Annotated in this window: 54 protein-coding genes (2 of these 54 running past the window's edge); 22 read left to right on the top strand and 32 right to left on the bottom strand. The window is 67.0% G+C overall.

All coding sequences use genetic code 11. The features are described from left to right. The 8 genes from AB4Z32_RS01575 to AB4Z32_RS01610 form a co-directional block, all read right to left on the bottom strand. A protein-coding gene (locus tag AB4Z32_RS01575; RefSeq protein WP_441933890.1) for an ABC transporter substrate-binding protein crosses the window boundary here: on the bottom strand, positions 1-1042 show its 5' portion. 134 nt of this gene lie to the left of the window's left edge; 1042 of the gene's 1176 nt are visible here — the first part of the coding sequence; its start codon is at positions 1040-1042; its stop codon lies beyond the left edge, outside the window. A 50-nt stretch (positions 1043-1092) separates the two neighbouring features. Next, the gene (locus AB4Z32_RS01580) at positions 1093-1794 is read right to left on the bottom strand and encodes an ABC transporter ATP-binding protein (protein ID WP_441933703.1); all 702 of its coding nucleotides are present in this window, start codon (positions 1792-1794) and stop codon (positions 1093-1095) included. Continuing rightward, positions 1787-2548 carry an ABC transporter ATP-binding protein gene (locus AB4Z32_RS01585; RefSeq protein WP_441933892.1) on the bottom strand — a complete coding sequence of 254 codons (762 nt, stop codon included), beginning with the start codon at positions 2546-2548 and terminating at the stop codon, positions 1787-1789. Before AB4Z32_RS01585 ends, AB4Z32_RS01580 begins: the two co-directional genes overlap by 8 nt. Positions 2549-2553: 5 nt before the next feature. Further along, complete coding sequence (locus AB4Z32_RS01590) at positions 2554-3606, bottom strand: branched-chain amino acid ABC transporter permease (RefSeq protein ID WP_441933705.1); 1053 nt, start codon at positions 3604-3606, stop codon at positions 2554-2556. Further along, positions 3603-4469 carry a branched-chain amino acid ABC transporter permease gene (locus AB4Z32_RS01595; RefSeq protein WP_441933707.1) on the bottom strand — a complete coding sequence of 289 codons (867 nt, stop codon included), beginning with the start codon at positions 4467-4469 and terminating at the stop codon, positions 3603-3605. The genes AB4Z32_RS01590 and AB4Z32_RS01595 overlap by 4 nt, the downstream gene beginning before the upstream one ends. A gap of 70 nt (positions 4470-4539) precedes the next feature. Further along, a complete protein-coding gene (gene pcaF, locus AB4Z32_RS01600) occupies positions 4540-5742 on the bottom strand; it encodes a 3-oxoadipyl-CoA thiolase (RefSeq protein WP_441933709.1) in 1203 nt (400 codons plus the stop codon). An 8-nt stretch (positions 5743-5750) separates the two neighbouring features. Further along, positions 5751-6395 (bottom strand): CoA transferase subunit B, encoded by a 645-nt coding sequence (locus tag AB4Z32_RS01605; protein ID WP_441933894.1) that lies wholly within the window; start codon positions 6393-6395, stop codon positions 5751-5753. A gap of 2 nt (positions 6396-6397) precedes the next feature. Further along, on the bottom strand, positions 6398-7063 hold the full coding sequence (locus tag AB4Z32_RS01610; protein WP_441933711.1) for a 3-oxoacid CoA-transferase subunit A: 666 nt from the start codon (positions 7061-7063) through the stop codon (positions 6398-6400). Between the two features lie 196 nt (positions 7064-7259). On the opposite strand from AB4Z32_RS01610, the gene AB4Z32_RS01615 reads away from it, so the two are divergent. Continuing rightward, on the top strand, positions 7260-8117 hold the full coding sequence (locus AB4Z32_RS01615) for an IclR family transcriptional regulator domain-containing protein (protein ID WP_441933713.1): 858 nt from the start codon (positions 7260-7262) through the stop codon (positions 8115-8117). Here the strand turns inward: AB4Z32_RS01615 and AB4Z32_RS01620 are convergent, their stop codons facing one another. After that, entirely contained in the window at positions 8118-9206 is a 1089-nt protein-coding gene (locus AB4Z32_RS01620; RefSeq protein ID WP_441933715.1) for a porin, read from the bottom strand. A gap of 142 nt (positions 9207-9348) precedes the next feature. On the opposite strand from AB4Z32_RS01620, the gene AB4Z32_RS01625 reads away from it, so the two are divergent. Further along, positions 9349-10527, top strand: a complete 1179-nt coding sequence (locus AB4Z32_RS01625; protein WP_441933717.1) for an ABC transporter substrate-binding protein — start codon at positions 9349-9351, stop codon at positions 10525-10527. Between the two features lie 25 nt (positions 10528-10552). On the opposite strand, the gene AB4Z32_RS01630 is transcribed toward AB4Z32_RS01625, so the two are convergent. Next, on the bottom strand, positions 10553-11014 hold the full coding sequence (locus tag AB4Z32_RS01630; protein WP_441933896.1) for a MarR family winged helix-turn-helix transcriptional regulator: 462 nt from the start codon (positions 11012-11014) through the stop codon (positions 10553-10555). Between the two features lie 96 nt (positions 11015-11110). Here AB4Z32_RS01630 and AB4Z32_RS01635 point away from each other — a divergent pair, with 96 nt between their 5' ends. From AB4Z32_RS01635 to AB4Z32_RS01665, 7 genes are all read left to right on the top strand, one after another. Next, positions 11111-11944, top strand: coding sequence for a p-hydroxycinnamoyl CoA hydratase/lyase (locus AB4Z32_RS01635; RefSeq protein ID WP_441933719.1), 834 nt, complete (start codon positions 11111-11113; stop codon positions 11942-11944). 62 nt (positions 11945-12006) lie between these two features. Next, a complete protein-coding gene (locus tag AB4Z32_RS01640) occupies positions 12007-13452 on the top strand; it encodes an aldehyde dehydrogenase (RefSeq protein WP_441933720.1) in 1446 nt (481 codons plus the stop codon). A gap of 10 nt (positions 13453-13462) precedes the next feature. Continuing rightward, positions 13463-15376 carry a feruloyl-CoA synthase gene (locus tag AB4Z32_RS01645; protein WP_441933722.1) on the top strand — a complete coding sequence of 638 codons (1914 nt, stop codon included), beginning with the start codon at positions 13463-13465 and terminating at the stop codon, positions 15374-15376. Positions 15377-15432: 56 nt separating this feature from the next. Continuing rightward, positions 15433-16605, top strand: coding sequence for an ABC transporter substrate-binding protein (locus tag AB4Z32_RS01650; RefSeq protein ID WP_441933724.1), 1173 nt, complete (start codon positions 15433-15435; stop codon positions 16603-16605). Positions 16606-16724: 119 nt separating this feature from the next. Further along, positions 16725-18449, top strand: a complete 1725-nt coding sequence (locus tag AB4Z32_RS01655) for a tannase/feruloyl esterase family alpha/beta hydrolase (protein ID WP_441933898.1) — start codon at positions 16725-16727, stop codon at positions 18447-18449. 253 nt (positions 18450-18702) lie between these two features. After that, positions 18703-18903, top strand: coding sequence for a DUF4148 domain-containing protein (locus tag AB4Z32_RS01660; RefSeq protein ID WP_441933726.1), 201 nt, complete (start codon positions 18703-18705; stop codon positions 18901-18903). A 72-nt stretch (positions 18904-18975) separates the two neighbouring features. Further along, positions 18976-19473 carry a MarR family winged helix-turn-helix transcriptional regulator gene (locus tag AB4Z32_RS01665; protein WP_441933728.1) on the top strand — a complete coding sequence of 166 codons (498 nt, stop codon included), beginning with the start codon at positions 18976-18978 and terminating at the stop codon, positions 19471-19473. Positions 19474-19477: 4 nt separating this feature from the next. Here AB4Z32_RS01665 and AB4Z32_RS01670 read toward each other — a convergent pair whose 3' ends face one another. After that, entirely contained in the window at positions 19478-20491 is a 1014-nt protein-coding gene (locus AB4Z32_RS01670; RefSeq protein WP_441933730.1) for a Rieske 2Fe-2S domain-containing protein, read from the bottom strand. Positions 20492-20517: 26 nt separating this feature from the next. Next, positions 20518-21687 carry an ABC transporter substrate-binding protein gene (locus tag AB4Z32_RS01675; protein WP_441933731.1) on the bottom strand — a complete coding sequence of 390 codons (1170 nt, stop codon included), beginning with the start codon at positions 21685-21687 and terminating at the stop codon, positions 20518-20520. A gap of 94 nt (positions 21688-21781) precedes the next feature. On the opposite strand from AB4Z32_RS01675, the gene AB4Z32_RS01680 reads away from it, so the two are divergent. Continuing rightward, complete coding sequence (locus tag AB4Z32_RS01680) at positions 21782-22702, top strand: LysR family transcriptional regulator (RefSeq protein WP_441933732.1); 921 nt, start codon at positions 21782-21784, stop codon at positions 22700-22702. Here the strand turns inward: AB4Z32_RS01680 and AB4Z32_RS01685 are convergent. After that, positions 22699-23595: a LysR substrate-binding domain-containing protein gene (locus AB4Z32_RS01685; RefSeq protein ID WP_441933734.1), complete on the bottom strand. Its 897-nt coding sequence runs from the start codon at positions 23593-23595 to the stop codon at positions 22699-22701. The two genes, AB4Z32_RS01680 and AB4Z32_RS01685, sit on opposite strands and share 4 nt — an antisense overlap. Positions 23596-23692: 97 nt before the next feature. Here AB4Z32_RS01685 and AB4Z32_RS01690 point away from each other — a divergent pair, with 97 nt between their 5' ends. After that, on the top strand, positions 23693-24958 hold the full coding sequence (locus tag AB4Z32_RS01690; protein WP_441933736.1) for an MFS transporter: 1266 nt from the start codon (positions 23693-23695) through the stop codon (positions 24956-24958). Between the two features lies 1 nt (position 24959). Here the strand turns inward: AB4Z32_RS01690 and AB4Z32_RS01695 are convergent, their stop codons facing one another. Next, positions 24960-25277 (bottom strand): antibiotic biosynthesis monooxygenase family protein, encoded by a 318-nt coding sequence (locus AB4Z32_RS01695; protein ID WP_441933738.1) that lies wholly within the window; start codon positions 25275-25277, stop codon positions 24960-24962. Between the two features lie 65 nt (positions 25278-25342). Next, on the bottom strand, positions 25343-26410 hold the full coding sequence (locus tag AB4Z32_RS01700) for an NAD(P)/FAD-dependent oxidoreductase (RefSeq protein ID WP_441933740.1): 1068 nt from the start codon (positions 26408-26410) through the stop codon (positions 25343-25345). Positions 26411-26490: 80 nt separating this feature from the next. Here AB4Z32_RS01700 and soxR point away from each other — a divergent pair, with 80 nt between their 5' ends. Both soxR and AB4Z32_RS01710 read left to right on the top strand, forming a co-directional pair. Next, positions 26491-26949 carry a redox-sensitive transcriptional activator SoxR gene (gene soxR / locus AB4Z32_RS01705; RefSeq protein WP_441933742.1) on the top strand — a complete coding sequence of 153 codons (459 nt, stop codon included), beginning with the start codon at positions 26491-26493 and terminating at the stop codon, positions 26947-26949. Between the two features lie 166 nt (positions 26950-27115). Continuing rightward, positions 27116-28993, top strand: coding sequence for a glycoside hydrolase family 35 protein (locus tag AB4Z32_RS01710; protein ID WP_441933744.1), 1878 nt, complete (start codon positions 27116-27118; stop codon positions 28991-28993). Here AB4Z32_RS01710 and AB4Z32_RS01715 read toward each other — a convergent pair. The 10 genes from AB4Z32_RS01715 to AB4Z32_RS01760 all read right to left on the bottom strand — a co-directional run bounded on the left by AB4Z32_RS01715 (position 28917) and on the right by AB4Z32_RS01760 (position 37843). Further along, complete coding sequence (locus tag AB4Z32_RS01715) at positions 28917-29702, bottom strand: SDR family oxidoreductase (RefSeq protein ID WP_441933746.1); 786 nt, start codon at positions 29700-29702, stop codon at positions 28917-28919. The genes AB4Z32_RS01710 and AB4Z32_RS01715 overlap by 77 nt on opposite strands. A gap of 80 nt (positions 29703-29782) precedes the next feature. Continuing rightward, positions 29783-30892, bottom strand: a complete 1110-nt coding sequence (locus AB4Z32_RS01720) for a porin (RefSeq protein ID WP_441933748.1) — start codon at positions 30890-30892, stop codon at positions 29783-29785. Between the two features lie 13 nt (positions 30893-30905). After that, positions 30906-31544, bottom strand: coding sequence for a maleylacetoacetate isomerase (gene maiA / locus AB4Z32_RS01725; protein WP_441933749.1), 639 nt, complete (start codon positions 31542-31544; stop codon positions 30906-30908). Positions 31545-31575: 31 nt separating this feature from the next. After that, complete coding sequence (locus AB4Z32_RS01730) at positions 31576-32964, bottom strand: MFS transporter (RefSeq protein ID WP_441933751.1); 1389 nt, start codon at positions 32962-32964, stop codon at positions 31576-31578. Between the two features lie 66 nt (positions 32965-33030). Next, positions 33031-33345 carry a non-heme iron oxygenase ferredoxin subunit gene (locus AB4Z32_RS01735; protein WP_441933753.1) on the bottom strand — a complete coding sequence of 105 codons (315 nt, stop codon included), beginning with the start codon at positions 33343-33345 and terminating at the stop codon, positions 33031-33033. Between the two features lie 16 nt (positions 33346-33361). Then, positions 33362-33844, bottom strand: a complete 483-nt coding sequence (locus AB4Z32_RS01740; protein WP_441933754.1) for an aromatic-ring-hydroxylating dioxygenase subunit beta — start codon at positions 33842-33844, stop codon at positions 33362-33364. Positions 33845-33847: 3 nt separating this feature from the next. Further along, positions 33848-35083, bottom strand: a complete 1236-nt coding sequence (locus tag AB4Z32_RS01745) for an aromatic ring-hydroxylating dioxygenase subunit alpha (RefSeq protein WP_441933756.1) — start codon at positions 35081-35083, stop codon at positions 33848-33850. A 14-nt stretch (positions 35084-35097) separates the two neighbouring features. Continuing rightward, positions 35098-35796, bottom strand: coding sequence for a fumarylacetoacetate hydrolase family protein (locus AB4Z32_RS01750; RefSeq protein ID WP_441933758.1), 699 nt, complete (start codon positions 35794-35796; stop codon positions 35098-35100). 19 nt (positions 35797-35815) lie between these two features. After that, positions 35816-36862 (bottom strand): gentisate 1,2-dioxygenase, encoded by a 1047-nt coding sequence (gene gtdA, locus AB4Z32_RS01755; protein ID WP_441933760.1) that lies wholly within the window; start codon positions 36860-36862, stop codon positions 35816-35818. 15 nt (positions 36863-36877) lie between these two features. Next, complete coding sequence (locus AB4Z32_RS01760) at positions 36878-37843, bottom strand: 2Fe-2S iron-sulfur cluster-binding protein (protein WP_441933762.1); 966 nt, start codon at positions 37841-37843, stop codon at positions 36878-36880. Between the two features lie 108 nt (positions 37844-37951). On the opposite strand from AB4Z32_RS01760, the gene AB4Z32_RS01765 reads away from it, so the two are divergent. The 3 genes from AB4Z32_RS01765 to AB4Z32_RS01775 all read left to right on the top strand — a co-directional run bounded on the left by AB4Z32_RS01765 (position 37952) and on the right by AB4Z32_RS01775 (position 41338). Beyond that, positions 37952-38875, top strand: coding sequence for a LysR family transcriptional regulator (locus tag AB4Z32_RS01765; RefSeq protein ID WP_441933764.1), 924 nt, complete (start codon positions 37952-37954; stop codon positions 38873-38875). Between the two features lie 110 nt (positions 38876-38985). Next, positions 38986-39792: an alpha/beta fold hydrolase gene (locus tag AB4Z32_RS01770; protein WP_441933766.1), complete on the top strand. Its 807-nt coding sequence runs from the start codon at positions 38986-38988 to the stop codon at positions 39790-39792. Between the two features lie 4 nt (positions 39793-39796). Next, positions 39797-41338, top strand: coding sequence for a hybrid sensor histidine kinase/response regulator (locus AB4Z32_RS01775; RefSeq protein ID WP_441933768.1), 1542 nt, complete (start codon positions 39797-39799; stop codon positions 41336-41338). Here AB4Z32_RS01775 and AB4Z32_RS01780 read toward each other — a convergent pair. The 7 genes from AB4Z32_RS01780 to AB4Z32_RS01810 form a co-directional block, all read right to left on the bottom strand. Continuing rightward, a complete protein-coding gene (locus AB4Z32_RS01780) occupies positions 41322-41765 on the bottom strand; it encodes a MaoC family dehydratase (protein ID WP_441933770.1) in 444 nt (147 codons plus the stop codon). The two genes, AB4Z32_RS01775 and AB4Z32_RS01780, sit on opposite strands and share 17 nt — an antisense overlap. After that, a complete protein-coding gene (locus AB4Z32_RS01785; protein WP_441933772.1) occupies positions 41762-42565 on the bottom strand; it encodes an enoyl-CoA hydratase/isomerase family protein in 804 nt (267 codons plus the stop codon). Before AB4Z32_RS01785 ends, AB4Z32_RS01780 begins: the two co-directional genes overlap by 4 nt. Then, complete coding sequence (locus AB4Z32_RS01790) at positions 42562-44073, bottom strand: 3-hydroxyacyl-CoA dehydrogenase (protein ID WP_441933774.1); 1512 nt, start codon at positions 44071-44073, stop codon at positions 42562-42564. The genes AB4Z32_RS01785 and AB4Z32_RS01790 overlap by 4 nt, the downstream gene beginning before the upstream one ends. After that, the gene (gene boxA / locus AB4Z32_RS01795; RefSeq protein ID WP_441933776.1) at positions 44057-45295 is read right to left on the bottom strand and encodes a benzoyl-CoA 2,3-epoxidase subunit BoxA; all 1239 of its coding nucleotides are present in this window, start codon (positions 45293-45295) and stop codon (positions 44057-44059) included. Before boxA ends, AB4Z32_RS01790 begins: the two co-directional genes overlap by 17 nt. An 18-nt stretch (positions 45296-45313) precedes the next feature. Beyond that, the gene (boxB, locus tag AB4Z32_RS01800; RefSeq protein ID WP_441933777.1) at positions 45314-46741 is read right to left on the bottom strand and encodes a benzoyl-CoA 2,3-epoxidase subunit BoxB; all 1428 of its coding nucleotides are present in this window, start codon (positions 46739-46741) and stop codon (positions 45314-45316) included. Between the two features lie 17 nt (positions 46742-46758). After that, a complete protein-coding gene (gene boxC / locus AB4Z32_RS01805; RefSeq protein WP_441933779.1) occupies positions 46759-48417 on the bottom strand; it encodes a 2,3-epoxybenzoyl-CoA dihydrolase in 1659 nt (552 codons plus the stop codon). Between the two features lie 153 nt (positions 48418-48570). Next, entirely contained in the window at positions 48571-49473 is a 903-nt protein-coding gene (locus tag AB4Z32_RS01810; RefSeq protein ID WP_441933781.1) for a helix-turn-helix transcriptional regulator, read from the bottom strand. A 195-nt stretch (positions 49474-49668) separates the two neighbouring features. Between AB4Z32_RS01810 and AB4Z32_RS01815 the strand changes: the two genes are divergently transcribed. The 6 genes in view from AB4Z32_RS01815 to AB4Z32_RS01840 are tightly spaced (at most 54 nt apart) and all read left to right on the top strand, a layout consistent with a single transcriptional unit that may run on beyond the window. Then, positions 49669-50148 carry a DUF4863 family protein gene (locus AB4Z32_RS01815; RefSeq protein WP_441933783.1) on the top strand — a complete coding sequence of 160 codons (480 nt, stop codon included), beginning with the start codon at positions 49669-49671 and terminating at the stop codon, positions 50146-50148. Positions 50149-50157: 9 nt separating this feature from the next. Beyond that, positions 50158-51732, top strand: coding sequence for a 3,4-dehydroadipyl-CoA semialdehyde dehydrogenase (locus tag AB4Z32_RS01820; protein ID WP_441933784.1), 1575 nt, complete (start codon positions 50158-50160; stop codon positions 51730-51732). Positions 51733-51786: 54 nt separating this feature from the next. Next, positions 51787-53346 (top strand): benzoate-CoA ligase family protein, encoded by a 1560-nt coding sequence (locus tag AB4Z32_RS01825; protein WP_441933786.1) that lies wholly within the window; start codon positions 51787-51789, stop codon positions 53344-53346. A gap of 7 nt (positions 53347-53353) precedes the next feature. After that, complete coding sequence (locus AB4Z32_RS01830; RefSeq protein WP_441933788.1) at positions 53354-54130, top strand: alpha/beta fold hydrolase; 777 nt, start codon at positions 53354-53356, stop codon at positions 54128-54130. Positions 54131-54158: 28 nt separating this feature from the next. Further along, positions 54159-55334, top strand: a complete 1176-nt coding sequence (locus AB4Z32_RS01835; protein WP_441933790.1) for an ABC transporter substrate-binding protein — start codon at positions 54159-54161, stop codon at positions 55332-55334. Then, on the top strand, positions 55334-55485 hold the 5' end (the start) of the coding sequence (locus AB4Z32_RS01840; RefSeq protein ID WP_441933792.1) for a branched-chain amino acid ABC transporter permease. The gene runs 721 nt beyond the window's last position; 152 of the gene's 873 nt are visible here — the first part of the coding sequence; it begins with the start codon at positions 55334-55336; its stop codon lies off the right edge, out of view. Before AB4Z32_RS01835 ends, AB4Z32_RS01840 begins: the two co-directional genes overlap by 1 nt.

The following is a 55485-nucleotide window of genomic DNA, read 5'->3' on the forward strand; positions in this document are numbered from 1 at the left end:
GGCCGCGCACGCTGGTCCAGGACATGCCCTTCATCGCTTCCAGCAGTTTGGCGCCGTCGCTGTTGCCGCCGGTTTTCTTCAGGGCCGCGTACAGCAGCTGCATGCCGTCGTAGGCGCCGACCGCGTGGAAGTTCGGGCGCATGTCCTTGTTGGCCTTGGTGAAGGCGGCGACGAAGGCCTGGTTTTCCGGCGACGGATGGGCGGCCGAATAGTGGTGGCTGCTGACCACGCCCAGGGCGGCATTGCCGATCGAGGGCATCAGGTCGTCGTCGAGCACGTCGCCGGTGGCGATCAGGCGGATGCCGGCGGCGGCCAGGCCGCGGTCGGTGAACTGCTTGAGCACGGCCGCGCCCTCGCCCGAGGGCACGAACACGAACACGGCGTCCGGCTTGGCGTCCTTCACGCGCGCCAGGAAGGGCGCGTAGTCCGGGTTGCGCAGCGGCGCGCGCAGCGAGGCGAGGACCTTGCCGCCGGCCTGGGTGAAGTCCTTGACGAAGACCTTCTCGGCGTCGATGCCGGGGCCGTAGTCGGCCACGAAGGTCACCACCGACTTGATCTTGTTCTTCGCCGCCCACTGGGCCAGCGGCGCGGTCACCTGCGGCAGCGTGAAGCCGGTGCGCACGATGTAGGGCGAGCGCTGCGGGATCACCGAGGTGGCGGCGTTCATGACGATCATCGGCACCCTGGCCTGGGTCGCGATCGGCGCCGCGGCGAAGGCCAGCGGGGTCAGGCCGAAGCCGGCCAGCACCTGCACCTTGTCGCGCGCCACCAGTTCCTGGGCCAGGCGCTTGGTGACGTCGGGCGAGACGCCGCCGTCGTCTTTCAGGATGACTTCGATCTTGCGGCCGGCCACGGTGTCGCCGTTCTGCTGCATGAACAGCTTGACGGCGGCGTCGACCTGGCGGCCGGTGGAGGCGAAGGGACCCGACATCGGCACGATCAGGCCGACTTTCAGCGGCTCGGCGGCGTGGACGCTGCCTGCGGACAGGCCGGCGGCCAGCATGGCGGCGCCGAGGACGATGGTGCGGCGGGTGGGGTTCATTCGATTCATCGGTTTATCTCCTGTTTATATTGTTTGAATGTTTTCTGTACCTAAGCGACGGCCACCAGGCGGTCGAGCTTGTCGCCATCGGCCAGCAGGCTGGCGCTGTCGGATTCGTGGACGATGCGGCCGCGGTCCAGCACCATGGCGCGCTCGGTCAGCGACAGCGCCAGGCGCGCATGCTGCTCGACCACGATCACCGACATGCCTTCGTCGGCGATCAGGCGCCGGATCACGCGCACCAGTTCCTGCACGATGATCGGCGCCAGGCCTTCCATCGGCTCGTCGAGCAGCAGGATGCGCGGGTTGGTCATCAGCGCGCGCGCGATCGCCACCATCTGCTGCTCGCCGCCCGAGAGCTGGTTGCCCATATTCGCGCGCCGCTCGCGCAGGCGCGGGAAGATCTCGTAGACGCGCTGCAGGTTCCAGGGACCCGGACGTTCCACCACCGTCAGGTGTTCCTCCACCGTCAGCGACGGGAACATATGGCGCTCCTGCGGCACCCAGCCGAGGCCGGAGCGCGAACGCTGGTGGGTCGGCATGCGCGCCAGGTCCTTGCCGGCCCAGCGCACCGTGCCCTTGTGCATGCGGGTCAGGCCCATCAGCGTGACCAGCAGGCTGGTCTTGCCCACGCCGTTGCGGCCCAGCAGGGCCAGGCTGGCGCCCTCCTCCATCGAGAACGAGACGTCTTCCAGCACGATGGATTCGCCGTAGCCGGCGCTCACCCGGTCGAATGCAAGCAGTTCAGGCATGTTCGGCCTCCCCCAGATAGACTTCCTTGACGCGCGGGTCGGCCGCGATTTCCGCCGGTGTGCCTTCGGTCAGCACGCTGCCGCCCACCAGCACCGTGATGCGCTCGGCGAAGCGGAACACCAGCCCCATATCGTGTTCGATGAACAGGATGGTGACGTCGCGCGGCAGCTGGGCGATCACCTCGAACAGCTCGCGGCTCTCGGCCTGCGGGATGCCGGCCGCCGGTTCGTCCAGCAGCAGGATGGCCGGCTTGGTCGCCAGCGCCAGCGCGATCTCGACCAGGCGCTGCTTGCCGTAGGCCATGCTGCTGGTAATGCTGTTGGCTTCGTCGGTCAGCTTCAGCGTGGCTAGCAGGGCCATCGCCTCCTCGACCACGTCGGCATGCTTCTCGACTGTCTTCCACCAGACCTTCTGCAGGCCGCGGCGCTCGCAGATCGCCAGCGCTACCGATTCCAGCACGGTCATGCCGGCGAACAGGGTATTGATCTGGAAGGTGCGGGTCATGCCCAGCTTGACGCGCTCGTGCTGCGGCAGGGTCGTGATGTCGTGCCCGCCCAGCCACACGCGGCCGGCGGTCGGCAGCAGGGCGCCGGTCAGCAGGTTGATGAAGGTGGTCTTGCCGGCACCGTTCGGGCCGATCAGCGCATGGCGCGCGCCCGGCGCGAAGGTCAGCGAGACGTCGGTATTCGCCTTGAAGGCGCCCCATTGCTTGGACAGCGCTTCGGTGCGCAGGGTGCGGTCGTTGGTGCTCATGTCTCTCATGCTTGCTCCTTGCGCGCGGCCGGCTTGAAACGCTGGGCCAGCTTTTCCAGGCCGCCCAGGATGCCGCCGCGTGCGAACAGCACGATCAGCACCAGCAGCAGGCCGATATAGAACTGCCAGTAGGCGGGATCCAGGCCGGAGATGTAATCCTGGGCGACCATGAACACGGCCGCTCCCACCAGCGCGCCGTACAGGCGGCCGGTACCGCCCAGCACCAGCATGATCAGCAGTTCGGCCGAACGCGGGAAGCCGAGCGAGTCGAGGCCGACGAACTGGGTGGTCTGGGCCAGCAGGGCCCCGGCCACGCCGGCGATCGCGGCGCCGATGGTGAAGGCGACCTTCAGGCGGCGCTCGACGTTGGCGCCGATCGCCGGCATGCGGCGGCCGCCTTCGCGGATGCCGCGCAGCGACAGGCCGAAGGGCGAGTTGACGATCCGGCGCAGCAGCACGAACAGCAGGAACAGCACGCCCAGGCTGTACCAGAAGGCGGTCTTGCCGTAGAGGTCGAACTCGAAGCTGCCGAACAGCGGCTTCACGACCATGCCGGACAGGCCGTCGACGCCGCCGGTGATGAAGGCCGCCTTGTTGGCGGCCTCGAACAGCATCAGGCCGATGCCGAGGGTGACCATCAGGCGCGCCAGGTCCTGGCCGCGCACCACCAGGAAGCTGACGATGAAGCCGGCCACGCCGGCCACCACGGCGGCGGCGAACAGGCCGGACACCGGTTCGCCCCAGCCGTGCACCGACAGCAGGCCGGCGGTGTAGGCGCCGAGGCCGAAGAAGGCCGCATGGCCGAGCGAGACCATGCCCGCATAGCCCAGCACCAGGTCGAGCGAGAGCGCGAACAGGCCGACGATCATGATCTGGCTGACCAGCACCAGGTGGTTCGGGAACAGGAACCAGGACGCCACCGGCAGCAGCCAGAACGCGATTTCGAGCGGCTTCCAGCGGTCGTTGGGCAGGCGCGCCTGGATCGGTGCGGCGGCCGGCGATGCCGGGGCGGCCGGCTTGGCGGAAGACGCCAGCTTGGTATCGATGGGTGCGCTCATGCTTTCCTCCTGACGAGGCCGAAGGGGAAGAGGATCAGCAGCACCACCATCAGCGTGTAGATGACGAAGGCGCCGACTTCCGGCACGTAGTACTTGCCGGCGACGTCGAACACGCCGAGGATCAGGGCGGCGATCAGCGGACCCTTGATCGAACCGGCGCCGCCGACGGCCACCACCAGCAGGAAGTAGACCATGTACTTGACCGGGAAGCTCGGGTCGAGGCCCAGCACGTCGATGCCCAGGCCGCCGCCAAGGCCGGCCAGGCCCGAACCGAGGGCGAAGGTCAGGCTGAACACGCGGCTGACGTTGATGCCCAGGCCCGCCGCGGCGGTCTGGTTGTCGACCGAGGCGCGGATCTGGGCGCCGAAACGGGTGCGCTCGATCAGCAGCACCAGCGCGGTGGTCACCAGCACCACCACGCCGATCAGGAACAGGCGGTAGACGCCGAGGTCGAGGCCCAGCACGTGGACCTGGCCGCGCAGCCAGTCCGGCAGGTTGACCGGCTGCTGGGTCGGGCCGAACAGCCAGGTGGCGCCGGCCACCGCCATGAAGGTCAGGCCGATCGAGAACAGCACCTGGTCGAGGTGGCTGGCCTTGTACAGGCGGCGGTACAGTGTCCGTTCCAGCACCAGGCCGACGATGGCGGCGGCCAGGAAGGCCAGCGGCAGGGTCGCCAGGAAGGGCAGCCCGAGCCGGGACAGCAAGGTCACGCAGACATAGCCGCCGATCATGGCGAAGGCCCCGTGGGCCAGGTTAATGAAGTTCATCATGCCCATCGTCACCGAAAGGCCGACGCTAATCAGGAACAACAGGCTGCCATAGGCTATCCCGTCGAACAGCACGCCGATCATATTCCCGATCATGGCTGCCTCCCGTCTGTCTCGTATCGCTTGTTCATGCTTGTCTCCAGCTACTCTTCTTTTTGATACTCGTTTATACCCGTTCGATCACCATCGCGATACCCTGCCCCACGCCGATGCACATGGTGCACAGCGCATAGCGGCCGCCGGTGCGCTGCAACTGGTAGAGCGCGGTGGTCACCAGGCGCGCGCCGCTCATGCCGAGCGGGTGGCCGAGGGCGATGCCGCCGCCGTAGGGGTTCACGCGCGGGTCGTCGTCGCGCACGCCCAGTTCGCGCAGCACCGCCAGCGCCTGCGAGGCGAAGGCTTCGTTCAGCTCGATGATATCGATCTGGTCGATCGTCATGCCGAGGCGCTCCAGCAGCTTCTTCGACGCCGGTGCCGGGCCCATGCCCATCACGCGCGGCGCCACGCCGGCGGTGGCCATGCCGACGATGCGGGCGCGCGGGGTCAGGCCGAATTGCTTGACGGCGTCGGCATTCGCCAGCAGCAGCGCGCAGGCGCCGTCGTTCACGCCCGAGGCATTGCCGGCGGTGACGCTGCCCTCGGCATGCACCACGCCCTTCAGTTTGGCCAGGGCTTCCAGGCTGGTTTCGCGCGGATGCTCGTCGCGGGCGAAGACGACGGGGTCGCCCTTCTTCTGGTTAATCGTGACCGGCACGATTTCCTCGTCGAACAGGCCCTCGCGCTGGGCGCGCGCCACCTTCTGCTGGCTGGCCAGGGCGAATCGGTCCTGGTCTTCGCGCGACACCTTGTAGTCGACCGCCACGTTCTCGGCCGTCTCCGGCATCGAATCGGTGCCGTACAGCTGCTTCATCAGCTTGTTCGGGAAGCGCCAGCCGATGGTGGTGTCGTAGATCTGGGCGTTGCGCGAGAAGGCGCTGTCGGCCTTGCCCATGACGAAGGGCGCGCGGGTCATCGATTCGACGCCGCCGGCGATCATCAGGCGCGCTTCGCCGGCGCGGATGGCGCGCGCGGCGATGCCCACCGCATCCATGCCGGAGCCGCACAGGCGGTTCACGGTGGTGCCGGGTACTTCTTGCGGCAGGCCGGCCAGCAGCGCCGACATGCGGGCCACGTTGCGGTTGTCCTCGCCGGCCTGGTTGGCGCAGCCGAAGATCACGTCGTCGACCTGGCTCCAGTCCACGCCGGGATTGCGCTTCACGAGTTCGCGCAGCGGGATGGCGCCGAGGTCGTCGGCACGCACGTCCTTCAGCGCGCCGCCGTAGCGGCCGATCGGGGTGCGGATCGCATCGACAATGAATGCATCTTCCATGGTGTTCCTCATTGGTTATTCTGCAGAAGCGGGGCGTCGGTAACGGCCTGCAGTTCCTCGAACGTCAGGCCGGGTGCCATCTCGCGCACGGCCAGGCCCTGCGGGGTGACGTCGAGCACGGCCAAGTCGGTATAGATGCGGTTGACGCAGGCGACGCCGGTCAGCGGATAGCTGCAGTTGCGCACGATCTTGCTTTCGCCGGTCTTGGTCTGGTGGTCCATCATGACGAAGACCTGCTTGGCGCCGATCGCCAGGTCCATCGCCCCGCCCACCGCCGGGATCGCGTCCGGCGCGCCGGTATGCCAGTTGGCCAGGTCGCCCTTCTCCGATACCTGGAAGGCGCCCAGCACGCAGATGTCGAGGTGGCCGCCGCGCATCATCGCGAACGAGTCCGCATGGTGGAAGTAGGCGCCACCGGTCAGCAGGGTCACCGGCTGCTTGCCGGCGTTGATCAGGTCTTCGTCTTCCTCGCCGGGCGCCGGGGCCGGACCCATGCCAAGCACGCCGTTCTCGCTGTGCAGCAGCACTTCGCGGTCGGCCGGCAGGTAGTTGGCGACCTTGGTCGGCAGGCCGATGCCGAGGTTGACGTAGGCGCCCTCGTGGATGTCCTGGGCCACGCGCGCGGCGATCTGGTCGCGGGTATAACGGTTCATGCTCATGCTGCCTCCTTCACCACGCGCTGGACGAAGATGCCCGGCGTGACGATGACTTCCGGATCGAGTTCGCCGAGTTCGACGATCTCGCTCACCTGGGCGATGGTGGTCTTGGCCGCCATCGCCATGACGGGGCCGAAGTTGCGCGCGGTCTTGCGGTACACCAGGTTGCCCCAGCGGTCGCCGCGCAGCGCCTTGATCAGCGCGAAGTCGGCGTGGATGGGCGACTCCAGCACATAGTTGCGGCCGTCGATGACGCGGGTCTCCTTGCCTTCCGCCAGCAGGGTGCCGTAGCCGGTCGGGGTGAAGAAGCCGCCGATGCCGGCGCCGGCCGCGCGGATGCGCTCGGCCAGGTTGCCCTGGGGCGTCAGTTCGAGCTCGATCTCGCCGGCCCGGTACAGCGCGTCGAAGTGATGCGAGTCGGCCTGGCGCGGGAACGAGCAGATGATCTTGCGTACCCGCCTGGCTTTCAGCAGCGCCGCCAGCCCGGTTTCGCCGTTGCCGGCATTGTTGTTGACGATCGTGAGGTCGCGCGCGCCCTGCGCGATCAGCGCGTCGATCAGGCTGGAGGGCATGCCGGCGTTGCCGAAGCCGCCGATCATCACCGTCGCGCCGTCGTGGATATCGGCGACCGCCCTCTCCAGCGATTCGAATGTTTTATCAATCATGTTTCCACCTTGTCCGTGCGCCGGATCTGCCGACGCACTTGAAATCGTGTACTTGAAATCCCAGCTCCGTTGTTCGATAATCGCACACATGATCGATTACCGTCCAACCAAGTGTATCGGCTGGCTGGCCGGAAGGTCAAGAAAAAACACCAACCGGACGCGAAAACCCACCCGCCCCTGTTTTACAATCGCCGCCATGACAAAAACGACCACCAAGACCACGCAGCCCGCCGAACCGGCAGAACCCGCCGCAGCGCCGGAAGAGCGCGAGCCCACCATTGCCGAGCAGATCGACGCCCTGACCGACCCCAGCTTCATGACCTCGCTGGCGCGCGGCCTGGCGGTGGTGCGCGCCTTCAGCGATTCGCGCAAGCCCCAGACCATCGCCCAGATCAGCCAGAAGACCGGGATCCCGCGCGCCGCCGTGCGCCGTTGCCTGTACACCCTGCAGCAGCTGGGTTACGTGGACGCGGAGCTGAACAACTTCTCGCTGCGCCCCAAGGTGCTCACGCTCGGCTACTCCTACCTGTCGTCGACGCCGCTCACGGTCTCCAGCCAGCCCTACCTGAACAACATCACCCGCGAGCTGGGCGAATCGAGTTCGCTGGCGGTGCTCGAGGATGGCGAAGTGCTGTACGTGGCGCGCTCGGCGGCCTCGCGCGTGATGTCGGTGGCGCTCAACACCGGCAGCCGCCTGCCGGCCTACTGCACCTCGCTGGGACGGGTGATGCTGGCCCACCTGCGGCCGGACGAGCTGGACGCCTACTTCGCGCGCGTCAAGCTGCGCCCGATGACCGAGCACACGGTGGTGAACCAGAAGCGCCTGCGCGAGCTGCTGGCCGGCGTGCGCCAGGACGGTTACGCGCTGATCGACGAGGAGCTCGAACTGGGGCTGCGCTCGATCGCGGTGCCGGTGCGCGGCGCCTCGGGCCAGGTGCTGGCGGCCCTCAACGTCGGCGCCCAGGCCGCGCGCGTCACCGTGGAACGGATGAAGCAGGAGTTCCTGCCGGTGCTCCTGCGCGGCGCGCAGGAGCTGTCGGTGCTCCTGCCCTGATTAGAAAGTATGGCGCAGGCCGGTCATGACACCGTTCTGGCCCAGGCCGGCGCCTACGGTGCCGCCGGCATCCAGCGCCACTGCGGACGTGCCCTTGTTGGCCATGCGGCCGATCGAGGCGTACCAGGCGGTGCGCTTGGAGAGGTTGTAGGTCAGGCGCGCCACCAGCATGTTGACGTCCGAGCTGGAGTTCTTGGTGTCGCGGCGGGCGACCTGGGCGTCGATGACGTAGGCGCCGATCGGGTGGCTGAGGCCGATGTAGTAGAGGTCGGACTCGGTGTGGCCGGTGGCGGCGTGTGTGTCGCGGTCGATCAGGCCGGCGCCGATCTTGGTCGCGCCCAGCATCACGTAGCCGTTGAGGGTGGTGCGGACATCGGTGTTGTCGCTGCTGGTCAGGCCGCCGGCGGCGCCGGTATTGCCATACATGCGGTCGTAGGAGGAATTCACGCCCCAGTCCTTGACCTCGTAGCCCACCAGGGTCGTGTACTGGCGGCAGGCCCTCGAATTGCCCGCGACCTCGCCCGCGCAGTTGGTGGCGGCCGGTCCACCGGCGGCGGAGGCATCGCGCCCGAAACTCCAGGTGGCGCCCACCACGAAACCGTTGAAGTTGCCCATGTAGCCGATCGCATTGTCGCTGCGCGCATTCGGCAGGTAGGCGTCGATGCTGCCGACCGCGAACAGGTGCGGTCCCAGCACGTCGGACTTGAGCTGCGAGATATAGGTCATGTTCAGCTGGCGGCCCAGCGTGATGGCGCCCCACGATCCCTTCAGGCCGACGTTGGCCTGGCGGCCGAACAGGCGTCCGCCCTGCTGCTGGGTGCCGGTGTCCATCGCCAGGCCGTTTTCCAGTACGAAGAAGGCCTGCAAGCCGTTGCCGAGGTCTTCGGTGCCACGGAAGCCGATACGCGACGGGAAGGAACTGGTCAGCGAAGGCATCTTGAACATGTTGTCGCCGGCGGCGTTTACGTTGGTCATGTACGCCACGCCGCTGTCGACGATACCGTAGATCGTGACATTGGTCTGTGCGCCGGCGGCGGAAGCGGCGAGGCCGCAGGTCAGCGCCACTGCGCTGCAGATCGTGTTCTTCATTGTGTCTCCTAGGATTAATTATCTGCGTTCGATTATCGAACAAGTTGTTGCTTATCGAACGCTAAATAAATACTATGTTCGGTAGCCTGATAATGTCAACAAGATACGTGCAACAAGACAACACTACCCAAAGGAGACATGCATGAAGCGCAGGACCCTCGCAACCGCAATCGCCACGCTGGCCGCCATGAGCACCCTGGGCGCCCTGCCCGCGCAAGCCCAGGACACCATCAAGGTGGGCGTGATCGCCGCCTTTTCCGGACCCTTCGCCGACTACGGCAAACAGATGGAAGGCGGCATCAAGGCCTGGATGGCCCAGCATGGCGACACGGTCGCCGGCAAGAAGATCCAGGTGATCTACAAGGACACCACCGGCCCCTCGCCTGAAATCGCGAAGCGCCTGGCGCAGGAACTGGTGGTCCGCGACAAGGTCGATTTCCTGGCCGGCTTCGGACTGACGCCGGAAGCGCTGGCGGTGGCGCCGATCGCCCAGCAGGCGAAGAAGCCGATGATCGTCATGAACGCGGCCACGTCCGTCATCACCACCAAGTCGGATTACATCGCGCGCTTCTCGATGACCTTGCCGCAGATCTCGGCGCCGATGGGCGACTGGGCGGTGAAGAACGGCATCAAGAACGTCGCCACCGTGGTGGCCGACTACGGCCCCGGCATCGATGCCGAGAAGGCCTTCAGCGAGCGCCTGCAGAAAAATGGCGGCAAGGTGGTCGAGGCGATCCGCGTGCCGCTGAAGAATCCGGAGTTCGCGCCCTTCATCCAGCGCATCAAGGACGCCAGGCCGGACGCGGTGTTCGTGTTCGTGCCGGCCGGCGAACAGAGCATCGCCTTCATGAAGGGCTACCGCGAGCGCGGCCTGGCGGAAGCTGGCATCAAGGTGATCGCCACCGGCGACCTGACCGACGACCACGTCCTGCCGGCGATCGGCGACGCCACCCTGGGCGTGATCACCACCTTCCACTACTCGGCGGCCCACAAGTCGCCCGAGAACGATGCCTTCCTGAAGAGCTTCGCGCAGGCCAATCCGAACGGCGGCCGCCCCAATTTCATGGCGGTGGGCGCCTATGACGGCATGCATGCGATCTACGAGGTCAGCCAGAAGCTGGGCGGGAAGATCGATGGCGACAAGGCCATGGCGGTGCTGAAGGGGATGAAGTTCGAGAGCCCGCGCGGCCCGATCGCGATCGACCCGGCCACCCGCGACATCGTGCAGAACGTCTACGTGCGCAAGGTCGAGAAGCTGAACGGCCAGCCGTACAACGTCGAGTTCGACAAATTCCCGAACCAGAAGGATCCGGGCAAGTGAACCGCCACACGGGGCGGCGAACGAATTAAAGCCCCTGCACGCTGAGCGCGTGCACCGCCGCGCGCAGCTGCGCCTGCAGCTGCGCGCGTTCTTCCTTCCCGAGGCCGGCGGTCATGATGTTTTCGACTTCCACCACCAGCGCGTCGCAGTCGCGCAGGACCTCTTCGCCGGACGCCGTCAGGCTGATCTGGATGATGCGTCCGTGGGCCGGGTCCGGCCTGCGCTCGATCCAGCCCTTCCCTTCCATCTGCTTGACCATCTCGTTGGCCGACTGCGGCGAGATCATGGTGCGCGTCGCCAGCTGGGCGTTGGACAGCGAGCCGTACGCGCGGAACACCGACAGCGCGGTGTACTGCGGCACCGACAGGCCGTAGGGCGCCAGGCTTTCGCGCAGGCGCTGGTTGAGGACGTGGTCGAGGCGTCCGGCCAGGTAGGCCAGCCCGGTCGGTTTTGCCGGCGTGGCCGCTGGCGAAGATTTTTTTTCGATTGCCATAAAAGATGCTTGTCAGGGAAAAGAGCTGCGTATAGTATAAGGTACATATCAGGTAGCCTGATACTAAACAAACCACTGAGGAGACATTGTATGTCCAAATACGAAGCGCGCTGGCAGACCGTCAAGGTCGACGTCGACAACGGGATCGGCTGGATCACCCTGAACCGCCCGGAAAAGCGCAACGCCATGAGCCCGACCCTGAACCGCGAGATGATCGACGTGCTCGAGACGCTGGAGCTGGACGACGACGCCCAGGTGATCGTGCTGACCGGCGCCGGCGAAGCCTGGACCGCCGGCATGGACCTCAAGGAGTACTTCCGCGAGACCGACGGCAAGCCGGAAATCATGCAGGAGCGCATGCGCCGCGATTGCTCGCAGTGGCAGTGGAAACTGCTGCGCATGTACAGCAAGGCGACCATCGCGATGGTCAACGGCTGGTGCTTCGGCGGCGCCTTCTCGCCGCTGGTGGCCTGCGACCTGGCGATCGCCGCCGACGACGCCGTGTTCGGCCTGTCCGAAGTCAACTGGGGCATCCCGCCGGGCAACCTGGTCAGCAAGGCCGTGGCCGACACCATGGGCCACCGCCAGGCCCTCCACTACATCATGACCGGCGACACCTTCACCGGCAAGGAAGCGGCCGCGATGGGCCTGATCAACAAGAGCGTGCCGAAGGAACAGCTGCGCGAAGCCGTGATCGAACTGGCCGGCAAGCTGCTGGAAAAGAACCCGGTGGTGCTGCGCTACGCGAAGATCGGCTTCAAGCGCTGCCGCGAACTAAGCTGGGACCAGAACGAGGACTACCTGTACGCCAAGACCGACCAGTCGAACTACCGCGACCCGGAAAAAGGCCGCAAGGAAGGCCTCAAGCAGTTCCTGGACGATAAGACGATCAAGCCGGGCCTGCAGACTTATAAGCGCAGCTGAGCGAGAATCAGCACAACAACAATAATAATAATTTTCATCCAGTCACAATGAGGAGACCTCATATGTTCAACGCAGATCTGCTGTGCGGCGGCGAAGCCCGCGCCGCGTCCAACGGCGCCACTTTCGAGCGCCATGATCCCGCCACCGGCGACGTCGCGACCCGCGCCGCCGCCGCCACCCTGGAAGACGCCGACGCCGCCGTCGAGGCCGCGCGCGCGGCCTTCCCGGCCTGGTCGGCGATGGCCCCCGGCGCCCGCCGCGCCCTGCTGCTGAAGGCCGCCGACGCCATGGAGGCGCTGCGCGGCCGCTTCGTCGAGACCGCCGTGCTTGAGGCCGGCGGCGCGCCGATGTGGTACCAGTTCAACGTGACCCTGGCCGCCAACATGCTGCGCGAAGCGGCTTCGATGACGACCCAGATCGGCGGCGAAGTCATTCCCTCCGACGTCCCCGGCTCGCTGGCGATGGGCGTGCGCCAGGCCTGCGGCGTGGTGGTCGGCATCGCGCCGTGGAACGCGCCGATCATCCTCGGCACGCGCGCGCTGGCGATGCCTCTCGCCTGCGGCAACACGGTGGTGCTGAAGTCGTCGGAGCTCTGCCCCGCCCTGCACCGCCTGATCGGCCAGGTCTTCATCGACGCCGGTTTCCCGCCGGGCGTCGTCAACGTCATCAGCAATGCGCCCCAGGATGCGCCACAGGTGGTCGAGCGCCTGATCGCCCATCCGGCCGTGCGCCGCGTGAACTTTACCGGTTCGACCAAGGTCGGCCGCATCATCGCCCAGCAGGCCGCCAAGCACCTCAAGCCGGTGCTGCTGGAACTGGGCGGCAAGAACCCGGTGGTGGTGCTGGACGACGCCGACCTCGACGAAGCAGTCGAGGCGGCCGCCTTCTCCGCTTTCTTCAACCAGGGCCAGATCTGCATGTCGGCCGACCGCATCCTGGTCGACCGCAAGGTGGCCGACCGGTTCGTCGAAAAGCTGGCCGCCAAGACCGCAGGCCTGAAGGCGGCCCGCAGCGACGCCCCGCTGGCCGGCATGATCGACCCAAGCGCCGCGGTGCGCGTGGACGCCATGCTGCAGGATGCGCGCGCACGCGGCGCCAGGGTCACCCAGCTTGATCCCGGCGTGGACGGCAACATCATGCAGCCGGCCATCGTCGACGGCGTCACGCCCGAGATGCTGGTCTACCAGGAAGAATCCTTCGGCCCGATCGTCTCGGTGCTGCGCTTCGACAGCGACGAGGAAGCGATCCGCCTGGCCAACGACAGCGAATATGGCCTGTCGTCGAGCGTGTTCTCGCGCGACATCGGCCGCGCGATGGCGGTGGCCCAGCGCATCGAATCGGGCATCTGCCACATCAACGGCCCGACCGTGCACGACGAAGCCCAGATGCCCTTCGGCGGCGTGAAAGGCAGCGGCTACGGGCGCTTCGGCGGCAAGGCGGCGATCGCCGAGTTCACCGACCTGCGCTGGATCACGGTGCAGACCGGCCACCGCCACTACCCGATCTGAGCGAGCTGCCATGACCCGATCGACGAATGGCTTCGATGGCGGCGGCAGCGAATTGGACCGCGAATTGGGCCGCGAGTTGGACCAACAAACGGGCGCTGCGAAGCGGCGCGAGATCGAACTCGGCAACCCCGAGATCGGCGCTTACCAGGTGGACGGCATCTGGCGCGTCGATGCGATCACGCCGCTGCAGGATTTCCCGCTGCGCTTCACCGACCGCCTGGTCGAGGGCGCGCGCCGGCATCCCGAGCGCACCCTGGTGGCGCGCCGCGGCGCGGACGGCGAATGGATCCGCCTGTCCTATGCGGAGGTGCTGCAGCGCGTGCGCCGGATCGGCCAGGCCCTGCTCGACCGCGGCTTGTCGGCGGAACGCCCGCTGGCCATCCTGTCCGGCAACGACCTCGAGCACTTCCAGCTGGCGCTCGGCGCGATGTACGCCGGGATTCCGTATGCGCCGCTGTCGCCGGCCTATTCGCTGGTCGCCACCGACCCGGCCAAGCTGGCAGACCTGATCGCCCAGCTGACGCCGGGCGCCATCTTCGCCTGCAACGGCACGGCCTTCGCGCGCGCCATCCAGGCGGTGATGCCGGCCGACGCGGAACTGATCCTGTGCGACGGCGAGGTGCCGGGCCACGCCGCCACCCGCTTCTCCGCGCTGCTGGAGACGGTACCGACCACCGTCGACGCCCGCAACCTTGACGTGGGCCCGGCGACCATCGCCAAGTTCCTGTTCACCTCCGGCTCGACCAAGAAGCCGAAGGCCGTGATCACGACCCACGGCATGCTGACCAGTAACCAGCAGATGCTGCTGCAGACCTTCCCCTTCTTCGGCAAGGAGCCGCCGGTTCTGCTCGACTGGCTGCCCTGGAACCATACCTTCGGCGGCAGCCACAACGTCGGCATCGTGCTGTACAACGGCGGCACGCTCTACATCGACGATGCCCGCCCGACCCCGCGCGACTTCGGCGTCACCCTCCGCAACTTGCGCGAGATCGCGCCGACCGTCTATTTCAACATCCCGGCCGGCTGGGAGATGCTGACCGAGGCGCTGGAAACCGATGCCGAGCTGGCCGCCAATTTCTTCTCGCGCGTGAAGCTGTTCTTCTGCGCCGGCGCCGGCCTGTCGCAAGCGGCATGGGAGCGCCTCGACAAGGTGGCGATCGCCTGCTGCGGCGAATCGATCCGCATCATGACCGGCCTGGGCATGACCGAGACCTCGCCGTCCTGCACCTTCGGCACCGGGCCGATCGTGCGCGCCGGCTATGTCGGCGTGCCGGCGCCGGGCTGCAAGGTCAAGCTGGTGCCCGTCGGCGACAAGCTGGAAGCGCGCTTCCACGGCCCGCACGTGACGCCGGGCTACTGGCGCGCGCCCCACCTGACCGCCGAAGCCTTCGATGAAGACGGCTACTACTGCACCGGCGACGCCCTGCGCTTCTTCGACGATAGCCGGCCGGAACTCGGCTTCATGTTCGACGGCCGCATCGCCGAGGACTTCAAGCTCAGCACCGGCACCTTCGTGAGCGTCGGGCCGCTGCGGGCCCGCGTGGTCAGCATGGGCGCGCCCTATGTGCAGGACGCGGTGGTGACGGGCCTGAACCGCCCCGTCATCGGCCTGATGGTGTTCCCGCGCCTTGAGCACTGCCGCGAACTGTCCGGCCTCGGGGCGGACACATCGGCAGCCGAGGTGCTGGCGAGTGCGCCGGTGCGCGGCTTCTTCCGGAAACTGCTGCGCGAGCTGAATCGCGACGCCAGCGGTTCGTCGAAACGGGTCGACCGCCTGCTGCTGCTGGCCGAACCGCCCTCGATCGACCACCGCGAGCAGACCGACAAGGGTTCGATCAACCAGGCCGCCGTCCTGCAGCGCCGCGCCGCCCTGGTGGAGGCGATGTACGACGGCAGCGAGGAGCAGACCATCGTCGCGGAATAAGGCGTACAGCACAAGACTTACAACAACAGGCAGCACTCATACAACGAGGAGACAGCATGAAACTGAAGACACTGGCATGCATCGGACTGGCCTTTCTACCCTTCGCCGGCACGTCCGCCTATGCCCAGGAAGGCGACACCATCAAGATCGGCGTGATCGCGGCCCTGACCGGCCCCTTCGTCCAGATCGGCAAGCCCTTCGAGGACGGCATCAAGACCTATATGCAGCAGTACGGCGACAAGGTGGCCGGCAAGAAGATCGAGATCCTCTACCGCGACGACGGCGGCAGCAACGTCGAACTCTCGAAGCGCGCCGCCCAGGAGCTGATCGGCCGCGAGAAGGTCAGCTTCCTGATCGGCTTTTCGCTGACCCCGAGCGCGCTGGCGGTGGCCCCGGTCGCCACCCAGGGCAAGGTGCCGATGATCGTCATGAACGCCGTCACCACCGGCATCACGGCCAAGTCGCCCTATATGCTGCGCACCTCGATGACCATGCAGCAGATGACCGAGCCCTTCGGCGACTGGACCGCGAAGAACAAGATCGGCAAGGTGTACTCGCTGGTGAGCGACTACAGCACCGGCGTCGACGCCGAGGCCCGCTTCACCAAGGGCTTCACCGAGGGCGGCGGCAAGATCGTCGGCTCGGCGCGGGTGCCGCTGGCGAATCCGGACTACTCGCCCTTCGTCCAGCGCATCAAGGACCAGAAGCCGGAGGCCGTGTTCTTCTTCGCGCCCGGCGTCGAGGACGGCGTCGGCATGCTGAAGGCCTATAGCGACAAGGGCCTGGACAAGGCCGGCATCAAGTTCCTGGGCGTGGGCGACATGACCAGCGACAGTCCGACCCTGGAAGCGCTGGGCGACCGCGCGCTGGGCGCGGTGACGGTACTGAACTACTCGACGGCGCTCGACAACGAGGCCAACAAGTCCTTCCTGAAGGCCTATGCGGCGGCCAACCCGAACCGCCCGGCGCCGACCTTCGTCACCGTGGCCGCGTATGACACCATGGGCATGATCTACGAGACCATTCGCAGGCTGAACGGCAAGGTGACGGGCGATGCCGCCGTCAAGACCCTGTCCGGCATGAAGTGGAACAGCCCGCGCGGACCGATCAGCATCGATCCGAAAACCCGCGACATCGTGCAGAACATGTACATCCGCGAAGTCAAGAAAGTCAACGGCAAACTGGTCAACGAACCGATCGGCGTCCTCAAGGACGTCATGCCCGACTAAGCAGCACATCCCGCCATCGCAGTAATCCCCGCGGCCTTCACCAGGGCCGCGCGGGTCCCGTTCGTCCCGACGTTTTGTATTCGATCTGTCATTTTGCAGAGGACCAGACACGTATGAACATGCGACACACCACCAGCACCACCACCATCGCCGCGGCGCTCGCCGCCCTGCTGCTTGCCGCCTGCAGCGACAACGACAGCCAGCCTGCCGCCGGCGACACGCCGCCGGTGCAGAGCCTGCCGCAACTGGGCGCGGCCACCGGCGCCAGCATGGCCGGTTGCGCCGACCTGGCGGCAAAGTTGACCTATCCCGACACCACCATCAGCGCGGTCAATGCGATCGCCGCCGGCACCGTCAGCGTGGGCGGCAAGCCGGTGCCCGCCCACTGCCAGGTGCTGGGCGAGATGCTGCGCCGTACCGGCACGGTCGACGGCAAGAGCTATGCGATCGGCTTCGAGATGCGCCTGCCGCTCAACTGGAACGGCCGCTTCTTCTACCAGGCCAACGGCGGCGTCGACGGCAGCGTCGTCAGCGCGCTCGGACCGGTGGGCGGCGGCGGACCGCTGGACAATGCGCTGAACCAGGGCTTTGCCGTGATCAGCTCGGACGCCGGCCACGGCGCGCCGACGCCCTTCTTCGGCATCGATCCGCAGGCGCGGCTCGACTACGGCTACCAGGCGGTCGGCAAGCTGACGCCGATGGCCAAGGCCGTGATCAAGGCCGCCTACGGCAAGGCGCCGGACCGCTCGTACATCGGCGGCTGCTCGAACGGCGGCCGCCACACCATGGTGGCGGCGGCGCGCTACGCCGACCAGTACGACGGCTTCCTGGTGGGCGACCCCGGCTTCCGCCTGCCGCTGGCGGCGATCGCCAACATCGCCGGCGCCAAGACCTATGCCGCGCTGGCCTCCACGCCGGGCGACCTCGGCACCGGCTTCACCCAGGCCGAACGGGCGCTGGTCTCGAATGCGGTGCTGGGCAAGTGCGACGCCCTCGACGGCGCCGCCGACGGCCTGGTGCAGGACACCAAGGCCTGCCAGGCCGCCTTCGACATCAACCGCGACGTGCCGACCTGCGCCGGCGCGCGCGACGGCACCTGCCTCACCACCGCCCAGAAGAGCGGCATCGCCGCCCTGTTCGCCGGCGCCAAGACCGAGAGCGGCAAGCAGATCTACACCAGCTTCCCCTGGGATGCCGGGCTGGCGACCAACGGCTGGGCGAGCTGGAAGTTCAGCTCCCCGATCGACCGCGATGCCGGCGCGGTCGGCCTGATCTGGCAGGTGCCGCCGGAAGACCCCGCCACCTTCGACGGCCGCAGCTTCGTGCTGAACGGCAGCCTGGACACGATGCTGGCGAAGATCAACGCGACCAATGGCATCTACACGGAGAACGCGCTGTCCTTCATGACGCCGCCGAATCCATCCAACCTGGCCGCCCTGAAGAACCGCGGCGCCAAGATGCTGGTCTACCACGGCACCAGCGACCCGATCTTCTCGAGCGACGACACCACGTCCTGGTATGAGGCGCTGCGCACGGCCAACGGCGGCGACGCCGCGAACTTCGCGCGCTTCTTCCGGGTGCCGGGCATGAACCACTGCTCCGGCGGCCCGGCCACCGACCAGTTCGACATGCTGACGCCGCTCGTCGCCTGGGTCGAGAAAGGCCAGGCGCCGGACACGGTGGCGGCAGCGGCCCGCGGCAGCGGGAATGCCGGCGGCGCGAATGCCGACCTGCCCGCCAACTGGTCGGCCTCGCGCACCCGTCCGCTGTGCGCCTATCCGAAGGTCGCGCGCTATAAAGGCAGCGGCAGCGTCGACGACGCCGCCAACTTCAGCTGCCAGTAATCCTTCCTCCCTCTCTCATGGCCGCATGTCAATCTTGGCATGCGGCCATGCCCTTCTGCGCTTGCCAGGCAGCCCGCCTCGGCGTAGCGTCTTCATTCAGACCATCTACCCGCTCCGCATGAGCATTCGTGCTCATGCGGACGCATCCGTATTTATACTTACGTCGATTTACTTCACAAATGAACTATCCAGTACTAAAATATGTCCTGTACCGAAGCTTTTCCACTGGTCCTCCTTCAATAAGGTGAACATCATGAACCTGAAACCCCTGATCCCTGTCGTCCTCCTCGCCGCCCTGACCGGCTGCGCTTCCACCAGCAATGTCGCCGCCAACGATCCGGTCCGCGCCCGCGTGCAGGCCGAGCTGGCACAAGCCAGGGCCGACGGCACTTACCCGCTGACCGAAGCGCAATACGTCTACCCGAACTGGCCCGAACTGCACAAGGCGCCCTGAAGCCTGCCTGAACGCACTCTTTCGGCCGCGTCGGTGCGATAATCGGCACTTTCAAAAGCTGCAAGGAATGCAATGAGCGATTTTGGTCCGACCGAACAGCGGCTGCGGCGAGTCCAGGCCCGCGTCCCGGGATTCCCGTTCGAGAAGATGCTGTTGGTCCGGATGGCCTACCATCTGCAGAAGAACCTGCGCGACAGGAGCAACGCGGCGCTGCGGCAGTACGAGCTGGGCGACACCCACTACATGGTGCTGGCGATACTGTATGGCAGCGTCGACGAAACCTCGACCGCCTCGGAGCTGAGCGAAGCCTGCAACGAGAAGCCCGCCAACCTGACGCGCGTCTGCGACGAGCTGGCGGCCAAGTCCCTGGTCCGGCGCGGCCCCAAGCCGGGCGACCGCCGCGCGGTGATGATTACGCTGAGCGAGGAAGGCCGCGCGATGATCGAGCGCCTTCTGCCCGAGGTCTCCGCCGCCACCACCGCCGCCTTCGCCGGCTTCACGCCGGCCGAGCTGGAAACCCTGGCCAGCCTTAACGCGCGCGTGCTGCGCAATCTCGATACGAAAGCCTGAGCGATCAGGCCCTGGCCAGCCGTTCGATCACCCGCCGCGCGCGGTTCGGGCCAACGTCGACGTGGATGTCGACTTGCGGCGCGCCGGGATGGCGCAGGATGTTGCGGTACTGGGCTTCGATCACCACCTTGTCCTCCTCGAAAGTCAGCGCGGTCTGGTCGAACACGACGCCGCTGACGTCCGGCCGTTCCGGGTGGCTGTTGGACGCCATGGTCCACATATAGTGGGCAGTGGTGTCGGTTTCCGGCGTGATCGCATGAAAGCCGCGCATGTGGAAGCCGCCGCGCTGCGGGTCCCGCATGTCCTCGGTGCCGGCGTCGGCGCCGCCGGTCCAGATGTTCAGGTGGCTCACGTTGAACTCCACTTCCTGCCAGCGGTCGATCTTGCCCTTGAAGGGCCAGGCGTCGAGGTAGGTCGGCGGCGGCGCCGACTCCGGCATGTAGCGCAGCACCCTGACCTGGTCGCCGCTGGCCTCCACCTTCAGCTCGGCGTTCATGTGGACCGCCGCGTTGCCGCCGATGGTCTTCAGGTGCACGTAGCCGAGGTGGCTGAGGTCCAGCAGGTTATCGTGGATCAGCTGGTAGGGCGCGTCGTAGTGGAAGACGTCGCCCTTGAAGGTGTAGCGCGGATCGCGGTGCACCCAGTAGTCCGGTGCCTCGTGGGTCGGCTGGCCGCCTTCTTCGCGCGGCATCCAGATCCACAGGATGCTGTCCTTCTCGCTCAGCACATACGACTTCACCTTCGCCTTGGTCGGGATGCGCTCCTGGCCGGGCACCTCCAGGCAGGCGCCGTCCGGCGCGAACAGCAGGCCGTGGTAGCCGCAGCGCACGCCGCGCCTCTCGACGGTGCCGCAGGACAGCGGCAGCGACTTGTGGCAGCAGCGGTCCTCCAGCGCGGCGGCCACGCCTTCGCCGGTACGGAACATCACGACGTTCCGGTTCAGCAGGGTCCTGGCCACCGGCCTGTCCTTCAATTCCCAGGAAAACCCGGCGACATACCATTGATCGAGCGGGAACATGGATAATCTCCTTATGAATGCGCGGCTTACTTGGCCGGGTCCTTGACCGCGTCGAAGCGGTCGATCTCGGTGGCCACCAGCCTGCCGTCGCGCTTGTCGATGCGGCGGATGTAGATGGTCTGGACGATGTCGCGGGTGGCCGGATCGATGGTCACCGTGCCGCGCGGGCTGCTGCTGGTATAGCCCTTGAGCGCCTGCATGAAGGCCGCGCCGCCCGCTTTGCCGCCGGTCCTGGCGAGCGTCTTGGCGATCAACGCCATGCCGTCGTAGGAAGACGCCGCCAGGAAGCTCGGCTGCATGCGCCCGCCCACGGTCTTGCCGAAGGCGTCGACGAAGCTGGCATTGTCGGCGCCCGGCCGGGTATAGGAATAGAAGCCGGACGAATAGATGCCGACCAGGGAATCGCCGCCCGCCTTCAGCACGTCCTCGTCACCCCAGCCCTCGCCGCCCAGGAAGCGGATGTTCGCCTTGTCCAGGCCCTTCTCGCGGTAGGCCTTGGTGAAGGCCACCATCGGCTGGCCGTTCGGCAGGAAGACGTGGATGGCGTCCGGCTTCTCGTCCTTGACGCGCTGGACGAAGGCGCCGTAGTCGACGCTGCCCAGCGGCATGCGCACCGAGCCGACGATCTTGCCGCCCAGGGCAGTGAAGGTCTTGTTGAACCAGGTCTCGGCATCGATGCCCGGCGCGTAGTCGGCCACCACGGTGAACACGCGGCGCGCGCCGGTGCGGTAGGCCCATTCCGCCAGCGGCTTGGCCGACTGCGCGATCGTGTAGGAGACCCGCGTCACGTAGGGCGAGCGCGCGGTCAGGCTCGATGCCGCCGCGTTCATCACCACCATCGGCGTCCTGCTCTGGTCGGCGACGCCGGCGGCGGCCATCGCATTCGGCGTGAACACGAAGCCGGCCAGCACGTCCACGTGGTCGCGCGTGACCAGCTCGTTCGCCAGGCGCTTGGCGATGTCCGGCTGGGTGCCGGTATCGTCCTTGTAGATGACTTCGATGCGCTTGCCGGCCACCTTGTCGCCGTTCAGGCGCAGCCAGGTGTCGATCCCGGCCTTCATCTGCGCGCCGCTCTCGGCGGCCGGACCGCTGAGCGAGGTGATGACGCCGATCCGGATCGTGTCGTCCTGGGCGTGGGCGGCGCCGCCGGCAAGCAATGCCACGATCAAGCAAAACCCTGGCGTGAACCTGTTCATGCATGTCTCCTGTCGTTGTAGTGCATGCAATCATAGGCCGCTTGTGTTATATCTCAAGACAATTCAGAGAATAACGTTTATTCGATATTTAGATATGAGCACGGACACCGGATTCGACCTCAACCTGCTGCCGGTGGTGCTGGCCATCGCCGAGGAGCGCAGCGTCAGCCGCGCCGCGCAGCGCCTCGGCTGGAGCCAGCCCAAGGTCAGCATCGCCCTCAACAAGCTGCGCGTGGCGCTCGGCGATCCGCTGTTCGTGCGCGGCTCGCACGGCATGTCGCCGACACCGCGCGCCACCGCCCTGCTGGGGCCGACGCGCGAGATCCTGGGCAGGGTGGAGACCGAGGTGCTGGCCAGCACCCGCTTCGAGCCGGCCGAAACCACGCGCCGCTTCAACTTTGCATTGTCGGACATCGGCGAGATGACCTTCCTGCCGAAACTGCTGGCCTACCTGCAGGCCCACGCGCCGCATGCCACGGTGCGCTCGGTCACCCTGCCGCCGGAAGAGATCGCGGCGGGTCTGGAATCCGGCGAGATCGACCTCGCGCTCGGCTATTTTCCGGACCTGAAGGCGCGCAACTTCTTCCAGCAGCGCCTGTTCACCCACAACTTCATCAGCCTGCTCAACGCGCGGCACCGGATCAAGGGCGAGCGGATCTCGATGGCGGACTTCCTGCGCATCGGCCATGCGGTCATTCGCGCGGAGGGGCGCAGCCAGGAGATCTTCGAGCAGCTGCTGGCCAAGCACAAGATCGAACGGCGGGTGGTCCTGTCGACGCCGCACTTCATGTCGATCCCCTTCATCATCGCCTCCACCGACCTCCTGGTGACGGTGCCGTATGCGGTCGGCGAATCCTTCGCGCGCATCGCCAGCATCCGCCTGATCCAGCCGCCACTGGAAATCCCGCAGTTCGACCTGAAGCAGTACTGGCACCGCAAATTCCACAAGGACGAGCCGAACGTATGGATCCGCACGGTGGTGGCCAAGCTGTTCGCGGACCGCGCCGGGCGTTAATGTTCTTCGGCCGCCGCCCGGGCCAGCGCCACGAAGGCTTCCGCCAGCGGTCCGCCGCCCTCGGTGTGGCGGGCCAGCAGCATCGAGGTGGTGGCTTCCGGATCGGCCAGTGGCCGGTAGACCACGCCCTCCATGTGGATGCCTTCGAAGGAACCGGGCAGCACCGAGATGCCGCAGCCGGCCGCCACCAGGCCGATGATGGTCGAGGGCTCGCCCGCCTCCATCGCGATGTGGGGCGTGAAGCCGGCGGCGCGGCACAGCTCGAAGATCTGGTGGTAGATGCCGGTGCCGGCATCCTTGGGGAACACGACGAAGGCCTGGCCGGCCAGGTCCTTCACGGCGATGCTTTCCTGCCGCGCCAGCGGCGAATCGGTCGGCAGCACCAGCCGCAGCGGATCGCTGCGCAGCTTCGTCAGCGCCACCTTGTGCGGCAGCTGCATCGAGGCCGGGCGCACGAAACCGACGTCCAGTTCGCGCGCCTCGATCTTCGCCAGCTGGTGCAGCGTCGTCATCTCCTGGAAGCTCAGCAGCACGCGCGGATAGGCCTGGCGGTAGCGCCGCACGACCTTGGCGAACAGCGGCGTGAACGGCGTCGAGAAGGTGAAGCCGACCCGCAGCTCGCCCGCTTCGCCCATGTGGGCGCGGTGGGCGGTTTCCTTGGCCTGCTCGGCCAGCGCCAGCATGCGCCGCGCGTCCGCCAGGAACAGCCGGCCGGCTTCGGTCAGCAGCACGCGCCGTTTGTTCCGCTCCAGCAGCTTGGCGCCGATCTCGGCTTCCAGCGCCTGGATCTGCTGGCTCAGCGGCGGCTGGCCAATGTGCAGGCGCTCGGCGGCGCGCGTAAAGCTCAGTTCTTCCGCCACGGCGACGAAGTAACGCAGATGCCGAAGTTCCATGTTATCTGTTTAAGCGATAAGTAGAGCCACAAATATATATTGGACAGATGGCTCGCGCAATCCTAGGATGGTGTATCAGAGCCCCACCCCTAGCGCCATGTCCAGCCCCACCGCCGTCCCCGCCTACCGCCGCACCAACCGCGCCCTGTTCTTCGGCGGTTTCTCCTGCTTCGCCCTGCTCTATTGCGTGCAGCCGCTGATGCCCCTGCTGGCCCACGATTTCGCGCTCACGCCGGCGCAGAGCAGCCTGTCGCTGTCGATGGCGACCGCGGCGCTGGCCTTCTCGCTGCTGTGCTCTTCCGTCATCTCCGACCGCGTCGGCCGCAAGAACCTGATGGTGGTGGCGCTGGTGGTGGCCGCCGCGATGACGGTGCTGTCGGCATTCGCGCGCAGCTATGCCGAGCTGCTGGTGGCGCGCACCCTGCTCGGCCTGGCGCTGGGCGGCATGCCGGCGGTGGCGATGGCCTACCTCAGCGAAGAGATCGAACCGGCCTCGCTGGGCGTCTCGATGGGCCTCCTCATCAGCGGCAATGCCTTCGGCGGCATGCTGGGCCGGATGCTGGCCTCGACCCTGTCCGACTTCCTGTCCTGGCGCGTGGCGCTGGCGACGATGGGCGTGGCCGGCCTGCTGGCGGCCTGGGAATTCTGGCGCAGCCTGCCCGCCTCGCGCAATTTCAAGCCCTCCTCGGGCGGCCTGGCGATGACCCTGCACGGCCTGCGCCGCCACTTCGGCGACGACGGCCTGCCCTGGCTGTTCGCCCTGTCCTTCCTGCTGATGGGCTGCTTCGTGAGCGCCTACAACTTCATCGGCTTCCGCCTGCTGGGCGCGCCTTACGGCCTGCGCCAGAGCGTGGTCGGCGCGATCTCCCTGCTCTACCTGCTCGGCATCTTCAGCTCGGTCTGGGCCGGCCGCCGCGCCGACCGCCTGGGCCGCCGCCACGTGCTGTGGTCCGTGATGGGGACCATGTTCGCCGGCCTGCTGCTGACCATGGCGCACAACCTGGTGCTGATCGTCGCCGGCATGGCCATCTTCACCTTCGGCTTCTTCGCCTCGCACTCGATCGCCAGCAGCTGGGTGGGCCGCCGCGCCCGCACCCAGCAGGCACTGGCCTCGGCGCTCTACCTGTGCTTCTACTACCTCGGCTCCAGCGTGGTCGGCTGGCTGTGCGGCTTCCTCTGGGAGCACGGCGGCTGGGGCGGCGTCGTCATGCTGCTCGGGAGCCTGCTGGCGGCGGCGCTGCTGATCTCGCTGCGCCTGCGCAGCTTGGCGCCGCTCATGACGGATGCGCAGTCTGCGAACATGGCGAAACCACCCAAGAGTACACTCAGCAACCCAAGACCATCGGCCGAGCCTTTGGCGTGAATCACGCCGTTTTCCATGGATGGATTTGCAGGAAATCCGCCCGCACCTCCAGAATGACCGGCGGGAAGCGCTCCGCGATCGCTCGTTCCATGCGCGCGTCTGCGTCGACGTCGGCGGCACCATTCGCGAATGCTTCTTTACGGGCGTGTTCGGAAGGCCATTGAGCGTAGCTATACCATAAGCCATCGCTGCCCCGGTGTAAGCGCGATCCGAGCGAGCCCAGCTCCTTCAGATAGATTTCAGACTTACGTGACCAGGCGTCGACGAATTCGTCTTCACGTCCCTCATGGATTCGCCACCGATAGAGTACTACGAACATGTGTTCTCCTTAGGATTGCATATGGCTGCTTTCAGGTCCGCTAGCGGACGGTCGAAACGGCGGTCTTAATCCATGACCGGACTCTCGACACCCAGCAGCTTGTGAATCTTCGGCGAGGTGGTCGTGTACAGCATGTGCACCTTCTTGTCCGGGAAGATGTAGGGCGCCGCGCCGAAGGCCGCCAGGGCGGCCTCGTGGAAGCCCGACAGGATCAGCTTCTTCTTGCCCGGATAGGTATTGATGTCGCCGACCGCGAAGATGCCGGACACGCTGGTCTCGAAGGTCTCGGTGCTCGTCACCTTCAGCTGGCGCATCTCCATGTCCAGCCCCCATTCGGCGATCGGTCCCAGCATGGGCAGCAGGCCAAAGAACACCAGCACCATCTCGGCCGGCAGGCGGCGCGTGACGCCGTCGCTGCCCAGCACCTTCAGCTCGGTCAGCCTGCCATCTTCTTCGCCGAAGCCCGCCACCTGGCCCGAGACGAACTGCATCTCGTGGGCCTCGCACAGCGCCTTCATCTTCGCGATCGAGGCCGGCGCGGCGCGGAAGCTGTCGCGGCGGTGCACCAGCACCACCGACCCGGCCTTGCCGACCAGGTCCAGCGCCCAGTCCAGCGCCGAATCCCCGCCGCCGCAGATCACCAGTTGCCTGCCGTGGAAACGGGCCGGCTCGCGGACGCGGTAGAACAGCTGGCTGTCCTCGAATTTGTCGATGCCGCCCACCTTGAGCTTCCTCGGCTGGAAGGCACCGACGCCGGCGGCGATGAAGATGGTTTTGGTGACGAAGCGGGTGCCGGCCGAGGTCTCGAGGTCGAAGCGCCCATCCTCGCGCTTGCGGACCAGGCGCACTTCCTGGCCGAGGTGGAAGGCCGGCTCGAAGGGTGCGATCTGCTTCAACAGATTGTCGGTCAGCTCGCGGCCGGTGAGCACGGGCGCGGCCGGGATGTCGTAGATCGGCTTGTCCGGGTACAGCTCCATGCACTGGCCGCCGGGATAAGGCAGGGAATCGATCACATGGGCCCTCACCTCCAGCAAGCCCAGCTCGAACACCTGGAACAGGCCGACCGGGCCCGCACCGACGATCACCGCGTCGGCCTCGATCGCCCCGGCCATCCATTCTTCTTCACGTTTCATACCTTCTTCTCCCGCCAGTCACGGCTTCTGTTGTTCGTATTCGCTTTATAATTCCTCAAGTTACCTTGAGGTCAAGCGCCATGAACAAAGCCATTCCCGCCACCGTCCGCCGGCTGAGCGTCGGCGAAGTCGCCGAGCGCAGCGGCGTCGCCGTCTCCACCCTGCACTTCTACGAAGCCAAGGGCCTGATCAGCAGCGTGCGCAGTTCCGGCAACCAGCGCCGCTACACGCCCGACGTCCTGCGCTACATCGCCATCATCAAGGTGGCCCAGCGCGCCGGCATTCCGCTGGACGAGATCCAGCAGGCGCTGGGGCCCTACCAGCCGGGCCAGAAGATCACTGCCGCGCAATGGAAGAGCGTCGGCTCGAAGTGGCGGGCGGCGCTCGACGAGCGCATCACGCGGCTGCAGCGCCTGCGCAGCGAATTGAACGGGTGTATCGGCTGCGGCTGCCTGTCGCTGAAGGATTGCCCGCTGCGCAATCCGGAAGACGTGCTGGGGCGCGAAGGTCCGGGGCCGCGCATCCTCGAACGGGATTGATGAATCGAAAGTATCTCGCCGAGATTTCGCCCATATCGAAAGATATTTCAGCCAAATGCCGGTGGCCTGCACCAATTTTTCTTTCGTTTTTGTTGACGCGTAAGTTTTTTCACCATACATTTAACGCGCCATAACTTACGAACAGAAAAATACCGGAGACCTCGGCTTGACACTTTCGAAGACACTACAGGCAGCCCTGCTGGCCCTGGCCATGACGAGCACCCTGGCGGCCGCCGCGAGCGCCGCCCCGGCGCGCCCACCCCACTTCGCCATCGACGGCGCCCAGTTCAAACTCGACGGCAAGCCCTATGTCATCCGCTCCGGCGAGATGCATTACCCGCGCATCCCGCGCGCCGCCTGGCGCGAGCGGCTGCGCATGGCGCGCGCGATGGGGCTGAACACCGTGACGACTTACGCCTTCTGGTCGCAGCACGAGCCGGAGCCGGGGCAATGGGACTTCTCCGGCCAGAACGACCTGCGCACCTTCATCAAGACAGCGGCCGAGGAAGGCCTGAACGTGGTGTTGCGGCCGGGGCCTTACGTGTGCGCCGAGGTGGACTTCGGCGGCTTTCCGGCCTGGCTGCTGCGCACGCCGGGCCTGCGCGTGCGTTCCATGGATGCGCGCTACCTGGCCGCCAGCGCCCGCTATTTCAAGCGCCTCGCGAAGGAAGTGGGCGACCTGCAGAGCAGCCGCGGCGGCCCCATCCTGATGCTGCAACTGGAAAACGAATACGGTTCCTTCGGCCACGACCACGACTACCTGCGCGCCACCCGGGAACAGATGCGCGCGGCCGGATTCGACGCCCCGCTGTTCACCTCGGACGGCGGCGCCGCCCGCCTGTTCGAGGGCGGCACCCTGCCCGGGGCGGCGGCCGTCGTCAACTTCGGCGGTGGGCTGGACGATGCCAAGGGCTCGATCGAAGCGCTGTCGGCATGGCGACCGGCTGGGCCGCGCATGGCCGGCGAATACTGGGCCGGCTGGTTCGACCACTGGGGCGGACCGCACCACAGCCAGAGCCCGGAAGAAGCCGCGCGCACGGTGGACTGGATGCTGTCGCAGGGGGTGTCCTTCAACCTCTACATGTTCCACGGCGGCACCAGCTTCGGCTGGCTGGCCGGCGCCAACTATTCAAGCACCGAGCCCTACCAGCCCGACACCACCAGCTACGACTACGACGCCGCGCTGGACGAAGCCGGCCGCCCGACGCCCAAGTACCAGGCCCTGCGCGAAGTCATCGCCAGGCATGTGAAGGAGACGCTGCCGCCGGTACCGGCGGCACCGGCACCGCAGGCCCTGGCCGCCTTTCCGCTGGCGTCCGCCGGCAGCCTGCTGGACAGCCTGGACACCCTCTCGAAGGGCCAGCCCGCACGCTGGGTGCGGGCGATGGAGGAATTCGGCCAGAACTACGGCTACATCCTCTACCGCAAGCGCCTCGCGGCGCCGATCAAGGGACAGCTGGTGCTGGACGAGCTGCGCGACCAGGCCACCGTGCTGGCCGACGGCCGTGTCATCGGCCGGCTCGACCGCCGACGCGGCGACAAGGCGCTGGCGGTGGACCTGCCCGCCGGTACCCGGCTCGACCTGCTGGTCGAGGCGATGGGCCGGGTCGGCTTCGGCGCCAGATTGGTGGACGATAACAAGGGCATCGTCCGCGGCGTGAAGCTGGACAAGGAGGAGCTCGAAGGCTGGACCGTCTACCCGCTGCCGATGGACGCCACGGCGCTGCAGCGCCTGGCCGCCGGTGCGCCGGCCAAGGCCGGCGGCGATACGGCAGGCCCGGGCTTCTGGCGCGGAACGCTCAAGCTCGACAAGCCGGTGGACAGCTTCCTCGACACCCGCGGCTGGGGCAAGGGCCAGGTGTGGGTCAACGGCCACCACCTCGGCCGCTACTGGCATATCGGTCCGCAGCAGACCCTCTACCTGCCGGCCTCCTGGCTGCAGGCGGGCGCCAACGAGGTGCTGGTGTTCAGCACCGAGCCTCCCACCGCGACGACGATGCAGGGACGCGCCGATCCGGTGTACGAGACCCCGCCGCCCGATTGACCGCGATGGCGTGGCGGATGCACAGCCGCTCGACATGGCCGTCCGCGGACTGGCCGACCGCGAAGCGCACGGCGCGGGCAACCGACTGCGCCAGGGCGTATTCCACCTCCGCCGGCTCGGCCGGCGCGGGCAGCAGGGGCGCTTCCGTGCTCACCAGCGTGGCCCGCAAGGGATAGCCATCGCTCCCCTTCTGCAGGCCCTCGGTGATTTCCGCCAGCGCCTGCGCCAGCGAACGGAACACGGTGCCGTGGGCGACGCCATGCAGGCCGTCGAGCCGCGGCACGAAGAGCGGCGCGACGTTGACGATGTGGCCGGCGCCCTGCCGCGCCATCTGCGCATTCGCCGCGACCACAGCGTGCAGCCAGGCCTGGATCTGCTCGTCCGCGACCCGGGTCCAGTCGACGCCAAAACCATCGCCGATGGCCGCTTCGCGCGGGATGTTGATGACTACGTCGACCCGGCCGTGCTCGCGCACCGCATGGGCGACCAGGCTTTCCACTTGAACGTAGTCGGCGCCGTCCGCCTGTAATGCCAGGACCGATGCGCCGTCCCAGCGCAGTTCGCCCGCCAGTTCTTCGAGGCGCTCGCGGTCCCGTGCCCCGAGCACCAGCAGCGCGCCCTCCTCCGCCAGGCTGCGTGCGCATGCCGCGCCGGCCTCCCCGTCCGCTTCGGTGATCACGACGACTTTTCCCCGACTCTGCTTTGCCATGTTCCCACTCCATCCGTATGCGGTGATGGACGCAGTGTAGAACCTCAAGCAAAGTCGAGGTCAAGCGCGGATTGCAGATCTCAGAAAGCGTGCCGGATCCCGGCCATCAGGCCGTTCTGCGCCTTGCCCGGCGCCACCGTGCCGCCGGCGTCGAGGGCCAGCGCGGCCTGTCCGTGGTTGTCCATGCGGCCGGCCGCGGCATACACCGCGCTGCGTTTCGACAGCGCGTAGGTCAGGCGCGCCACCGCCATCGTGGTGTCGTCCGGCGAGCCCTTCACGTTCTTCCTGGCCACCTGGGCGTCGAGGGTCAGTTGCGGGCCGACCGGCTGGCTGAGGCCCAGGTAGTAGAGGTCCGACTCGATGACGCCGGTGGCGGCGAAGGTCTTGCGGTCCAGGACGCCGCCGCCCACCTTGGTCTTGCCCAGCATGACGTAGCCGTTGAGCGTCGTGCGGCGGTCGTAGTTGGCGCTGCTGGTGAGGCCGAAGGCCGCGCCCTTGTTCCCGTACAGCTTGTCGTAGGAAGCGGTCAGGCCCCAGGTGTCGGCGTCATAGCCCAGCAGACCGGTATATTGGCGGCAGGCGCGCGCATCGCCGGCCACTTCGCCCGCGCAATTGGTCGCCGCCGGGCCACCCGCGGAGGAGGCATCGCGCCCGGTGCTGTAGGTGGCGCCCAGCGTCACCCGCTTGAAGGTGCCCATGTAGGCGATGGCGTTGTCGCTGCGGGCGTTCGGGATATAGGCGTCGATACTGCTGATCGAGAACAGGTTCGGGCCCAGCACATCGGTCTTCAGCATCGAATAGAAAGTCATGTTCGGCACCCGTCCCAGCTGCAGCGTGCCCCAGCTCCCCTTGAGGCCGACCCAGGCCTGGCGCCCGAACAGGCGGCCGCCCTGGCTGGCCGTGCCGGCGTCGGGATTCAGCCCGTTCTCGAGGGTGAAGATGGCCGACAGGCCGTTGCCCAGGTCTTCCGCACCGCGAAAGCCCAGGCGCGAGGGCACGCTGCCGGTCAGGGAAGCCATCTTGGTCATCGAATGGCCGGCCGCGTCGACGTTGTCGGTGCGGGCGAAGGCGGCATCGACGATGCCGTAGACGGTGATATTGGTCTGGGCGGATGCCGCGCCTGCGCACAGGGCGGCCGCAAAAGCGACGGACGTGAGGGCGCCGCGCCGGAGGGCTGCATGGTTCTTCATTGTGTCTCCTGGCTCAACCCACGTAGTCCGGCTGGTTCTGCGGCGCCGCCGCGATGAAGGCCGGCTGCCGCATGCAGTGCTCGTAGACGGCCAGCACGCGCGTGAAGCGCGACAGGTCGCAGCCCATGCGCATGGCATTCGCCACCTGGGGCACCAGGCAGCAGTCGGCCAGGGTCGGCGTGTCGCCGAAGCAGTAGGCCGTCGCCGGAAGCTTGGCCAGCAGGCGCTCCACCGCGCCCAGGCCCTCGTCGACCCAGTGCGCGTACCAGGCCGACTTGGCCTCCTCGCTCACGCCCAGCGTGCCGGTCAGGTACTTCAGCACGCGGATGTTGTCGATCGGGTGGATCTCGCAGGCGATGGTCTGGGCGACTTCCAGCACGCGGGCGCGCAGCACCGGCTCCTCGGGCAGCAGGCGCGGCTCGGGATAGCGGTGGTCGAGGTAGTCGATGATCGCCAGCGACTGGGTCAGCGTGAGCTCGCCGTCGACCAGCACCGGCACGATGCCGGCCGGGCTCAGCTCGCGGTAGGCCGGCTGGCCCTGCTCGCCGCCGCGCAAGTTGACGCCGGCGTAGTCGTAGCTCAAGCCCTTCAGCGCCAGCGCGATGCGCACGCGGAAGGAGGTGGAACTGTTGAAGAAGCTGTAGAGTTTCATGCGAAGCCTTTGCTGCGAAAAGTACGAAAGATCAGGTCGATGCCGGCGTGGATGCCGCAGCGGCGCCCTTGCTGCCTGCCGCCGCGCCGCCGGCACCGCCCAGCGGATAGCGGACGAACATCGCGAACACCGACAGCGATGCCAGCAGCGCCGGAATGGCGAGCAGCAGGATGATGGCCGAGAAGCCCAGGCCCGCGCCGAGCAGCGCGCCGCCCATCAACGATCCGAGGATGGCGCCGCAGCGGCCCACGCCCAGCGCCCAGCTGACGCCGGTGACGCGGTTGCTGGTCGGGTAGAAGGCCGCGGCCAGGGCGTTGGCGCCGATCTGCGAACCGCTGATGCAGAAGCCCACGCCGGCCACGCCGATGTTCAGCAGCACCAGGTCGGTGTACTGGAAGCCGATCAGGGCGATGAAGGCGATCGCGCACAGGTAGGACAGAGCCAGCACGCGGTAGGGATTGAAGCGGTCCATCAGGCGGCCGATGACGATGGCGCCGACGGTGCCGCCCACCTGGTACATGGCCGACACCAGGGCCGCCTTGGCGATCGGGAAGCCGGCGTCCTTGAACAGGGTCGGCAGCCAGTTGGTCAGCAGGTAGACGATCAGGAGGCTCATGAAGAAGGCGGCCCACAGCGCCAGCGTGCCGAAGGCCAGCGGCGATGCGAACAGCTGGGCGACCGGCGAACGTCCCTTGGCGGCCGGCGCTTCCGGAATGAAGAAGCGTGCGCCGGCTAGCCTTGCGCCCGGCGCGATGCGGCGCAGGGTAGCGGCGATCTGCGGGCTGCCGGGTTTGCGCAGCACCAGGAAGCGCACCGATTCCGGCAGCAGGAAATAGAACAGTACCGCGCAGGCGATCGGCAGGTAGCCGCCCACCAGCAGCACGCTGCGCCAGCCGTATTCCGGAATCAGGTGGGCGGCCAGCACGCCGCCCAGGCCGGAGCCGAGGGTGAAACCGCAGAACATGATGGTGACCACGGTCGACTTGCTGCGCTGCGGCGAGTATTCGGAGGTCAGGGTGATCGCGTTCGGCATGGCGCCGCCCAGTCCCAGTCCGGTCAGGAAGCGGAAGATGGTCAGCGTCATCAGGGAGTCGGTATAGGCCGAGGCCAGGCTCCAGATACCGAAGAACAGCACCGACAGCACCAGGATGGTCTTGCGGCCGATGCGGTCGCCCAGCGGGCCGGCCAGGAAGGAGCCGAAGGCCAGGCCGACCAGGCCGGCGGACAGCAGCGGCGCCAGGTGCTGCGGGGTGAGGTGCCACTCGCCGCGCAGCGACGGGGCGATGAAGCCGATGATCGCCGTATCGAAACCGTCGATGGCGATGATGATGAAACAGAGGAAGGCGATCAGGAACTGGTAGCGCGTGAAGCGCCCCGTATCGATCAGCTGCTGTACGTCGACTTGCGCGGTACTGGACATGGTGTCTCCTGTTGATTGTCGTGGATGGCCGCGGTCTTGGCCGCGGTCCGTGTTGTGTGCGGCGGGTCAGCCGAGGTCGACGAACACCCTGCCGTTCTCGATCCTCACCGGGTAGGTGCGCACCGCCTCGGTGACCGGCTGGCAGGTCGGGCTGCCGTTGCGGATGTCGAACTTGCCCTGGTGGAGCGGGCATTCGATCTCGAAGCCGTCGAGGAAGCCGTCGCACAGGCGGGCGTGTCCGTGGGTGCAGAGGTTGTCGGTCGCGTAGACCTGCCCTTCGACCTTGTACAGGGCGACGTCCTTGCCGCCGGTGTCGACGCCCAGCACGTCGTCTTCGGGCACCTCGTCGAGGGCACTGATGTCAAGCCAGTTGTTTGCCATGTTTGCTGCCTTTTGCTTAGATTGGATAGATCAAGGAGTTCGGGATCATCTCGGTGTCGTAGACGCACACGCGGGACTCGAACTTCAGCCCATGCGGGGTGACGCGCACGCGGTCGATATAGCGGCCGACGTTGAATACCGTGGTCTCCTGGCTCAGCTTGGTGCGGAAGACAGCGTAGTTCGCCTCCGCCTCGACCAGGTCGCCGTCCACACGCAGGATGCGCGGCAGGCCGACCGTGTGGCGCTGGTAGTACGGGTCGTGGAACAGGGTCTCGCGGATGCCGTAGACGCGGTCCCTCAGCATCCCCTTGCTCAGCAGGGCCAGGGTGCACAGCGGGAAGCCGCGTTCGAAGTTCTCGCGCGGCTGCACCTTGTACTCGCAGTCGTCGACGAAGAAGTCCACCCAGCGCTCCCAGTCGGCGGCGTCGACGGCGGCCGCGTAATCGGCGTTCAGCCGGGCCAGCGCCAGGTAGATCTGCAGCTCATCGTTGCTGTTCATCGTTCAATCCTCCATCACCGTGCGCCAGTACTCGTACATCCCGCGGATCAGGGTCTCGGTGACCATGTGGTCGGTGTTCTCGACGCCGTAGCCGCCGAGTTCCGCCACTGCGCGGTGGAAGGGCTTCTGCTCGAAGCCGTACTGCGACAGCTCGATGACCTCACCGTCGTCGGCCGAGACGAAGCCGGCCGGTCCGAACAGGTTGGCCTGGATCAGGCGGCGCTCGGTCATCTCCTCGCTGTCGTCCTCGAAGCCGAAGTGGGTCCAGACGAAGTCGAAGGAGCCCTTGCCGTCCGGCTGGATGTGGCGGGTGGAGACGCTGTTCACCTGCTGCTGGAAGATCACGCTCGGGAATACCGTCATCATCACCGCCGTCGGACCTCCCCACCATTCCTCGGGGACGATGTCGAGCAGGCGCTTGTCCTCGATCTGCATGCTCTCCTTGAAGCTGGTGATGCCGGAGGTGACATCGGCCTTGCTGCCGGTGCCGCTGCCGCGGGTCGAGATCATCGCCGCGTGGCGGTGGCGCTCGTCCATCACCAGCTGGGACTTGTTATCCGCGCGCCACAGGCCGTAGGTGACGAACCAGGTGTGCAGCAGGCCCGGATGGTAGGGGTCCTTGATGTTCTCCTGCATCAGCTTCCAGTTGCCCGGGATGCGCTGGCGGTTGTAGCCGAGGATCTTCAGCTGGCGGCCGTTGAACAGGCGGTCGAAGTAGCGCGTGATCTCGGGGCCGAGGAAGTCTTCCAGCGATTCCACCTCGTGGTCGAAGGAGGCGAACACCACGCCGCCACGGGTGGCGACCTTCAACCGGGTCAGGCCGTGTTCCTCGGGCTTGAATTCCTTGGGCATGCCGCCCTGGATCTTGCCTTCCTGCTTGACGCCGCGGCGGAAGGGCACGCCCTGCAGGTCGCCGTTCAGCCGGTAGTTCCACTGGTGGTAAGGACAGACGAACTCCTTCCTGTTGCCGTGGCGCTCGCGGCAGAACTGCATGCCGCGGTGGGCGCACACGTTCTCGACCACGTGGACGCCGTCCTCGCCACGCACCATGATCACCGAACGCTCGCCGATCACGGTGCGCTTGAAATCGCCCACCTTGGGGATCTCGGCTTCGAGTCCCACGTAGCACCAGTGGCCGCGGTAGAACAGCCTTTCCAGCTCGCGCTGGTGGAGCTGCTCGTCGGTGTACACCGCGAACGGGATCCGGCTGCTGCTTTCCTTCGACTCCCACACTGCCATGACCGCCTCCTGTTTCAGCCTGCCACGCGCACGCGGATCTCGCCCAGGCCGGCCACGCTGCCGACCATCAGGTCGCCCGGCTTGACCGCGTTCACGCCTTCCGGGGTGCCGGTCATGATGATGTCGCCCGGCTCCAGGGTTTCGTACTCCGACAGGTAGGCGATCGATTCCGCCACCGACCAGATCAGCTTGGAGACGTCCGAACGCTGGCGCGATTCGCCGTTCACGGTCAGCGCGATCTCGCCTTCGCGCACGTGGCCGACTTCGCTGGCCTTGTGGATGGTGCCGATCGGCGCCGACTGCGCGAAGGATTTGCCGAATTCCCAGGGACGGCCCTTGTCGCGCGCTTCCAGCTGGACGTCGCGGCGGGTCATGTCGAGGCCGACCGCGTAACCGTAGACGTGCTCCAGTGCCCGCTCGACCGGGATGTTGGCGCCGCCCTTGGCGATGGCGACCACCAGCTCGATCTCGTGGTGGAAGTTGGCGGTCTTCGGCGGATACGGAATCGTCACTTCCTCGCTGCCGGCAACCACGGTGGCGTTGGCCGGCTTCATGAAGAAGAACGGCGGTTCGCGGTCCGGATCGCGGCCCATCTCGCGCGCATGCGCCGCGTAGTTGCGGCCGACGCAGAAGATGCGGTTGATCGGGAACTGCTCGTCGCTGCCGGCGATCGGCAGGGTGTAGACGGGGGCCGGGGCTACTGCGTATTTCATGGGGTTCTCCTGATGAGGGTTACTGCATTTTTTCTTCGCGCCACAGGCCGATCGCCTGCTGCATCGGTCGGTCCGAGAAGCTGAACAGGATGGTCTGTTCGCCGGCTTTCAATGTCAGCGTGTGCCAGGACGGCACCACGAACACGTCGTTCGGACCGAAGGTATAGGTCTCGTCGCCAACCTGCGCGCTGGCCTCGCCTTCCAGGCAGACGTAGACGGTGGCGTCGGTGCTGCGGTAGGGCGCGGTCTCGAAGCCGGCCGGCAGCAGCTGGGCAAAGGCGCCGATGGTCGGCATCGGCGATGCGCCGGTGGCCGGGTTCACGTAGCGAAGCTTGTGGCCGAAGTGGGGGTCCGGCGCGGTGCGGGCGATGCCTTCCAGCGCCTCCTTCGTCTGGGAGAAGGGATAGACGAAGACCTTGGTCGGATCGGCCGCTTCCTGCTTCAGGTCCACCGGCAGCATGTTGTGGCCGTAGCGCGCCAGCGCATCGCCTTCCGGACGCGAAGTCTGCTGGGTGGCCTCGCTGCCATGCTCGGCGAAGCCGGCGTCGAAGAAGCGCAGGGTCGGGATGTCGAGGCCGTCCAGCCACACCACTGGCTCCGTACCCAGGTTGCCATGGTCGTGCCAGGTCCAGGACGGGGTGATGATGAAGTCGCCGCGGCGCATGGTGGTGCGCTCGCCGTCGACCGCCGTGTAGGCGCCCTCGCCGTCCAGCACCAGGCGCAGGGCGGACTGGGTGTGGCGGTGGGCCGGCGCCACTTCGCCCGGCATGATCAGCTGCAGGCCGGCGTACAGCGATTGCGTGATCGAGGAATTGCCGCGCATCGCCGGATTCTCGAGGATCAGCACGCGCCGTTCCGCCTCTTCGGCCGTGATCAGGCGGCCGGCTTCCATGACCTGCTCGCGCACCTCGGCATAGCGCCACAGCGCAGGCGCCACCGGGGTCCTGGGCGACTTCGGCACCAGGGCGCCGAGCACTTCCCACAAGGGGGTCAGGTTATGGCCGCTGATGCGGCGGTAGAAGTCGGCGCGTTCCTGCTTCACGCCGGCCTTGGCTTGCATGTCCATATGGTCTCCTCGGATTCAGGCTGCTTTCGCGTAGAACGCGTCGGCGTAGATGTGATCGGTGTCGATGCCGCGTTCGCGCGCCACCAGGGTCGCCGCGTCCACCATCGGCGGCGCGCCGCACAGGTAGGCGCGCCAGCCGGACAGCGAAGTCCAGTCGCGGGCCACGGCCTCGGTAACGATGCCGCTGCGCCGGCCGGCGCCGGCCTGGCCTTCCGTGACCACCACGTGCACCTTCAGGTTGCGATGGCGCTCGGCGAGGCCGGACAGCAGCTCGGTGCAGTAGACGTCGCGGGCGCTGCGCACGCCGAAATACACGTGGATGTCGTTGCGCATGCCCGCTTCGAGGGCGCCGCGCACGATGGCCAGCACCGGCGCCAGGCCGGTACCGCCGGCCACGCACAGCATCGGTCCTTCGTGCTTCCTGCGCAGGTAGGAGGTGCCGAGCGGACCGCTGACGCGGACGGCGTCGCCGAGCTTCAGCTCGCGGTCGACGTAACCGCTCACCATGCCGTCCTTGACCAGGCGGATGTGGAATTCCAGTTCGCCGTCGCCCGGCAGGCCGGCCATCGAATAGGGGCGCACGTGTTCGGGCGTGAACTGCAGGGTCGCGTACTGGCCCGGCGAGTACTCGAGCGGCTTCGCAGCGCGCAGGCGCAGGCGCACGATGTCGTGGGTCAGGCGGTCCAGCGCCGTCACGGTCGCTTTCAGGACCCTGGCCGGATGCAGGATGATCTCGTCCGGCTCGGGAATCTCGATGCTGCAGTCGCCGTTGACGACGCTGGTGCAGGCCAGGACGGTCTGCCCGCCATCGGCATTGGCGCCGTCGATGCGGCCGTCGATCACCTTGCAGCGGCAGGTGCCGCAACGGCCGGCGGTGCAGCTGTAGGAAATCGGTACGCCGTGCTCGCGCAGGGCCGCCAGCAGGTTGGTTCCCGGGGCGACGTCGATGGTCTGGTCGAGCGGCCTGATATGCAGCTTCATGCAGTCTCCAAAAACTTATATCTCGTTCTTGGGTTTGATTATAGGAATGCCAGTAAAATAAAAATACAAAATCCCGTGAATGCGCAAAATAGATTTGGTGAATATCGCATGCTCAATCTTCATGATGTCGATCTCAACCTGCTGGTGGTTTTCCAGCAGCTCTACAAGGAAAGGCGGGTGTCGGCGGTGGCCGAGAACCTCGGCCTGACCCAGCCGGCGGTCAGCAACGCGCTGAGCCGGCTGCGCAAGATGATGGGAGACGAACTATTCCTGCGGACCGCGCGCGGCATGGAGCCGACGCCGTATGCGGTGCAGCTGGCCGAGCCGATCGATTTCGCCCTGACGACGATCCGCGACACGCTGGAGCGCCAGCTGGAATTCGACCCGATGGCCAGCGTGCGCAAGTTCACGATCGCCATGACGGATCTGGGCGAGATCCACTTCCTGCCGCGCCTGATGCGCAAGCTGGCCGGGATCGCGCCCGGCGTGACCATCAGCACCGTGCGCAACGCCGCCGTCAACCTGAGCGACGAACTGGAATCGGGCCGGGTCGACATTGCCATCGGCCTGCTGCCGCAGCTGAAGGCCGGCTTCTTCACCCGCCACCTGTTCCGCCAGCGTTACGTGTGCATCTTCCGCGAGGGGCATGCGCTGGACAAGGAAGCGCTGACCCTGCAGGACTTCGAAGAGGCCCAGCACATCGTCGTGGTGGCCGGCGGGACCGGCCACGCGATCGTCGACGAAGTGATCGAGAAGCGCGGCGTGAAACGCAATGTCCGGCTGAGCGTGCCGCACTTCGTCGCACTGGGCCACATCCTGTCGAACACCGACCTGATCGCCACCGTGCCCGAGCGTTACGTCCGCGAAGGAATGGCGCCTTTCAAGCTGCGCTATTTGCCGCATCCGGTGCCCTTTCCCAACTTCGACGTCAACCTGTTCTGGCATGCGAAGTATCACAAGGAGCCGGGGAACCAGTGGTTGCGGGGGGTGATTGCGGAGTTGTCGGTCGACCAAGGGGTCGGGCTGGTATAGCCTGGTCGCGGGAGCCAACTGGCATAACCGTTCCCTGGACACGTGAACGGGTGGCGGTGCATTAAAAGAGTACAATGCTAATTGTTAATTTTACGAAAGGAAAGTAGACAATGTCCTCGGTGCAGGTACGCAACAACGTTCGTATCTCTGGCAGCGGCTCGACCACCATGGTGTTCGCCCACGGTTTTGGCTGCGACCAGACCATGTGGCGTTTCCTCGCTCCCGCCTATGGCGAACGTTTCCGCACTATCTCGTTCGACCTCGTGGGCAGCGGGGGCTCCGATCTGGCGGCCTACTGCCGCGACAAGTACGGCACCCTGCACGGCTATGCCGACGACCTGCTCGAAATCATCGACGAATTCGCCACTGGCCCGGTGGTGTTCGTCGGCCATTCGGTCAGCACGATGATCGGGCTGCTCGCCACGATCAAGGCGCCGCATAAATTCAGCGCCCAGGTCATGGTCGGACCGTCGCCTTGCTATATCGACGACGGCGACTACGTGGGCGGGTTCAGCCGTGAGGACATCGACGAACTCCTGGAAACGATGGAAGCCAACTTCCTCGGCTGGTCGAGCAACCTGGCGCCGGCGATCATGGGCGTGCCCGATCGGCCGGAGCTGCGCGAAGAGCTGACCAACAGCTTCTGCCGCAACGACCCCGAGATCGCCAGGCATTTCGCCGGCGTGACCTTCCTGTCCGATCACCGCAAGGATGTGCCCCTGTCGACCGTGCCGGCCCTGATCCTGCAGTGCACCGACGACATGGTGGCGCCACGCTCGGTGGGCGAGTTCCTGCACCGGAACCTGCCTTCGAGCACCCTGCACATCATCGACAACGTCGGCCATTGTCCGCACATGAGCGCCCCGACCGAAAGTTCGCGGGCGATTGACAACTTCCTCGCGCACGTCCTGCGCTGACAGCGTGGACGACCAGTCTCCCGGCAGCGAAACCTCGTTCGAGCACGCTGCCTGCGCATTGCTGGTGACGGCGGCAGACGGACTGATCCTGAAGGCGAACGGCGCCGCCTGCGCATGGCTGGGCTACGAGCGGGACGAGCTGGTCGGAAAAGTCCGCATGCGGGACCTGTTACCCGTCGGGGCGCGCCTGTTCTTCAACACGCATTGCCAACCCATCCTGCAGGCGCAGGGTTCGGTTGCCGAGATACAGGTCGACCTGCGCAATCGGAATCAGGTGCGTATGCCCATGCTGCTCAACATCGTGAGGCAGCAGGACGGCGGCCGGATCGTCGATCATTGGGCCTTGTTCAAGGCATCCGACCGGCGCGCCTATGAGCGCGAGCTTTTATTGGCGCGCAAGGCCGCCGAGGCCGCCGAAGCTGAATTGAAGAAGTTGAACGTGCAACTGTCCGCGGCGGATCGCCGCAAGGACGAATTCCTCGCGACCCTGTCGCACGAGTTGCGCAATCCGCTGGCGCCGATGCGCAGCGCCCTCGATGTGCTCAAGCTGAAGTTCGGCCAGGCTGCCGACGACCGGCTGCTGCAGGTCTTCGACCGGCAGCTGCGCCATCTGACGCGGCTCGTCGACGATCTGATGGAAATCTCGCGGATCACGCAAGGCCGTATGCAGCTTCGCCGCGCGCCGGTCGAGGTGTCCGCGCTGGTGCGCAGTGCTGCGCAGGACATGAACGAGACCATGCGGGCCGCGCGCCACACCCTGCGTCTGTTCGTCGATGAGGGGCCGGTCATGGTCGACGGCGATGCGACCAGGCTCGCCCAGGTGGTCGTGAACCTGTTGACGAATGCAGCGAAGTATACGCCGGACGGCGGCGATATCGAACTGCACCTGCGCTGCGCCGGCGAAACGGCGGAGATACGCGTGCGCGACAATGGCATCGGCATTCCCTCCCCGGCGCTCGACACCGTGTTCGACATGTTCTCGCAGCTCGAGCCGGCCCTGGAAAGGGCCAAGGGCGGCCTGGGTATCGGCCTGGCCCTGGTGCGCGGCATCGTGGAGCTTCACGGCGGGCGCATCCGCGCCGAGAGCGACGGCCCCCATCAAGGCAGCACCTTCATCGTGTCCCTGCCGCTGGCGGCCGGCGTCGCCTGCCCGGACGAGGCGCCTTCCGCCGATGTGCTACCCACGCGGGTGCGCGTCATGGTGGTCGACGACAATCAGGACGCCGCCGAGACGCTGGCCATGGCACTCGAGCTGTTCGCCTGCGAAGTCGTGGTCGCGCATTCGGGCGCGCAGGCCCTCGACCTGGTCGGCACCGCCGATCCGGTGCTGGCCCTGCTCGACATCGGCCTGCCCGACATGACCGGCTATGAGCTGGCGCGGCGCTTGCGGCAACTTCCGGGCGGTAGATCGCGCACGCTCATCGCCACCACCGGCTGGGGACAGCAGAAAGACCGCGACCGGGCCTTCGAGGCCGGTTTCGACCATCACCTGACAAAGCCGATCGACTTCGAGCTGCTCAAGCCGCTACTCAATCGTCAAGCTTGAACATGCTGGTGGCCTCCAGGTCCAGCACCACATCGCCATCGCCATCGCCATTGCGCATCACCCACTGCCAGCGCAGGATCCCCAACTGCGGCCGCGAAGCCGATCGCCGCGCCTCGATGACATTCACTTCCAGCATCAGCCGGTCGCCAGGCCGCACCGGATGCGGCCAGCGCAGATAGTTCAGCCCGGGAGAAGCGAAGGACTCGGAACCGGCCAGCAGCTCGCGCGACACCAAACGCATCGCCAGCCCGCAGGTATGCCAGCCGCTGGCGATCAGGCCGCCGAAGGGACCATGGGCCGCAGCCTCCGGGTCGGTATGAAACCACTGGTCGTCGAAGCTGGACGCGAAGTCCACGACCTCGCAGCTGTCCAGCGTGACCGGGCCGAGAACGAAGCGCCCGGCGGCGGCGAGTTCGGCGAACTTCATGCCGGCTCCCCGCCGAACAGCGGCGCACGCTTTTCCTTGATGGCGGCCACGCCCTCGCGCGCGTCGGCGCCGGCAAAGCCCATGAATTCCGCCGCCAGCGAAGCTTCGAAGGCCGGCCAGGCCGCGTGCAGCCAGCCGTTCAGCGCGCGCTTGGTGCCGGCCAGCGCCGACGGGCTGCCCGCCGCCAGCTTGCGCGCGATCGCGAGCGCTTCTTCGTCGACCAGTTCCGGGTCGGTTGCGCGGCTGACCAGGCCGATCCGCTCGGCTTCCTCGCCGCTCAGGGTTTCGCACAGCAGCAGGTAGTACTTGGCCTTCGCCAGGCCGCACAGCAGGGGCCAGATCAGCACGGCGTGGTCGCCGGCGGCGACGCCCAGCCTGGTGTGGCCGTCGATCAGCCTGGCCTTGCGCGAGGCGACCGAAACATCGGCCAGCAGCGCCACCGCCAGGCCGGCGCCGACCGCCGCGCCGTTGATCGCCGAGACGATCGGCTTGCCGCAGGCGATCATGCCGCGCACCAGCTCGCGCGCCTCGTGCATCACGCGCGCACGCACCGCTTCCGATGCCAGCATCTCTTCCACCATCGCCAGCTCGCCGCCGGCGCAGAAGCCCTTGCCTTCGCTGCGCACCAGGATGGCCTTCACGGCGGGATCGGCATCGAGCTCGGCCCAGATCGTGGCCAGGGCCGCGTGGCCGGCCGCATCCACGACCGGCATCGCGCCTTCGGGACCGAAAACGAGGTGGGCGACGCCGTCGGGGTCGAGGGTGACGCGGAAGTTGTGGGTGCCGATGTCGTGGTTCATGCGGGAATCCTTTGCGTCCAGTAGCGCTGCCGCAGCAGGGGACTCACCCGGTAACGCTCGCTGCGATAGGCCTCGAACAGATGGTCGAGCAGGGTCACGACCTGATCGACGCCAAGGCGCTCCAGCCATTCGAAAGGTCCGGCCGGGTAGTTGGTGCCCAGCTTCATGGCCAGGTCGGCGGAGGCGGCATCGCAGACGCCCTGCCAGACCGCGTCCGCGCCCTCGTTGACCAGCATGGCGACGGTGCGCGCCACCAGCAGGCCGGGCACGTCGCGCATGGCGATCGCCTGCCAGCCGCAGGCGCCCAGCACGCGGGCGACATCGGCGCGCGCCGCCGGCCCGACGCCGGGTGCGAAGGCCAGCGCCAGCGCGCCCTCGCCTTCTCCAGGCATCCAGTCGAGCACGCCGGTGTGCCGCTCGCCGCGCCCGGCCGCCACCTGGGCGGCGCTGCGACCGTCGGTAATGTGCATGGCGACGCCGCCGATGCGCAGGCCGTTCCAGCCGCTGTCCGGGGTGCGCGTGAAAGCGATGCCGGCCCGGTCCAGCCGCGCCGCCAGGCTCCCGACCTGCCCGCCCCGGCCCGCCAGCTCCACCGCTTGCGCCAGCGCGACGGTCTCGCGAGGCGCGGGCGGGGCGTGATCCGGCACGCCATCGTAGAAGCCCTTGCCGCTCTTGCGTCCAAGCCTCCCGCCGTCGACCAGCGCCTTCTGCACCAGCGAAGGCAGATAGCGCCGGTCGCCGTAGTTCGCGTCGAACACCGACAGCGTGACCGCATAGTTGATGTCGTGACCGATCAGGTCCATCAGCTCGCAGGGCCCCATCCGGAAGCCGGCGCCGCGCGCCAGCAGGTCGATCTCGGCCGGCGTCGCCGCATGCTCCTGCAGCAGTGCCAGCGCTTCCGCATAGTAGGGACGCGCGATGCGGTTGACGATGAAGCCGGGCGTGGACTTCGCGTGCACCGGCGTCTTGCCCCAGCGCCGGGCGGTCTCGAACACGGTGGCGGCCGCGCCGGCGGCGGTTTCCGCGCCGGAGACGACTTCCACCAGCTTCATGGCCGGCACCGGATTGAAGAAATGCATGCCGACCAGCCGCCCGGGATGGCGCATGCCGTTGGCGAGCGCGGTGATCGACAGCGAGGACGTGTTCGAGGCCAGGATCGCATCGGGAGAGACCCGTTGCTCCAGTTCGTGCAACAACGCCCGTTTCGCGCCCAGGTCTTCGGCAATCGCTTCGATCACCAGCGCTGCCCCATCCAGCTCGGCGCTCGTGGCCACAGGCACGATGCGCGCCAGTAGCATCGTGCGTTCGGCTTCGGCCATGCGTCCCTTCGCCACCTGCGACGCCAGCGAGGCGCCGATCCGCGCCACCGCCTCGGCGGCCGCGCCGGCGCGCAGGTCCAGCAGGCGCACCGGATGGCCGGCGCTTGCTGCCACCTGGGCGATGCCGGCGCCCATGGTGCCGGCGCCGATCACGCCAACCGGCTGCCCTGCCTCAATAGGTCTCGACATGGAAGCGCCCTTCGTTGACCATGCGCGCCTGCAGGCCCGGCCAATCCATGCCGGCCGCCGTGCAGACCTCGCCCAGGGCTTCCAGCACCCCGGTCTCCATGCCTTTCAGGCCGCAGATGTAGAGATAGGTGTCGCCGGCCAGCAGTTCGGCCACCGAGGACCCAGCCGCGCGGATCTTGTCCTGCACATAGGCTTTCGGCTGGTCCGGCAGGCGCGAGAAGGCCAGGTGCATGTCGATGAAGTCGGCCGGCAGTTTCAGGAGCGGGCCAAAATATGGCAGTTCGGCCGGATTGCGGGCGCCGAAGAACAGCATCAGCTTGCCGTCGTGCGGCTTGCCGGCGGCAACCATCCGGCGCCGGTGCTCGGTCATCGCCCGCATCGGCGCGGAGCCGGTGCCGGTGCAGATCATCAGCACGTTCGAACCCGCATGGTTCGGCATCAGGTAGTTCACGCCGAAGGGACCGGCCACCTGCACCGTGGCGCCCTTCGGCAGGTCGCACAGGTAATTGGAGGCTACCCCGCGCACCGGCTGGCCGGCGTGGTCTTCCACCACCCGCTTCACCGTCAGCGCCAGGTTGTTGTAGCCGTCACGCTCGCCGCCGCGCGGGCTGGCCACCGAATACATGCGCATGTAGTGCGGCTTGCCGTTCTCGTCGATGCCCGGCGGAATGATACCGATCGACTGGCCCTCGAGGATGGGGAAGGCCTGGGTACCGAAGTCGAGCACGATGTGGTGCACGTCGCTGGCCGCGTCCGGCGCCGTCAGCCGGTAGTTGCCGGCCACCGTCGCCTGCGCCGGGTTCTTGGCCGTGTACAGGTGGGCGTAGGGATGGGCGGCCGACCACGGCGGCATCGGCGAGGACACCGACAGCGCCGCATTGGTCTGCACCGTGTCGCCGCCGGCTTCCGGCGACGCGACCGTCTCCTCGATCACGGCCTCGGCATGCTCCTGCTGCGGCGGCAGCTCGTCCCAGCCGAGCTGCTCGCTCAGCGGATAAGCGGCGCCGCGCGGCACCATATGCCAGTGGTCGATCGCGCCGGTCGGGCATGGCGAGACGCAGTTGCCGCAATGGTTGCAGATGTCGGCATCGACCACGTAGTTGCGGCTGTCGTGGGTGATGGCGTCGACCGGGCAGGTCTCTTCGCAGGTATTGCAGCGAATGCAGACTTCGGGGTCGATCAGGTGCTGGCGCACCAGGAAGATCGGTTCTGGAGCATTCATGGCGGCGGCTTGATTCACTTAGTTGAAACGCACGTACTCGAAGTCGATCGGCTGCTTGTTGATGCCGACCGGCGGCGGCGCGATCCAATTGGCCATCTTGCCGGGTTCGATCACGCGGCCCATCAACGAGGCCACATAGGCACGGTCTTCCTCGCTCGGCAGCCAGTTGCGTTCGTTGGCGGCCCATTCGACTTCCGACAGCACGCGCCCGTCCGGCGAGATGCGGTGGCCGGCGAAGCCGCCGATGTGGCGGTTGAAGGCCTTGTTCGGCGCGCTCAGGCGGAACGGCAGGCCGGCCTTCTCGATGATGCGGTTCCAGCGGCCGATGCCGGCGATCGAATCGCGGATGAAGTCGTCGCGCAGCACTTCGTTGAGGGAATTCAGCATCGGGACCTCGCGTTCCGCCAGCGCGCCGTTCGCCACTTCGAGGATGCGGTACTGCCGGTTCTTCAGCAGGTGGTCGTCGTCGCGCCTGGTCTCTTCGTAGCGGCCCTTCAGGCCCGAGCTGTAGAAGGTCGCGGCGTTCGAGGACTGGTCGGCGCCGAACAGGTCCACCGTCACGCTGAAGTGGAAGTTCAGGTAGCGCTGGATGGTCTGCAGGTCGATCACGCCCAGCGCGCGCACCTGCTCCGGATCTTCCACGCCGTGCTGGCGCATCAGGTCCACGGTGCGCTGGATCACGCGGGCCACGCCGGACTCGCCCACGAACATGTGGTGGGCCTCTTCCGTCAGCATGAAGCGGCAGGTGCGCGACAGCGGATCGAAGCCGGATTCCGCCAGCGCGTTCAGCTGGAACTTGCCGTCGCGGTCGGTGAAGTAGGTGAACATGTAGAAGGCCAGCCAGTCCGGGGTCTCCTCGTTGAAGGCTTCGAGGATGCGCGGGTTGTCCTGGTCGCCGGAGTTGCGCTGCAGGAGGGCTTCGGCTTCCTCGCGGCCGTCGCGGCCGAAGTACTTGTGCAGCAGGTAGACCATGGCCCACAGGTGGCGGCCCTCTTCCACGTTAATCTGGAACAGGTTGCGCATGTCGTACTGCGAGGGCGCGGTCAGGCCCAGGTGGCGCTGCTGCTCGACCGAGGCCGGCTCGGTGTCGCCCTGGGTGACGATGATGCGGCGCAGGTTGGCGCGGTGTTCGCCCGGCACGTCCTGCCAGGCGGCGCGGCCCTTCTCTTCGCCGAAGTTGATCTTGCGGTCGTTCTCGGCCTGGGCCAGGAAGATGCCCCAGCGGTAGTCCGGCATCTTGACGTGGCCGAAATGGGCCCAGCCGTCGGGCGTGGTGCTGACCGCGGTGCGCAGGTAGACGTCCATGTTGTTCGAACCGTTCGGGCCCATGTCGTTCCACCACTGCAGGTAGTTCGGCTGCCAGTGTTCGAGCGCGCGCTGCAGCGTCTTGTCTTCGGAGAGGTTGACGTTGTTCGGGATCTTGTCGTTGTAGTTAATCGAGCTCACGGTGGTTTCCTTTGGATTCAGACGCGGTTGAAATCGAACTGGGCCTTGTTGCCCGTACCGTAGACCTTGAGGGCGCCCAGTTCGCCGACGGCGTTGGGGCGGATGAAGATCCAGTTCTGCCATGCGCTCAGGCGTCCGAACACGCGGGTCTCCATGGTCTCGCGGCCGTTGAAGCGCAGGTTCGCCTCCATCCCGGTCAGGGCATCCGGCGACATGCTGGCGCGCTCTTCCAGCGCCAGGCGGGTCTCGTCCGGCCAGTCGATATCGTCGGTGTCGAAGGTCACCAGGCCCAGGCTCGCGGCCTCGCCGGCATCGAGCAGGCGGCCGCCGGTGGCGCGCACGGCCTCGATCGCGGCCGCGTCTTCATAGAAGCGGCGGGCGACCCGCGATTGCGCAGTAACCATCGGCAGGCGGCCGAAGTTCATCTCGCTGACGGCGATCTTCGGCGCGCGTTCGGAATCGTCCGGCAGCGCCAGCATGTAGATGCGGTCGGCCGCCAGCGCCAGCTCCAGCAGCGAGCCGGCAAAGCAGGAGCCTTCCTCGATGAAGGCGAACAGGGAACGCGAGGACACGTCCAGGCGGGCGAAGGTGCGGCGCATCAGGCCGACCGTCTCGCGTACCAGCCAGTGGCCGGCATGCGCGGCCAGGGTGGCGTCGATCGACAGCATCGTCCGGGCGTCGCCGGCGGTCTTGAGGATCCAGGTGCCGACCTCCAGTTCATTGGTGCGCAGGTGCAGGATGGCGTCGTCGAGTTCGCGCGCCATGCGCAGCGGCCACCAGTTGACACCCGCGGCCTCGATGCCGGCGGCATCCTGGGGCTGGGCGGCCTGGGGCGCGCGTACCGTCAAGGTGGCGTTGCGGGCCGCGCGGTCGATGTTGATGCTCACGTAGGCGTAGTCGATCGTGTCCGGGCCGGCCGTCTTCTCGAGCGGGACCAGCTTGACGCCGGTGGCCTGGGCCGGACGCAGGCTGCCCTCGGCCAGCGCCAGCGCGCGGCGGCGCACGGTGTCGGCGAACTGCGCCGGCTTGGCCACTTCGTCGACCAGCTTCCAGTCCTTGGCCTTCTGGCCGCGCACGCCTTCCGAGGTGGTGCAGAAGATGTCGGCCAGGTCGTGCCTCACCTTGCGCTTGTCGGTCAGACGGGTCAGGCCGCCGGTACCGGGCAGCACGCCGAGCAGCGGCACTTCCGGCAGGCTCACCGAGGACGAGCGGTCGTCCACCAGGATGATCTCGTCGCATGCCGCCGCCAGTTCGTAGCCCCCGCCCGCGCAGGCGCCGTTCACGGCCGCCACGAACTTCAGGCCGTCGTGGCGGCTGGAGTCTTCGAGGCCGTTGCGGGTCTCGTTGGTGAATTTGCAGAAGTTGACCTTCCAGGGGTGGCTCGATTTGCCGAGCATGAAGATGTTGGCGCCCGAGCAGAAGATGCGGTCGCGGCCGCTCGTCACCACCACCGTGCGCACCGTCGGGTGTTCGAAGCGGATCCGCTGCACCGCGTCGTGCAATTCGATGTCGACCCCGAGGTCATAGGAATTGAGCTTCAGTTTATAGCCTTCCTTCAGGCCGCCGTCCTCGTCGATGAGCATGGTCAGCGTGGCGATCTCGCCATCGACTGCCAGGCTCCAGTGCTTGTAGCGGTCCGGCGAGGTTGAGTAATCGATCTGCGGTGCGGTGCTCATGAGATGGGTCCCCTGGTGAAATATGGTGCATTCATCTTCCGTTGAAAGCACTATATTGCAGCTTGATTGAGGCGTCAAGAAAAAAACTGCATCCGAACACGCAAAAAAAAGCGCCGGCATCGTGCCGGCGCTCGTTTTGAGAAGGGAACCGCTCTACAGCGCCACGTTGTCGCGCAGCTGCTCCAGCAGGCCCACGTAGGCGGTCTCCAGGGTCATGTCGCTGGTGTCGAAGCTGAAGTCGGCCTTGGAATAGAAGGCGGCGCGGCTCTCGAGGATGCTCTTGAGGTCGTCCATGGCTTCGCGGTTGCCGCTCATCGGCCGGGTGTCGCCCTGGGCCAGCACGCGCGCCATGTGGTCCTTCGGCGCCGCCTTCACCCACACCGTGTAGCAGTGCGACAGCAGCAGCTTGTAGGTGGCCGGGTCGGACACGATCCCGCCCGGGGTGGCGATCACCGCGCGCGGGTGGCGCTGGATGATGTCTTCGAGGGCGCGGCGCTCGTAGCGGCGGTAGGCGCTGGGTCCATACAGCGCATGGATCTCGGCGATGCCGCAGCCGGCCAGGGTCTCGACCTCACGCCCCAGTTCGACGAAGGGCACCATCCAGTAGTCGGCCAGCATGCGGCCCAGGCTGGACTTGCCCGCCCCGCGCAGGCCGATCAGGGCGATCCGCTGGCGGCGCACCGTTTCGCTGGTGGGCGCATCGAACAGGCCGGCCAGCGCAGCGCGCGCCCTGGCCAGCTCCTCGTCGGTGCGGCCGCGCAGGATCTCGCGGATCATCAGCCATTCGGGCGAGGTCGCGGTCTCGTCGCCGATCATCTCGGCCAGCGTGCAATTGAGGACGGAGGCGATCTGGCGCAGGAACTGGATCGAGGCATTGCCGACGCCCGACTCGACGTTCGCCAGGTGGCGCTCGGACACGTCGGCCAGCCTGGCCAGCGCCTTGCGCGTGAGGCCGCGGCGCGAGCGCAGGGCCCGCACCCGCTCGCCGAGGGCGATCAGGAATGGGTCTTTTTCTTCTTGGGATAAACCGTCTGTGCTGAGCTGCGGTGCTGTCATTCTGAATTCCATCAAAAGTACTGCCCCTTCGGGACTATCCGCCAATTATCTCACCACTGCATGCGGCAAGACGGCACATGAAATATAAACAAACAACCCTTGACTCATGCAACATAATACACCTACACTCTTTTCGAACGCACTATATCTCCGATCTTTCCCGCTTGACTCTCAATATCAGCTCAGGGGTTTTGAATGGACGTTTCCACTTTCCAGCAATTGATCACCCGGGTGACCGAAGAAATCGACGGTATCCCGCTCGGTTCCGCACTCGAATCCCATCTCAACGCCCAGCACGGCGCCGGCAGCGAGCTTTATGAAAAGATCGCCGACGCCTGCATGACCGGCGTGCGCGAAGGCTGGCTGTGCAACCGCGAAGGCGGCGGCATCCGCTACGGCCGCGTGCTGAAGGCGACGCCGGCCACCCATGGTTTCAGCGTCGACGTGGTCGACATGCAGGACATCGCCGGCCCGCATCACGTGCATCCGAACGGCGAGATCGACCTGATCATGCCGCTCACTCCGGACGCCTGCTTCGACGGCCGCCCCGCCGGCTGGTGCGTGTACGAAGCCGGCAGCGCCCACGCACCGACGGTCACGCAGGGCCGCGCCCTCGTCCTCTACCTGCTGCCGCAGGGCGCGATCGAGTTCACGCCCGCCACTGCCACTGCTTAAAAAGACGATATGACGATCTTCCTGCACAACTACCTGGGCGGCGTACGCCAGGATGCGGCCGACGCCGTCCACCTGCTCCGCGATCCGGTCACCGGCGAAGCGCTGGCCGCCACCGGCGGCCGCGCCGAAGAACTCGAACAGGGCTTCGCCTTCGCCCGCGACAGCGGACGCGCGGCGCTGCAGGCGATGAGCTACGGCCAGCGCGCCGCCATGCTGGGCGAGGTGCTCAAGGTGCTGCAGGCGAACCGCGACGAGTATTATGCGATCGCCCAGGCCAATTCCGGCACCACCCAGGCCGATTCGGCGGTCGACATCGAAGGCGCGGCCTTCACCCTGAACTACTACGCCAAGCTGGGCACCTCGCTGGGCGAAGCCCGCCTGCTGCTCGACGGCGCGGCCGCCGCCCTCGCCCGCGACGGCTCCTTCCAGTCCCAGCACATCCTGGCGCCCGTGCGCGGCCTGGCCCTGTTCATCAATGCCTTCAATTTCCCGGCCTGGGGCTTGTGGGAAAAGGCGGCGCCGGCCTTGCTGTCCGGCGTGCCGGTGGTGATCAAGCCGGCCACCGTCACCGCCTGGCTGACCCAGCGCATGGTGGCGGACGTGATCGAGGCCGGCGTGCTGCCGCCGGGCGCGCTGTCGATCGTGTGCGGTTCATCAAGCGGCCTGCTGGACGCCCTCGAAGCCTTCGACGTGCTGTCCTTCACGGGCTCCGCCGACACCGCCGCCTTGATCCGTTCCCACGCCGGCGTGGTGCGCCACTCGATACGCCTGAACATCGAGGCCGACAGCCTGAATTCCTCCATCCTGGCCGAGAGCGCCCAGCCAGGCTCGCCCGCCTTCGAACTCTACGTCAAGGAACTGGTGCGCGAGATGACGACCAAGAGCGGCCAGCGCTGCACCGCGATCCGCCGCGCGCTGGTGCCGGCGCGCCTGTTCGACGCCGTGGCCGAGGCGGTGGGCGCGCGCCTGGCCCAGGTCAGCGTGGGCAATCCGCGCAATCCCGAAGTAAGGATGGGCTCCCTGGTCAGCCGCGAACAGTTCGACAGCGTCCGGAACGGGATCGCCACCCTCGCCGGCGAGGCGCGGGTGCTGCACGACGGCCGCAATCGAGTCCTGGTCGACGCCGACCCGGCGGTGGCCGCCTGCGTGGCGCCGACCCTGCTCGGCCTGCCGGACGGCGATGCCGCGCGCCTGGTGCACGAACACGAAGTCTTCGGCCCGGTCTCGACCCTGCTGGGCTACCGCGACGCCGCGCATGCGCTGGCGCTCAGCCACCGCGGCCTGGGTTCGCTGGTGACCTCCGTGTTCGGCGAGGACGAATCCTGGCTGGCCGCGGCCGCGCCGCTGCTGGCGGCTTCCCACGGCCGGGTGCACCTGGTGACGCCGGACGTGGGCAAGACCCAGACCGGCCACGGCAACGTGATGCCGGCCTCGATCCACGGCGGTCCCGGCCGGGCCGGCGGCGGCGAGGAACTGGGCGGCCTGCGCGGCCTGGCCTTCTACCACCGCCGCAGCGCCGTGCAGGGTTCGCCCTCGGCCCTGGCCTTGACGACGCGCGAGGCGGTCCAGCTTCGTCTGGACTAGGCGGCGCATATATAAAACGGGACGCGTGGACGGCGCGATCCCGGCAAAGGAGACATGATGGACCATCACAGCATCACCTTGCCGCAGCAGTTCAACTTCGCACGGCACATCCTGGCCCTCAACGCCGACCGCGCCGAAAAGACCGCCTTCATCGACGACCGCGGCAGCCTCAGTTACGGCGAACTCGACCTCCGGGTGCGCAGCTTCGCAGCAAGCCTGCTGGCGCGCGGCATCCAGCCGGAGCAGCGCGTGCTGCTGGTGATGCAGGACACGGTGGACCTGCCGGTGGCGCTGCTGGGCGCCATGTTCGCCGGCGTGATCCCGGTGCCGGTCAACACCCTGCTGCCGGCCGCCGACTATGCCTATATGATCGACCACAGCCGCGCCAAGGCCATCGTCGCCAGCGCGGCCCTGCTGCCCTGCGTGCGCGAAGCCCTCGCCGCGGCCCGCGGCAAGCCCGAACTGATCGCCGCCGGCGACGTCGTCGACGCCTCCCTGCCGCACATGGACGCCCTGCTCGACATTGCCCCGCTGGCGGCCGACGCCCACGCCGACACCTGCGCCGACGACTTCGCCTTCTGGCTGTACTCGTCCGGCTCGACCGGCCGCCCGAAAGGCGCGGTGCATTCGCACGCCAACCTGTTCTGGACCGCGGAGCTGTACGCCAAGCCCATCCTCGGCATCAACAGCGAGGACATCGTCTTTTCCGCCGCCAAGCTGTTCTTCGCCTATGGCCTCGGCAACGCCCTGACTTTCCCGCTCAGCGTCGGCGCCACCGTGGTGCTGATGGCGGAGCGCCCGACCCCGCAGGCCGTGTTCGCGCGCCTGACCCGTCACCGCGCGACCATCTTCGGCGGCGTGCCGACCCTGTACGTGGCGATGCTGGCTTCGGCCGACCCGCCGCCGCGCGAACAGGTGGCGCTGCGGGTCTGCACCTCGGCCGGCGAGGCGCTGCCGCGCGAAGTCGGCCAGGCTTTCCGCGACCACTTCGGCTGCGACATCCTGGATGGCCTGGGATCGACCGAGATGCTGCACATCTTCGTCTCGAACCGCGCCGGCGACGTCCGCTACGGCAGCTCCGGATTCCCGGTGCCCGGCTACGAGGTCGAGCTGCGCGGCGACGACGACCGCCCGGTGGCGTCGGGCGAGATCGGCGACCTGTACGTGCGCGGTCCCAGCGCCGCCCTGCTCTACTGGTCGAACCGCGAAAAGAGCCGCGCCACCTTCCAGGGCGAATGGCTCAAGAGCGGCGACAAGTACATCATGGAGTCCGACGGCCGCCTGGTGTATGCGGGCCGCAGCGACGACATGCTGAAGGTCAGCGGCCAGTACGTGTCGCCGATCGAGGTCGAGGCCGCACTCACGGCCCACCCGGCGGTGCTCGAGTGCGCCGTGGTCGGCAAGCAGGATGCCGACGGCCTGACCAAGACCGCCGCCTACGTCGTGCTGGGCAAGGACCGCCAGCCCGACGATCTGCTGGCCGACGAGCTGAAGGCCTTCGTCAAGGGACGGCTGGCGCCGCACAAGTATCCGCGCGAGCTGGTGTTCGTGGCCGACCTGCCGAAGACGGCGACCGGCAAGATCCAGCGCTACCGCCTGCGCAGCGCGGTCTGAGGCTGCCATGTCCGCTTTCGCCAGGCTGGACCTGGACGGCATCCCGCTGAGCCTCGAATACCAGTGGGTCGGCGCGGCCGAATCGGCGCACCCGACGGTCGTGTTCCTGCACGAGGGCCTTGGCTCGATCGCGCTGTGGAAGGATTTTCCGGAGCGCTTCTGTTCTGCCTGCGGCCTGCGGGGCCTGGTGTACTCGCGCAAGGGCTACGGCCGCTCGACGCCGCGCCCGCACGAGGAGCGCTGGACTGTCGACTTCATGCACCGCCAGGCCTGGCAGGTATTGCCCGCGCTGCTGGCCGAACTGGGCATCGAGCGCCCATGGCTGTTCGGCCACAGCGACGGCGGCTCGATCGCCCTGCTGCATGCGGCGCGCTTCCCGGTCAGCGGCCTGGTGGTGGCCGCGCCCCACATCATGGTCGAGGAGCTGTCGGTGGCATCCATCGCCGAGGCCCGCGCGGCCTACCTGCAGGGCGGCCTGCGCGAGCGCCTGGCGCGCTACCACGACGACATCGACTCGGCCTTCTGGGGCTGGAACGACATCTGGCTGGACCCGGCCTTCCGCGCCTGGGACATCCGCGAACACCTGGCTGCCATCGACGCGCCCATCCTTGCGGTCCAGGGCGAGGACGACGAATACGGCACGCTGGAACAGATCCACGGCATCGCGAGACTGGCGCCGCAGACGCGCCTGCTCGTGCTGCCGGATTGCGGTCACTCGCCTCATCGTGACCAACCCGGGAAGCTCATCGACGAAGCCACCCGGTTCATGATCGGCACCGCCTGATCGCCCCATAACAACCAGGAGACACTTCATGCACCTTCCAGCCACTCTGCGCACCACCGCCGCCGCGGTCGCCCTGTTCGCCGCCGGTCTTGCCGGCGCCCAGAACAATGCCCCGATCAAGGTCGGCTTCATGCTGCCGGCCACCGGCACCTACGCCAATCTCGGCACCATGATCGAGAACGGATTCAAGCTGCACGTCGCCGAACAGGGCGGCAAGCTGGGAGGCCGCGAAGTCCAGTACTTCAAGGTCGACGACGAGTCGGATCCGGCCAAGGCCAGCGACAACGTCAACAAGCTGATCAAGCGCGACAAGGTCGACGTGCTGGTCGGCACCGTGCACTCGGGCGTGGCGGCGACGATGGCCAAGGCGGCCAAGGAAAGCAAGACCATCCTGATCGTGCCGAACGCCGGCGCCGACGTGATCACCGGGCCGATGTGCGGTCCGAACATCTTCCGCACCTCGTTCAGCAACTGGCAGCCGGCTTTCGCGATGGGCAAGGTGGCGGCCGAGCGCGGGCACAAGAAGGTCGTGACGGTCACCTGGAACTATGCGGCGGGCCAGGAATCCGTGAAGGGCTTCACCGAAGCCTTCGAAAAAGGCGGCGGCAAGGTAACCGGTAACCTGACCCTGCCCTTCCCGAACGTCGAGTTCCAGGCCCTGCTGACCCAGATCGCCGCCGACAAGCCGGACGCCGTCTATGTGTTCTTCGCCGGCGGCGGTGCCGTGAAATTCGTCAAGGACTACGTGGCCGCGGGCCTGAACAAGACCATTCCGCTGTACGGCGCCGGCTTCCTGACCGACGGCACCCTCGAAGCCCAGGGCGCCGACGCCCAGGGCCTGTACACGACCCTGCACTATGCGGACAAGCTGAACACGCCGCGCGACAACGCCTTCCGCGCCGCCTTCACCAAGGCCTATAACCTCGACGCCGACGTCTACGCTGTGCAGGGCTACGACGCCGCCCAGCTGCTGGCGACGGGCCTGAAGAGCGTCGGCGGCGACATCGACGGCAAGCGCGATGCCCTGCTGAAGGCCATGCACACCGCCACGATCGACAGCCCGCGCGGCAAGTTCACGCTGTCGGCGGCCAACAACCCGGTCCAGGACATCTACCTGCGCCAGGTGGTCGGCGGCGACAACGTGGTCAAGGGCGTGGCCATCAAGGCGCTGGCCGATCCGGCGCGCGGCTGCCGTCCATTCTGATGGATTTCCCGACCTTCCTGGTCCAGTGCCTGAACGCGATCCAGTACGGCTTGCTGCTGTTCCTGGTCGCGAGCGGGCTGACCCTGATCTTCGGCATCATGGGCGTGATCAATCTCGCCCATGGCAGCTTCTACATGATCGGGGCCTACCT

Origin of the sequence: Massilia sp. 2TAF26 (assembly GCF_052115005.1) — a bacterium.
In the GTDB taxonomy this organism is placed as follows: Bacteria; Pseudomonadota; Gammaproteobacteria; order Burkholderiales; family Burkholderiaceae_D; genus Telluria.

Bases quoted from the DNA above. Each gene is read 5' to 3' on its own strand.
- AB4Z32_RS01820 (WP_441933784.1), top strand. From the start codon at position 50,158: ATGACGATCTTCCTGCACAACTACCTGGGCGGCGTACGCCAGGATGCG.
- AB4Z32_RS01765 (WP_441933764.1), top strand. From the start codon at position 37,952: ATGCTCAATCTTCATGATGTCGATCTCAACCTGCTGGTGGTTTTCCAG.
- AB4Z32_RS01730 (WP_441933751.1), bottom strand. From the start codon at position 32,964: ATGTCCAGTACCGCGCAAGTCGACGTACAGCAGCTGATCGATACGGGG.
- AB4Z32_RS01605 (WP_441933894.1), bottom strand. From the start codon at position 6,395: ATGAACCGTTATACCCGCGACCAGATCGCCGCGCGCGTGGCCCAGGAC.
- AB4Z32_RS01790 (WP_441933774.1), bottom strand. From the start codon at position 44,073: ATGTCGAGACCTATTGAGGCAGGGCAGCCGGTTGGCGTGATCGGCGCC.
- AB4Z32_RS01780 (WP_441933770.1), bottom strand. From the start codon at position 41,765: ATGAAGTTCGCCGAACTCGCCGCCGCCGGGCGCTTCGTTCTCGGCCCG.
- boxC (WP_441933779.1), bottom strand. From the start codon at position 48,417: ATGAGCACCGCACCGCAGATCGATTACTCAACCTCGCCGGACCGCTAC.
- AB4Z32_RS01655 (WP_441933898.1), top strand. From the start codon at position 16,725: ATGCGACACACCACCAGCACCACCACCATCGCCGCGGCGCTCGCCGCC.
- AB4Z32_RS01735 (WP_441933753.1), bottom strand. From the start codon at position 33,345: ATGGCAAACAACTGGCTTGACATCAGTGCCCTCGACGAGGTGCCCGAA.
- AB4Z32_RS01675 (WP_441933731.1), bottom strand. From the start codon at position 21,687: ATGAACAGGTTCACGCCAGGGTTTTGCTTGATCGTGGCATTGCTTGCC.
- AB4Z32_RS01610 (WP_441933711.1), bottom strand. From the start codon at position 7,063: ATGATTGATAAAACATTCGAATCGCTGGAGAGGGCGGTCGCCGATATC.
- AB4Z32_RS01715 (WP_441933746.1), bottom strand. From the start codon at position 29,702: ATGGCAAAGCAGAGTCGGGGAAAAGTCGTCGTGATCACCGAAGCGGAC.
- AB4Z32_RS01660 (WP_441933726.1), top strand. From the start codon at position 18,703: ATGAACCTGAAACCCCTGATCCCTGTCGTCCTCCTCGCCGCCCTGACC.
- pcaF (WP_441933709.1), bottom strand. From the start codon at position 5,742: ATGGAAGATGCATTCATTGTCGATGCGATCCGCACCCCGATCGGCCGC.
- AB4Z32_RS01695 (WP_441933738.1), bottom strand. From the start codon at position 25,277: ATGTTCGTAGTACTCTATCGGTGGCGAATCCATGAGGGACGTGAAGAC.
- AB4Z32_RS01580 (WP_441933703.1), bottom strand. From the start codon at position 1,794: ATGCCTGAACTGCTTGCATTCGACCGGGTGAGCGCCGGCTACGGCGAA.
- AB4Z32_RS01615 (WP_441933713.1), top strand. From the start codon at position 7,260: ATGACAAAAACGACCACCAAGACCACGCAGCCCGCCGAACCGGCAGAA.
- AB4Z32_RS01635 (WP_441933719.1), top strand. From the start codon at position 11,111: ATGTCCAAATACGAAGCGCGCTGGCAGACCGTCAAGGTCGACGTCGAC.
- AB4Z32_RS01625 (WP_441933717.1), top strand. From the start codon at position 9,349: ATGAAGCGCAGGACCCTCGCAACCGCAATCGCCACGCTGGCCGCCATG.
- AB4Z32_RS01670 (WP_441933730.1), bottom strand. From the start codon at position 20,491: ATGTTCCCGCTCGATCAATGGTATGTCGCCGGGTTTTCCTGGGAATTG.
- AB4Z32_RS01645 (WP_441933722.1), top strand. From the start codon at position 13,463: ATGACCCGATCGACGAATGGCTTCGATGGCGGCGGCAGCGAATTGGAC.
- AB4Z32_RS01810 (WP_441933781.1), bottom strand. From the start codon at position 49,473: ATGACAGCACCGCAGCTCAGCACAGACGGTTTATCCCAAGAAGAAAAA.
- AB4Z32_RS01740 (WP_441933754.1), bottom strand. From the start codon at position 33,844: ATGAACAGCAACGATGAGCTGCAGATCTACCTGGCGCTGGCCCGGCTG.
- AB4Z32_RS01720 (WP_441933748.1), bottom strand. From the start codon at position 30,892: ATGAAGAACCATGCAGCCCTCCGGCGCGGCGCCCTCACGTCCGTCGCT.
- AB4Z32_RS01815 (WP_441933783.1), top strand. From the start codon at position 49,669: ATGGACGTTTCCACTTTCCAGCAATTGATCACCCGGGTGACCGAAGAA.
- AB4Z32_RS01835 (WP_441933790.1), top strand. From the start codon at position 54,159: ATGCACCTTCCAGCCACTCTGCGCACCACCGCCGCCGCGGTCGCCCTG.
- AB4Z32_RS01760 (WP_441933762.1), bottom strand. From the start codon at position 37,843: ATGAAGCTGCATATCAGGCCGCTCGACCAGACCATCGACGTCGCCCCG.
- AB4Z32_RS01750 (WP_441933758.1), bottom strand. From the start codon at position 35,796: ATGAAATACGCAGTAGCCCCGGCCCCCGTCTACACCCTGCCGATCGCC.
- AB4Z32_RS01595 (WP_441933707.1), bottom strand. From the start codon at position 4,469: ATGATCGGGAATATGATCGGCGTGCTGTTCGACGGGATAGCCTATGGC.
- AB4Z32_RS01640 (WP_441933720.1), top strand. From the start codon at position 12,007: ATGTTCAACGCAGATCTGCTGTGCGGCGGCGAAGCCCGCGCCGCGTCC.
- AB4Z32_RS01585 (WP_441933892.1), bottom strand. From the start codon at position 2,548: ATGAGCACCAACGACCGCACCCTGCGCACCGAAGCGCTGTCCAAGCAA.
- AB4Z32_RS01685 (WP_441933734.1), bottom strand. From the start codon at position 23,595: ATGGAACTTCGGCATCTGCGTTACTTCGTCGCCGTGGCGGAAGAACTG.
- gtdA (WP_441933760.1), bottom strand. From the start codon at position 36,862: ATGGACATGCAAGCCAAGGCCGGCGTGAAGCAGGAACGCGCCGACTTC.
- AB4Z32_RS01785 (WP_441933772.1), bottom strand. From the start codon at position 42,565: ATGAACCACGACATCGGCACCCACAACTTCCGCGTCACCCTCGACCCC.
- AB4Z32_RS01620 (WP_441933715.1), bottom strand. From the start codon at position 9,206: ATGAAGAACACGATCTGCAGCGCAGTGGCGCTGACCTGCGGCCTCGCC.
- AB4Z32_RS01830 (WP_441933788.1), top strand. From the start codon at position 53,354: ATGTCCGCTTTCGCCAGGCTGGACCTGGACGGCATCCCGCTGAGCCTC.
- AB4Z32_RS01590 (WP_441933705.1), bottom strand. From the start codon at position 3,606: ATGAGCGCACCCATCGATACCAAGCTGGCGTCTTCCGCCAAGCCGGCC.
- AB4Z32_RS01650 (WP_441933724.1), top strand. From the start codon at position 15,433: ATGAAACTGAAGACACTGGCATGCATCGGACTGGCCTTTCTACCCTTC.
- AB4Z32_RS01745 (WP_441933756.1), bottom strand. From the start codon at position 35,083: ATGGCAGTGTGGGAGTCGAAGGAAAGCAGCAGCCGGATCCCGTTCGCG.
- AB4Z32_RS01700 (WP_441933740.1), bottom strand. From the start codon at position 26,410: ATGAAACGTGAAGAAGAATGGATGGCCGGGGCGATCGAGGCCGACGCG.
- soxR (WP_441933742.1), top strand. From the start codon at position 26,491: ATGAACAAAGCCATTCCCGCCACCGTCCGCCGGCTGAGCGTCGGCGAA.
- AB4Z32_RS01690 (WP_441933736.1), top strand. From the start codon at position 23,693: ATGTCCAGCCCCACCGCCGTCCCCGCCTACCGCCGCACCAACCGCGCC.
- maiA (WP_441933749.1), bottom strand. From the start codon at position 31,544: ATGAAACTCTACAGCTTCTTCAACAGTTCCACCTCCTTCCGCGTGCGC.
- AB4Z32_RS01665 (WP_441933728.1), top strand. From the start codon at position 18,976: ATGAGCGATTTTGGTCCGACCGAACAGCGGCTGCGGCGAGTCCAGGCC.
- boxA (WP_441933776.1), bottom strand. From the start codon at position 45,295: ATGAATGCTCCAGAACCGATCTTCCTGGTGCGCCAGCACCTGATCGAC.
- AB4Z32_RS01680 (WP_441933732.1), top strand. From the start codon at position 21,782: ATGAGCACGGACACCGGATTCGACCTCAACCTGCTGCCGGTGGTGCTG.
- AB4Z32_RS01825 (WP_441933786.1), top strand. From the start codon at position 51,787: ATGATGGACCATCACAGCATCACCTTGCCGCAGCAGTTCAACTTCGCA.
- AB4Z32_RS01770 (WP_441933766.1), top strand. From the start codon at position 38,986: ATGTCCTCGGTGCAGGTACGCAACAACGTTCGTATCTCTGGCAGCGGC.